Here is a 57,029-nt window from a genome sequence, read left to right as displayed (position 1 = left end):
TCCACGTACTCTGATGGGTCTTCCTGAACGACGATACCTCTGGCGGCATGGCTCGGTAGGTAGTCCATTTCGGTGGCATAAGTGAGACATACCTTGACGACGGCAAAAGCATGTCGAGCAGTCGCACGCTTGTTCGTGTCCATAATCAGTTCTTGGACTAGTTCGTTGAGTGCCGCTCGGTTGAGTTGATTAATGGGTGTGTCTCCAATGCGCGGGAGCAAGTATTTGTTCAGATACATGCGATAGGAGTAGATCGTTCTACGCACGAGTGGTTTTCGACCGTTCCGTCCGATTGCAGACGCTTCAAGAAACTTTTCGGCAAGGTCTCTAAATGGCATGGTCGCAGTAACCGAGAACGCTTTTTGTCTGACTAGTTCAGCCACTTCTTCAATGAAGGCGTCAGCTTCGTATCGACGTGTGAACTGACGATCTCTCAGTTTGCCGTCTTGATCCTTGAAGCGCACTACATAGTACGTGGCTTCTTTCCCTTTCAGGGTCTTCGTTCTCTTGTACAAACGTGCCATTTTGGCTCCTCCGCATGACGGGGAACTCCCCGTCTGTATTTCAGTTGCAGAGGCCTCTTATTTAATAAAAACATATAGTTATAAGGGAGTCCACGTAAGCGTAAGTGACCGGATTTCGATAGAAATAGTGTCATTCTAGAATTGGTGACTTTTTGGGTGCCTGTTTGATATTGACACCGTCTGAGAGTGGCGTGGGCATGGCTAAAAATGCCCACAGATTTCCCACAATCACCTGAGCGGTGTGGGAGAATTTGCGCTTCAAGCTACTAGAATCGCAAGAGAAAATGACATTCTCCCGATGATGTTTCGGCTAAGTCATTGATTTGTGGTGAAAGGTGGAGGCGAGTACCGGAATCGAACCGGTGTACACGGATTTGCAATCCGCTGCGTCACCACTCCGCCAACTCGCCATCCGTGGTGTGAGGGTTCTCTAGCGCCAATCTTGGGGGGATGTCCAGCCCGGTTTAATGGGCAGAAGAGTGATATTGCGATAAAATGTCGGATCTGGGCACTAATCCGAGCGGACTGCCTTGCAGGATTGCGGATGCGGGCCTAACTGTGGCAATAGAAATCAACGACTTCAGAATATAGGCCAGCCATGACAGATTTCGCCGCACGCCGTACCATGATGGTGGACACTCAGGTGCGCCCTTCGGATGTTACGAAGTTCCCAATCATTGATGCAATGCTAACCGTCGCGCGCGAAGAGTTCGTTCCTGACGGGAAGCGCGAGGCAGCTTATGTGGGTGAGAACCTTGACTTGGGCGAGGGGCGTGTGATGCTTGAACCGCGCACGCTGGCTAAGATGCTGGATGCGTTGAGCGTGCAACCGAGCGAGCTGGTTTTGGATCTGGGGTGCGGGTTGGGTTACAGCGCTGCAATCTTGGCGCGCATGTCCGATTTTGTGATTGCTGTGGAAGATAGCGAGGATCGTGCGAACGAGGCTCAGGAGATACTATCGGCTCAGGGTGTGGACAACGTGGCCGTCGTGGCCGGTCCACTTGCTGAAGGAAGTCAAAAGAACGGTCCCTATGACGTTATCATTGTGCAAGGTGCAGTTGAAACTGTGCCTGCTGCTTTGCTGGACCAACTGAAGGACGGCGGACGCATTGCCTGCATCTTCGCCGAGGGGATGTTGGGAACGGTGAAAATCGGGTATAAGATCGATGGCGACATGGTCTGGCGCCCCAGCTTCTCGGCTGGTGCTCCTGTTGTGTCTGGTTTCGAAGCCGCGCGCGTGTTTGCGCTGTAATCAACGGGATAAGCCCGTCAAAGTCTGAAGAGGCAGGAGAGTGTCATGCGTATTGGGTTCAAATCAAAGCTGATGGGAATGGCCGCGGCCTGTGCCCTTGTGACGGCTCCCACGGCATTCGCAGAAAGCCTGTCGGACGCCATGGCGTCTGCATACAAGAATTCTGGGCTGCTAGAGCAAAATCGCGCGACGTTGCGTGCTGCAGACGAAGACGTGGCGATTGCCCGGTCGGCGTTGCGTCCCACATTGACCTATGCGCTCAGCCAGTCGTTTGCTGATCGGGATACTACCGCGCCTAACTCCGCCGGTTGGAGCACGTCTGCATCCTTGACCGCGAATATTCTGATCTTTGATTTTGGGCGCAGCAAGAAAGCGATCGAGTTACAAAAGCAACTGGTTCTGGCCACACATGACAGTCTTGTCGGGGTCGAGCAGCAAGTTCTGTTGCGCGCCGTGCAAGCATATCTGAATGTGCGCTCTGCGGTTGAAAATGCTCAGCTGCAAAGCAATTCGGTGCGGGTTTTGACCCAGGAACTGCGTGCCGCGAACGACCGGTTCGAGGTGGGCGAGGTGACCCAGACTGACGTTGCGCTGGCCCGCGCTCGTCTGGCCGCTGCCCGTGCCAACGAAGCTTCGGCACGTGGTAATCTTGAGATTGCCCGCGAAGAATACAAAGCCGTGACCGGGGGCTATCCCCACACGTTGACCGCGCCGCCAGCACCGCCCATGACCGCTAAAACGGTCGAGGCTGCTCAGGCCATTGCGCGCGATCGTCACCCTGAAATTTTGGCGGCACAGCATAATGTGACGGCTGCGGACCTTGGCGTTGCCATTTCGAAAGACGGCATGAAGCCTTCGATTTCGGGGCAGGCACAGTCAAGCTGGGGGCGTCGCCCCGCAAGCGGTTCGACCAATCAGATTATGGTGGACGGCTTTGAACATTCGGTGGGCGTGACGCTACAAGGTACCATCTATGCCGGTGGCCGCCTGTCTGCTGAATATCGCAAAGCGATTGCTCAGTCCGAAGCGGCTCGTGCAGGTTTGCATCAGACCCGCATCGCTGTGGATCAGGGCGTGGCCAATGCGTGGGCACAATTGGCCATTGCATCTGCTTCGCTGCAGGCAACAGATCGTCAGATCCGCGCCAGCCGCGTTGCCTTGCGTGGCGCCCGCGAGGAAGCCTCGCTTGGGTCGCGAACCACGCTGGACGTTCTGAATGCTGAACAAGAGCTGCTGAACGCTGAGGCTGCGCGCATCACCGCTCAGTCGAACCAGTATCTTGCGGTGTATTCATTGCTGTCTGCCATGGGCCTTTTAACGGCTGAGCACCTGAACCTCGGCGTCGTCACCTATGATCCCGAGGCTTACTATAACGCTGTCCAATCCGCACCGATTCGCCAGGTTAGCCCTCAGGGAGAGCGCTTGGACCTTGTTTTGGAAGCGCTGGGCAAGAAATAAACACAACTTAAGGGCGAGTGTGGCGCATTAAGTGCATTGCATTTGCAGCTTTCCACGTCTGGCTGTTGTCTGGCCGAGGCGAATCCGGCTAATCTGTACTTTAAATGTGTCGGAGCGCCGGCGAATTACTGAAGTTGTACAGGAAGTTATCTATGTCGGATCCGGTCTCGAATGCAGAAATTGAAGACGTGCTGTCTTCGATCCGACGTCTGATCTCTGCGGGGAAGCCTGATTCCAAAGAAACGTTCGAGCCTGTGGATGAGGATGGCAACAAGCTGCTTCTGACATCTGCTTTCCGTGTGTTCGAAGGGGATCTGGCTGAACCCGCTAACACTGACGCCGAGGGTAAGCCCTCGCAGCCTGTCGGTGCGCGTGATATTCCTGTTGAAAAGTTGGACCTAGCAGAATTAGACACCGTCGAGGCCAACGCGGATGTTGAAGATTCTGCGCTGCCTGATGATGACGCCCCGGTCGTAGATGTATCGTTGGATCCCCTCACCTTCGAGGAAGGTCACCACAGCGATGCCGACATGCCGATTGCGCTTTCGGATAGCCAGGCGGACGTCGAAGATAACTGGGAAGCGGACGCCATGGGCGAAAGCGCTCAAGTTGCCTTCCTGCACAATCGCCGTTCGATGAGTGATAGCATCGAGGATGCAGATGACGACCTTTCGATGGTCGCCGGCGAGGCAGCCGAAGATGAGTCGACTGTTGCAGAGGATGAATTGAGCGACGGTGACGTGCAGACCACTGCTGAAATTCAGCAAACGATTTCTGCAGTCGAAGGTGAGATGGCTGAGTCTGATTTGGACGAGGTTGATAAAAACGAAGTCTGCGAGCCATCGACTGAGCATGCCGAAGGTGACGTCGATGCATCGGAAGAGGCCGCTGAGAAGTTGGCTGAGAATGAGGATGAGGCTCCGTCCCAAGAGAGTGATGACATCGACGGTGTCGTGGCACCCGTTGGAAAAGCCCCTGCTGCTGAGATTTTCGATGACGATTTCGAATTTATCGATGAAGGTCACCTACAAGAACTTGTCGCACGTATCGTGCGGGAAGAGCTGAAGGGCGAAATCGGCGAGAAGATCACGCAGGCTGTGCGTCGTATGGTGCGTCGCGAAGTGACACGCGCGTTGTCGTTGGAAAAGTTTGACTAAAAGCGGGGCGCTTAACGCGCCAGCGCCAGCAATCTATCCAGATCCAGATGCGCCTCAAGATGGTCGGCAAGTGCGTCCAGACTGGTCTCAATCTGGGTGTCAAAGCTGACATCGGATACCTGCGCGCCCAAGCCCTTCAGGAAATGACGTCGAAATCCGTCTGCGGCGAACAATCCATGCAGATAGCACCCTTGAATGCGGCCATCAGCGCTGCTGGCCCCTTCATGGCGTCCCCCGACTGACAGCCATGCTTTGGCGCAATCCGGGCCTTCCGTGCGCCCCAGATGGATCTCGTACCCTTCGACCGGCTCTGCGGACGCCAAATGGGTCGCCTGTGTCAGCGCCAGCGTCTTGCGCGGCTCAAGATGCGTGACAACATCCAGATGTCCCAGCCCAGTCACTTGGCCTGCGGGGCCTTCAATGCCGTCCGCATCAATGATCGTGGTCCCAAGCATCTGATAGCCGCCACAAATGCCCAGCACATGGCCACCGCGCCGGATATGGGCTGTCAGGTCGATGTCCCAGCCCTGCGCTTGGAAATCTGCCAGATCGGCGATCGTGGATTTTGAGCCGGGGATCAGCACCAGATCCGCGTCGCCGGGCAGGGGGCGTCCGGGTTCGATGATCTCGACCGTGACGTCGGGTTCATTCACCAGTGGATCCAGATCGTCGAAATTTGCAATCCGATTCAGGCGCGGAACGGCGATCTTAAAAGCACCGCCTTTGCGGGTCGTGATGTCCATCACATCCTCGGCGGGCAGGCGCCACGCATCCACGAACCAAGGCAGGGTTCCCAGATCATGCCAGCCGGTCAGGCGGGCGATCTCGGCTGCGCCATCGGCAAACAAAGTGGGATCGCCGCGAAACTTGTTGACTAGAAAAGCTTTTATCCGCGCACGGTCTTCGTCAGGCAGCACGGCGTGCGTGCCCACCAACTGAGCAATCACGCCACCCCGATCAATGTCACCCGCCAGCACGACCGGCAGATCAGCGGCTTCAGCAAAGCCCATATTGGCGATGTCGCCCTTGCGCAGATTGACCTCGGCAGGGCTGCCCGCGCCTTCGACCAACACCAGATCGCGGGTCTCGCCCAAACGGTGAAAGCTCTCGAGCACGCGCGGCATCAATTCGGCCTTGGCTTTGCCATAGTCACGCGCCTTCATGGTGGCAAAACGCTTGCCCTGAACGACGACCTGCGCGCCTGTGTCGGTCTCGGGTTTCAGAAGAACCGGGTTCATGTCGACAATCGGATCCAGCCCACAGGCGTGTGCTTGCAAGGCCTGCGCGCGCCCGATCTCGCCACCATCCACGGTGACAGCTGCGTTGTTCGACATGTTTTGTGGCTTGAACGGGGCCACATTCAGCCCACGTTTCACCGCCGCGCGTGCGATCCCCGCCACCAGCAGAGATTTCCCAACATTCGAGCCCGCGCCCTGTATCATTATCGCCTTGGTCATGGCCAAGACTTAGGCGCTTTTCAAAGCTCGCTCCAGCCCTGTTCCGACATGGAACAGGCTTGAAACGAAAAACGCGCCCTTATGGGACGCGCATTTCGTGGAGTATTCTTGCGGTGCGCGTTATGCGGCTTCTGCGGTCGCGGCGTTGCGACGCTCGCTTTCCTCGCGGCTTAGCGCCACCGAGGTACGGATGCCCTTCGAGACAAAGTCCATCAGCCCGCTCACGACACGCTCGTTCGGGTCAATGCCTGCACAGCTCAACACTTCGCGCCCGTCGCGCGAACGGGCCCAGCGGGCGATCTGATCGGGGCCATTACCGTATTTTTTGTCATCAGCAATGGCGTCGTCCAAAGCGGCCAGCACGACAGCAGCGAAAAGCTTGCGCGCGCGGTTGCCTTGTTCGTTATTGAAAGCGGTACCGTCTACGGAGTCCAGCATGGTCGTCCTTTGTTATTCTTGCTCTTGCGGTTTTTGGCGTAGCGGCCAATATGGCGTTTTCTGAGTGATTCGGTATCCCTCGAGTCACATGGCTGCCATGCGTCTGTCGCATAGCTGTTACATTTGGCCGTTCTGCCTGTGCTTGCCACAAGCAAGCCCGCAAGATATAGGGTCGGGCCAAGAGATTTCAACCTTTTGTGAAGGTTTCAGGATATGCCCAAGATCAACGGAAACGAAATTCGCCCCGGCAATGTGCTGGAACATAATGATGGACTATGGGCCGCGGTAAAAGTGGACCACGTGAAGCCAGGGAAAGGCGGCGCATTTGCTCAGGTCGAGCTGAAGAACCTGCGCAATGGCTCCAAGCTGAACGAACGCTTCCGCTCGGCCGACAAGGTCGAACGTGTGCGCTTGGAGCAAAAAGACCAGCAGTTCCTGTATGAAGATGACGGCATGCTGATCTTCATGGACACAGAAACCTATGAACAGAACCAGATCCCTGCCGACCTGTTGGGCGAACGCCGCCCGTTTTTGCAGGACGGTATGACCATCGTTGTCGAGTTCTACGAGGCCGAGGCATTGAACGCGTCCCTGCCGCAGAAAGTAACCTGCGTTATTGAAGAGACCGAGCCGGTCGTGAAAGGTCAGACCGCCGCCAACAGCTTCAAGCCCGCGCTTTTGGACAATGGCGTGCGTATCACTGTGCCCCCATTTGTGGGGCAGGGGGAAGCCATCGTGGTGAATACCGAAACCATGGAATATTCCGAGCGCGCGTAATCCGCATCCGCAGCTGTTTTGAGAAGGGCAGGGCGTGCGCTCTGCCCTTTTTCATGAGGCCACATGACCACGATCCTTTTCAACAAACCGTTCAATGTGCTGTCGCAATTCACCGATAAGGGGAACGTGGGCAGCGATCGCCAAACCCTGTCCGATTACATCGACCTGCCGGGCGTCTACGCTGCTGGCCGACTGGACCGCGACAGCGAAGGGCTTTTGGTGCTGACAGATGACGGCAAGCTTCAGGCAAAACTTGCAAATCCAAAGCACAAGCTTGCAAAAACCTATTGGGTGCAGATCGAAGGCATCCCAGACGAGGCCGCCTTGCAGGCCTTGCGCGATGGAGTTGATCTGAAAGATGGGCGCACCCGCCCTGCCAAAGCGCGTGTTATCGACGAACCCGCTGACCTTTGGATGCGGACGCCACCTATTCGGGTGCGCAAATCTGTGCCTGACTGCTGGATCGAACTAAAAATTACCGAAGGCAAAAATCGACAGGTCCGCCGTATGACCGCCGCTGTGGGGCATCCAACCCTGCGCCTCATCCGCTATGGCGTTGGCGCATATACGTTGGACGGCATCGGTCACGGCAAATGGCGTTACGCCTAGCCCGCTTTTTCTTGTCTGAAATATCCCGGGGCAGCGCCCCCTTATGCCGGCCAGTTGATCAGGGCGCCTTCGGCCTCCATGCCAGGCCCTGCGCGGTCAAATCGCAAATAGGCTATGGCCTTTCCGCCTGCTTGGGTGAACAACGTGCCCACCGTTTTTCCGTCACGCGTAATGGCAGTGCCGACCGGGGCCGCACCGCTGATTGCGACCGTGGCCAACCCCTTTTTCAACTTGGTCTTGTGTTTCATGCGTGCGGTGACCTCTTGGCCGACATAGCAGCCCTTTCGGAAATCGACGCCGTGCAGACGTTCGAATCCAGCTTCCAGCAGATAGCTGTCTTGGGTCAGTTCAATGCCCGTTTCGGGGATGCAGTGCGCCACGCGAATGGCATCCCAATCGACGCCCGACTCGCTGTCGCGCCCGTCATAGGCGCGCCAGCCCAAATCTGGGTGACGCGGGTCCGCAAAGGCGCCTTCGGGGGCGTCGCCCAAGCCACGTGCAGGCGAGACGACGTCAGTGATTTCGATCGCGACGTCTGCACGAAGCTTGTACATCGTCAGACGCTGCGCCAGCGAACGTGCCAGATCCGTTGCCACGTCGATCAGAATAGAGCCCTTGCCTGGGATCAGCAGAAAATCGGCCAGATATTTACCTTGTGGCGTTAGAAGGGCGGCATAGACCATCCCGTCCTTCAGACCTTTCACGTCGTTTGACACGAGCCCCTGCAGAAAGCTTTCGCGATCCTTGCCTGATACCTTTAATACCGTGCGATCTGTCATCTTGCTCTCATGTGTTTCCAAAGGTTAGTCTTTGCGCTTGCGCCACAAGCCGCCCGACAGAATGCCACGGAACGACCAACGGGGTGGTTCCTTGGTTTCTTTGGGAAGATAGACCTTCCCTTTGCGCGTGGATACAGGGTCAGTTGCGTTGCCGCTACTATCCTGAAATTGCAGATTATACAGCTGAGCATACAGGCCGCCGCGCGCCAAAAGTTCGTCATGTGTGCCCTGATCGATAACGCGACCCTGATCCATCACGACAATCTTGTCGGCGTCGCGCACGGTGGACAATCGATGTGCTATGACCAACGTTGTACGCCCCTTAGAGAGAGCATCCAGAGCCTTTTGCACCAGCTTTTCTGACTTCGTGTCCAAAGCTGATGTCGCCTCGTCCAGCAGCAGAACCGGGGCATCGCGCAACACAGCGCGTGCAATGGCGATCCGCTGCCGCTGCCCACCGGATAAATTCGACCCTCGCGGTCCCGCTTGGCTGTCCAGCCCGTTTTCCAGACGGGGCAGGAAGTCGGCGACATGCGCTGTGTCCAACGCGTGTTTCAGGGTTGCCTCATCCACGCCCTCGCGGCCCATCAGGATATTGTCGCGCAGGCTTTCGTCAAAAAGCAGCGCTTCCTGACTGACGACCGAGAACAACCCGCGCAACTGGTTCAGCGGCAGAGACGTTACATCTGCGCCGCCGATTGAAACCTCTCCGGTTTTGGCATCTGCCAAGCGTGTTAACAGATTAAATACGGTGCTTTTCCCTGCGCCAGAGGCTCCGACCAGAGCCGTGGTCTTTCCCGCTTCTGCCGTGAAGGTAGCGCTGTGCAAGATGGGGGTCTCGCCATAGGAAAACTTGACGTCTTTCAAAACGATATCGGCATTGCTGGCGTTGGCAGGCAGCGCCGCTGGCGTTGCCGGTGATAAGATGGTCGGGCGCTGGGCGAATACATCACGGATGCGTGTCAGGCTGGCCATCGCCGCTTGCCACCCGCCCGAGACCCTGCCCAGATTGCGTAACGGGTCGAAGACCAATGCCATGGCGGTGAAGAAGCTCATAAACTCACCAACGGTTTTGACACCGGCATTGATCTGCAGCCCGCCATACACGAGCACTCCGAAAAAGCCGATTGCGGCAATGATGTCGATCAGAGCAACAATCGCCCCCTGGTTGGCTTGGCTCTGCAAATGCGTCTTGGCGAAAACGCCGATCTCGCGATCCACGCGCGATTGTTCGTGGCGCTCTGTTCCGGACAGTTTGATCGAATTGATTCCATGGAAAATCTCGTCCAGCCGGGTCGAAATCTGAGCGGCGGCAGTGCGACTGTCTGAAGTGGTTTTGCGCACGCGTTTTTGCAAAACGCCCATGGGATAGGTCAGAATTGGAGCCGCCGCCACGGCCACGACGACCCACAGCCAATCAATGAACATTGCGACGCCCAATAGTGCCAGCAATGACACCACGTCGCGGACGAAGGCTGCTAGGACGACTTCCCAGAGCGCAGCCGTGGCCTGTGCATCGCCGCGCACCCGTTCCATCAGTGTACCTGGCGAGTTATCGCGGAAATAGCTGCTGTCAAGCGTAAGCAAATGCGCCACCATGTTGGACTGTAGCTTGGCCACAACCCGTTGGCCCACATGCACCATCAATACCTTATGTCCGAAGGCGGCAAATGCGCGGACAATAAAGATGCCGGCAACCGCCACTGCGACCCATATTATTGACCCCGTGTGGCCCGAGGAAAACGCGATATCGAACATCGGCTTGATCATGTAACTCAGCCCGCCAAGTGCTAGGCCCTCTGCCAACATTAACAGCATTGCCAGTGCCATGGGCAGGCGATAGGCGCGCATATACCCTGTCCATAGCCAGCGGATCATCTCTTTCCGGTCGGGGATGGCGGTTTCAGTGTTCATCATTTTTTCCGTTTGACCTGAAAAGCTTGGGTAATGGCGTCGCGGTCATAGTAGTTCGCCAGCCAGTCGCGGATTGAGATTGGATCGTGGCGATAGTGGTCGGCATAGGTTTCGATCATTGCATCCAGAATGCCAGCCTTTGACCAGCGCTGATGTGCGTATTTCAACGACAGTTGTGCGCAAGCTTCTTCGGGCGTCGCGCTACGTTGATCTAGCAGATACAGCGCCGAAGCGACCCCGGTGCGGTCAGCACCAGATTTGCAGTGGATCAGAAACGGTTTTTCGGCGCATTCCATAATGTCAAGCAGTTCAAGATACTCGTCCGCCGTGCCTAACACCCGCGCAAAAAGTGGGTGGTTTATCAACGACATGTTAAAGTCGCGACACGCTTCGACTTCGAACAGGTAATAAGAGTATTTGTCTTCGCCCCGCAGGTTGATGACGGTTTTGATCCCAGCCTGTTTAAGAGCAGGAAAATGCACCGGATCAGGCTGGTTTGATCGCCACGCATCAGAAGAAAGCTGATAGCGATTGGGCAAGATCCGACGAATGAAAGCGTGATCCACAAGGTTGTTGTGTCGCCGCGCATCGCGCCGACCTTCGGGTGTGGAAATATCCATCCCGAACCCGTGCTTCCACGCACGTTCGCGTTGTTTGATCTTGGCATACAAGCTCTTGAACATGCTGTTCCGGTCCAGTTTTGACATTCCGCCCAAAAGGGGCACCTATGGGATGTAGCTTGTCCAAGCGTCACAAACAAGCGGGCGGCCATGACATCAACCCTTACACCGACGTTGACGCAAAGATATCCGCGCTTTACCGCTTGGGGATTGAGAAATGAAAGATCTGCCTATGCCTCTGTCCCACGGTCGTTCCTATCTGGCCATTCCCGGCCCTTCGGTCATGCCCGATCGCGTGTTGCAGGCGATGCACCGCGCTGCGCCCAATATCTATGCGGGCGAGGTCGTGGACATGATGCCGGGCCTGATCGATGGATTGAGATCCGTCGCGCGTACTCAGCACAACGTGGCAATATACATTGCCAATGGACATGGCACGTGGGAAGCGGCGCTATCGAACACCTTGTCACCGGGCGGCAAGGTTTTGTCGCTGTGCACCGGGCGCTTTGGTCATGGCTGGCATGAGATGGCAACCGGATTGGGCATAGTGCCTGTGATCGAAGAGTTCGGCATGCAAGCCCCAGTCAATCCAGAGCGGATCGAAGAGCTGCTGCGCGCGGACACCACGCATGATTTGAAAGCCGTGTTGCTGACCCATGTGGATACTTCGACCTCGATCAGGAATGACGTAATGGCTGCGCGGGCGGCGATGAATGCCGCCGGGCATCCTGCGCTTTTGATGGTCGATTGCATCGCGTCGATGGGCTGCGACCGGTTTGAAATGGACGCTTGGGGCGTGGATGTGGCTGTTGCCGCCTCGCAAAAAGGGCTGATGGTGCCTCCGGGTGTGGGATTTGTGTTTTTCAACGACAAGGCCGCGGCTGTGCAGGCGAACCTTTCGCGCGTCTCGAGATATTGGGACTGGGCACCGCGGGCCAATCCAGACCTCTTCTATCAGTATTTTGGTGGTACCGCGCCCACGCACCACCTGTATGGCCTGCGCGAGTCATTGGCGATGATCGCCGAAGAAGGTGGGATCGAGGCGGTCTGGGCCCGTCACGCCCACCTTGCCCAGGCGATTTGGGCGGCATTTGACATATGGGCCGCTGATGGCCCGCTTCAGATGAATGTGGCCGATCCTGCGTTGCGCTCGACCGCTGTGACATCCCTGCATGTCGGCGCGCCGTATGGCACTGCGCTGCGGGACTGGACCGAGCAGAAGATGGGCGTGACCCTTGGGATTGGCCTTGGCATGTCCACGCCTGACGACCCCAAGGGCGACGGGTTCTTTCGTCTGGGGCATATGGGGCATGTGAACGCGCCAATGGTGATGGGGGCACTATCCGCCATTCAGTCGGGGCTGATCGCGCTTGGCATCCCGCACGGAGACGGGGCACTGCCCGCAGCAGCCAAGGTGATTGCCGAGGCTTAGACCCGCGCCGCCGCCAGCGCTTTGGGAAGGGCCGAGGCGAAGATGTCCAGCTCGTCCGGGCGCCCTGCTGAAATGCGGATGCAGCGGTTTTGCGGGGGCGCAAACGGCATGCGTACAAATACGTCCAGCGCGATCAACTGATCCAGGACGGCCTTGGCAAAACCGGCATCCCGGCCGCAATCTACGGCCACGAAATTGGTGGCCGAGGGCAGAGTGCTTAACCCATTGTCGCGCGCAATCTGGTCAATGCGCGCTCGTGCGCCAGCCACATTCTGCACCACTTCTGCTAAATACGGCTGATCATCCAAAGCCGCCAAAGCGCCTGCCTGACTGATCCGGCACATGCCGAAATGATTTCGGATCTTGTTGAAGGCGGTGATGAGTTCGGCTTGTGCGATGGCATAACCAACGCGTGCGCCAGCCATCCCGTAAGCCTTTGAGAAGGTGCGCATTCGGATCACACGCGGGTCTTCTATGTTCAGGGTCGGCGCCGTGCCCTCGGGGGCGAATTCGATATAGGCTTCGTCCAGCACCAACAGACAGCCATCAGGCACCGCATCGATCATGCGCTGGATGGTGTCGGCACTATGCCATGTGCCCATCGGGTTGTCCGGGTTGGCGATATAAACCAGCTTTGCGCCCACCTCTGCCGCTTTGGCGATCAAGGCATTTGGGTCTTCGTGATCGTCTATATAGGGCACTGTTCCCAGCACTCCGCCAAATCCGGCCACGTGATAATTAAATGTTGGATAGGCGCCCTGCGAGGTCACCACTTTATCGCCCGGTTCGATCAGAAGCCTGCCCAAATAACCTAGAATTCCGTCGATCCCTTCGCCGACCAGAATGTTTTCAGGGGCAATGCCATGATGCGCCGCCAGAGCATGGCGCAGATCAAAGTTTTCGGGGTCTCCATACATCCAGACATCAGTTGCAGCATTGGACATCGCCGCGATTGCCTTGGGTGAGGGGCCAAAGGTGTTTTCATTCGCCCCCAGCCGCGCGGCAAAGGCGTGGCCTCGGCTGCGTTCCTGCGTTTCGGGGCCAACGAAGGGCACGGTGGCGGGAAGGCTGTCGGCAAGCGGGGTCAGGCGGGCATAGGTCTTGGTCATATGCGCGTTAGAGCAGGGCGGGCGCGGGCGGGCAAGGTTGAAATCGCGTAGATCATGCTTAGTTGAGAATGGTTCTTAATAAATGGAGGGCCGAGTATGCCCCAAATGAACCGACGCACATTCCTTGCCTCCGCCGCCGCTGCGGGGGCCGCGACGCGGATGCCTCAGGTGGCCGTGCAAGCCGCCAAAACCCCGCCGATGCGCCGGGTTTTGACGCTGGTCTATGACAAATCCATGGGCATGATGCGGGCGGTTGAGCGGCTGGTGCCGTAGCCACCGCGCAAAAGAAAAGGCCGGGTCGCCCCGGCCTGTCCTTTAGATTTCTTTCAAGCGATCGAGTGCGGCGTTCAGCGTCGCCTCTTCCTCTTCGCGGGCAGCAAGGTTCGCCCTCGTCTCGGCCAGAACCTCGGGCGGGGCGTTTTCCGCAAACTTGGGGTTCTTCAGACGCCCGCGCAGCCCGCCCAATTCCTTGGCCAGCTTACCCAGAGACTTCTCAAGCCGCGCGATTTCCTCGTCTACGTCGATGATCTCGGCCAACGGAAGCGCGAAGATGCCTCCCGCAACAGCAACGGTGATGCAGCCCTTGGGCAGCTCGGCCATTTCCGTGATCGAGTCGACACGCGCCATGCGCATCACCAGCGCTTGGTTGTTTTCCAAGGCGGTGCGGCCAGCCGCGTCCAGTTCCTGCTGAATCACTGGGATTTTCAGGCCGGCGGGCACGTGCATCTGCGAACGGGCAGAGCGGATGTTTTCGATCAACGAAATCACCCAGTTCATCTCGCGCGCGGCGTCTTCGTCCAACAGCTCACCGCCATATTCCGGCCAATCCGCGTGGATCAGCATCTTCGGGCGCTCGACGATCTGGCCCCACAGCTCTTCTGTCACAAACGGCATAATCGGGTGCAGCATGATCAGACACTGGTCGATGACCCATGCCATGGTCGCGCGGGTCTCGGCCAGTACGGCCTCGTCTTCCGAGTTCAGAAGTGGCTTCGAGAATTCCACATACCAGTCGCAAACCTTGCCCCAGACATATGCGTAAAGCCCATGCGCGGCGTCATTGAAACGATAGGCGGTCAGCGCCGTATCCACGTCTTCGCGGATCTTTGCGGTTTCCGAGATAATCCAGCGGTTCACCGTCTGCGTCGGGCTTGTGGGGTCGAAATCAGCGACCGGTTTACAGTCGTTCATTTCCGCAAATCTTGCAGCATTCCAAAGTTTGGTGCCGAAATTCCGGTATCCAGCCACCCGATCCTTGGACATTTTCAACACGCCCCCGATCGAGGCCATGGCCGTGTTGGTAAACCGCAAAGCATCCGCGCCGTATTCGTCAATGATATCCAGCGGATTGACCACGTTGCCGGTGGTCTTGGCCATTTTTTTGCCCTTCTCGTCACGGACAAGCCCGTGCAGATAGACCGTGTGGAACGGGTTTTTCTGGCAGACGGCCTGCGACATCATCATCATGCGCGCGACCCAGAAGAACAGGATGTCCTGCCCGGTGATCAGCACGTCACCGGGGAAGAAGCGGTTCAGCTCGTCTGTGTTTTGAGGCCAGCCCAGAGTGCCAAAGGGCCAGAGGCCCGACGAGAACCACGTGTCCAGCACGTCGGGGTCGCGTGCGATTGCGATCTCGGTAATATTACCGTCGCTGTCCCGACTCCAACCACCTGTGGCCTGAGAATCGTAGTTTTCGATGTCCACAATGTCGACATCGTACCCCAATCCTTCAGCGTAGTAGGCTTTGGCTTGTGTAAACGCTTCTTCTTCGCTTGCAGCGCAGAAAGATTTGCGCTCCACGAGAGTGTTGTCTGGATGGAAGTATGCCGTGGAGTCCTCGATCGAGTGGTCCTTCATGATAGGCGGCCCATACCAAACCGGCACCTGATGCCCCCACCAGAGCTGTCGGGAAATACACCACGGCTCGATGTTTTCCAGCCAATGATAGAAGGTCTTCTCGCCGCTTTCGGGTAGGATTTTCACGTCACCGTTCCGCACGGCATCCAGCGCTGGGCCGGCGATCTTCTCGGCGTCCACGAACCACTGGTCGGTCAGCATCGGCTCGATCACGACGTTCGAGCGGTCACCGAAGGGCTGCATGATCGGCTTGTTTTCGACGTAAGGCACGGTCTCGGTGATTTGGGTCTCGTTCCCGTCCTCGTCCTTCTGAACCCGCGTGACGTCATGCATCACGGCCAGACCCTCGGCGGTGATCTGGTCAACCACCAGCTTGCGGGCCTCGAAACGATCCAGCCCACGATATTCGTCCGGGACAAGGTTCATTGCGGCGATCTTCGCCTCGTCGAAATCCTCTTCGCCATTGGCAATGCGCTGGGCAATCTCGGCCTCTTCCGCATAGGGACGACCATCCGCACGCATTGCGCCACGGGTGTCCATCAGCGAATACATCGGGATGCCGCCGCGCTTGGCGACCTGATAGTCGTTGAAGTCATGCGCGCCGGTGATCTTCACCGCACCGGATCCAAAGTTCATATCGGGATATTCATCCGTTATGATCGGGATCAGGCGGCGATGCTCTTTCGGACCCACAGGGATTTCGCACAGCTTGCCCACGATGGGCGCATAGCGTTCGTCATCCGGGTGCACAGCAACCGCGCCATCGCCCAGCATGGTTTCAGGGCGGGTCGTCGCGATCGAGATGTAATCACGCGTCTCGCTAAGCGTGACATTCCCGTCCTCGTCTTTTTCGACATAGGTATAGGTTGCCCCGCCCGCCAGCGGGTATTTGAAATGCCACATATGGCCAGGGGTTTCGATGTTCTCGACTTCAAGATCGGAAATCGCGGTTTCGAAATGCGGGTCCCAGTTGACCAGACGCTTGCCGCGATAAATCAGCCCCTTGTCGTACATATCGACGAAGACCTTCAGAACGGCGTCATGGAAGTTGGCCGAGTTCTCGTGACCCGTGCGCGGATCGCCGGGTGCGCCCGCCATGGTGAAGGCGTTGCGCGACCAGTCGCAGGTGGACCCCAGACGTTTCAGCTGTTCAATGATGGTCGAGCCGTATTCGCCCTTCCATTCCCAGACCTTTTCCAGAAACTTCTCGCGGCCCAGTTCACGTCGACCGGGCTGCTGAGTTTCTGCCAGCATCTTTTCGACCTGAAGCTGGGTGGCGATGCCCGCGTGGTCCTGACCGGGCTGCCACAGCGTGTCAAAGCCGCGCATGCGGTGCCAACGGATCAGGATGTCCTGCAGCGTGTTGTTGAACGCGTGGCCCAGATGCAGTGCGCCAGTCACGTTGGGGGGCGGGATCATGATGGTGAAGCTGTCTGCCCCCGGCTTGGCATTCGCGCCCGCCTTGAAAGCGCCCGAGCTTTCCCATTTTTCGTAAATCCGCGCTTCTGAAGCGCTTGCGTCGAAGGTCTTGTCCATGGCCATGGTGGTCGTCCCAGATCATCTGAATTCACGTCCGTTTACCCAAGTGGGCGGCAAAGGGAAACCCCGGCTTGCCCCGCCAAACAAGGGAATGACAAAAATGCCCGACGGGGCTTGGCGGCCCGGTGCGCAAAAAAGATGAAAGGTTGGTTAACTTAAGCAAGAGTTTGAAGGGGTTTTGACAAAAAACTGCCATAATCAACCCCTAGCAGTTCCGCTCACGCGACGGATCAAGCTTAGCTGTCTGACGGAAACCCGGATCAACAGGCGAATACACATGAAAAAAGCACTTCTTCTTCTGGCCTTTACCCCCACCATGGCGCTGGCCCAAGAACGCACGTTTAACTGCGAAGTTCCAAATGGGAACCTGCCAGAAATGGCAGCGACACTGGTTTCGGCGAATGGTGGCAAAGCCGGGTATGTGCTGCTGGACGGCGAAAAAAAGGAAGCAAACGTTTATCCGGGTTTGAATGCGGTGACGTTCCTGATGTTTGCTGACGATTTTAGCTATACCCTCAACTATAATGTGAATGTTGAGAATGGCGAATACAACGTCTCGGCTTCGGGCGCGAAGTCAGGTTGGGGTCGCGGCACCTGCACTGAGGTCACTCAATAGGCACTGCCCGCCACGACATACGACAACGCCCGGCCGAACAGCCGGGCGTTTTTGTTTTGACGCGTTGGCAAAGGTGTTTCGGAACTAGCTGACAACATCTGCCGACATACGCCCAGTATGGCGCTGGATTCCTGCCAACTCACTGGCTGCATCGCGGACGGGTTTAAGCGCGTCTTGCACATCCCGGTCCAAATCAGATTGTGTATCGGCGTATTGCTCAAGATAGACACGTAGGGTCGCGCCCTCGGTCCCGGTGCCTGACAGGCGCAACATCGCGCGCGCTCCGCCCTCAAAGGTCAGGATGATCCCCTGGCCGATCGCGACAGATCCGTCGATTGGGTCTGTATAGGCGAAATCCTCGGCCTTTGTGACGGTCAATCCGGCGGCAATCTGGCCGGGTAAGGTGGGCAGTTTACCCTTTAGTTCGACCATCAAGGCATTGGCGGAAGTTGACTCTAACCCTTCGTAATCGTGGCGGGAATAATAGTCGCGCCCATAGGTTTGCCAGTGGTCGCGCAAGATATCTGCAACGCTGTCTTTACGCACGGCCAGAATGTTCAACCACAACAGCACGGCCCATAGCCCGTCCTTCTCGCGGACGTGATCCGAGCCTGTGCCGGCGCTTTCTTCACCACACAGGGTGGCGCGTCCGGCGTCCAGCAAATTGCCGAAGAACTTCCATCCTGTAGGTGTTTGGAAAGCTTCAACCCCTAACGCCTTTGCCACACGGTCTGACGCAGCCGAGGTTGGCATGGAGCGTGCAACCCCTGAAATCCCCTTGGCATATCCCGGCGCCAGATGCGCATTTGCTGCTAGCAAGGCAAGGCTGTCGGAAGGCGCCACATAGATGCCCTTCCCGACGATCATGTTTCGATCTCCATCGCCGTCGGATGCTGCCCCAAAGTCGGGCGCATCGGGCGCGTGCATATGGTCAAACAACTCTTTCGCCCAGACCGGATTTGGGTCCGGGTGGCCTTCGCCGAAATCAACCAGTGGGACGCCATTGACCACGGACCCTTGGGCGGCGCCCAGACGGCGCTCTAGGATTTCAGTGGCATATGGCCCTGTTACTGCATGCATCGCATCGAACCGCAGGGTGAAGCCGCCGGCGATCATTGACCGGATGGCGTCGAAATCGAACAAACTCTCCATCAATGTTGCATAGTCTTCGACCGGATCGACGATCTCGATCTCCATGCCGTCAAATGTATAGAGGCCCAGATCGCCCAATGTTTCCAACGCCTCGAACGGGTCGCCGCCAATCTTGTAGTCACCTATCGTTTCAGCGCATGCGACGATTTTGTCGGTAAGCGCTTCAGGGGCGGGGCCTCCGTTTTCGGTGTTGTATTTCAGTCCGAAATCCCCGTCAGGTCCCCCCGGATTGTGACTGGCTGACAGGATGAAACCGCCATCCGCACTGCGTTTGCGGATCAAGTGGCTGACCGCCGGGGTCGACAATATGCCGTCTTGTCCAAGGATGATTTTCGCCACGCCATTGGCCGCCGCCATGCGCAAGATCGTGACGATTGCCGCGTCGTTGAAAAAGCGCCCGTCGCCGCCAAGTACATATGTTTTCCCGGCAGGATCAATCGCGTTGAAAATTGCCTGCGTATAGGTTTCTAGATACCCCGGTTTGGAAAACACGGCGACCTTCTTGCGCAGTCCCGATGTGCCCGGCTGCTGACCTTCGATAGGGGCGGTCTTGACGATCTGAAAATTTCTGGAAATCACAGCGTGTCCTTCAAAAGGGAATAATTTTGTCGCGACGACGTTAGCCCAGCCGATCTATGCGCGTCGAGAGGTGGATCAGGCTTTCCGATCCTTTCACCCCGTCAATTTCACCGATCGCGTCCAGCACTTCGTCCAGCAGTGCGGTCGACGGGGCGGCCAGTTGCAAGACCATGTCCCAACGGCCCGACGCAGTGTGCGCAGCTTCGACCTGAGTGAGCGTTTTCAAGCGGGCCAGAACAGCCGGGGTCGACCGAGGCTCTATCGAGATCAGGACCGTTGCCCGAATGCGATCACCGCGTGCCGCATCGCCCAATCGCAAGGCATACCCGGCGATAATCCCTTTTTCTTCAAGACGTTCGATGCGCGCCTGTACGGTTGATCGCGCCAATCCAAGACGCCTGGCCAGTGTTGCCACCGGAAGCCGTGCATTGCTTTCAAGCTGAACCAGAAGTTCGCGGTCGGTATCGTCCATTTGTACGGTTTCCCCTGCAATATGACGGCATATAAGCGACATTTCGTCCTGAGTGCCACTGGAAATCGACGGGCCTGATTGAGATTCTAAGGTTAGCGTCAACAGGATCACGGACTTTACGACATGAGCAGACAACCCTCGATTTGGCTGACACCTTTGTCTCATCTGAAAACCGAGCGCCCCATGCAGCCGGTAATGTACTTTGCCCCGGCCGTCTTGCAAGCCACTGCGCGCCGTTTCATCGCTGGGTTTGATGGGCTGGTGACTTATGCGGTGAAGGCCAACGACACCCCGATGGTTCTTGAGAATCTGGTAACCGCTGGCTTGCAGGCCTTTGACGTGGCCAGCCCGGCCGAGATGCAGGCCCTGCGTGCCGTGTCGCGTGATGTCGAGATGCATTACAACAACCCTGTCCGGTCGCGTGCTGAAATCGCCGAGGCCGTGGCGCTGAATGTGCGCTCTTATTCGGTGGACAGCACGCGTGAGCTGGACAAACTGATCGCTCAGGTTCCGCCGCAAGGTGTTGAAATATCTGTTCGTTTGGCGCTTCCGGTTGAGGGAGCGGCCTATAATTTCGGCGCGAAGTTCGGTGCGGACCCTGAACAGGCGGTTGTGCTTTTGAAGCAGGTGAAGGCGGCTGGTTTCATCCCTTCGATGACCTTCCACCCCGGAACACAATGCGCGGACCCGTCGGCTTGGGTGGCTTATGTCTCGCGATGTGCAGACGTTGCCAAACATGCTGGCATTCGCCTGCGTCGCCTGAATGTTGGAGGGGGATTTGCGGCCAACCGCGGCGTTGCCCCGGACCTCGAGGCGATCTTTCATGCCATTCATGCCGCAGTTGCAGTCGAGTTCGGCGAGGACGCCCCTGAACTTGTCTGCGAACCGGGTCGCGCCATGGTGGCCGAGGCGTTCAGCCTTGCCACATGCGTCAAAGCCATTCGGGAAGACGGAGCAGTTTATCTGAATGACGGAATATATGGCGCTTTGTCGGAAGCACCGTCGATCGGAGTGCCGGATCGCTTGAAAACTGTGCGTGCAGACGGGGAAACCCACAAGGGCAAGCTGGAAAAGCGCATCGTATTCGGCCCGACCTGTGATTCCATCGACCAACTGCCCGATCCGCTGCTATTGCCCTATGATCTGGCCGAGGAAGACTATCTTCTGTTGGCCGGCATGGGGGCGTACAGTCTTGCGACTGTCACGCGGTTCAACGGTTATGGCGCGATTGAAACCGTGACGGTGCAGTCGCTGGCCGTCTGATCAGGCAACGTTTGCCAAGTTTATCTGCGGTGTCACACCCAATGCATGGGCGACGTCGCGGGTCAGACCCGGCTTGTTCAGCGTATAGAAGTGCAAGTCCTCTACACCGCCGTCGATCAGATCCGAACACAGTTCGGTGCAGATCGCAGTGGCCAGCAGGTCCGTCCGGTCGTCGCGCTCTGCCTTGCGGAATGCATCATCCAGCCATGCAGGCACCGTCGCGCCGCAACGCTCGGCAAATTTGCGCACGCCTTTCCAGTTTTCGATCGGCAGGATGCCGGGGATGATCGGCACGTCAATCCCCGCCTTTTCGCACCTGTCGCGGAAGCGGAAGAACGTGTCAGCCTCGAAAAAGAACTGCGTGATTGCCGAGTTTGCACCGGCATCCACCTTACGTTTCAGCCACGCAACATCAGCGTCCAGATCTGCGGCCTCGGGGTGGGGATCGGGATAGGCGCCCACGCGGATGTGGAAATCACCCGTGCCTGCAAGGGCTTCGATCAGCTCGACCGAATCTGCGAAACCGTCTTCGCGGGCGGTGAAGCGATCTGCGCCTTTCGGAGCGTCCCCGCGCAAGGCGACGATTTCTTTCACGCCCACGTCGGCATAGCTTTTCGCAATGGCCAGTGTTTCGTCGCGCGATGCCTCGACACAGGTTAGATGGGCCGCGACATTCAAACCATAATGCTTGTGGATCGTGCCGACCGCATCATGGGTCAGTTCACGCGTGGTGCCACCTGCGCCGTATGTGACCGAGACGAAGTTAGGGTTCAGTGGAGCCAGCTGGCGCACAGTTTCCCACAGCCGAAACGAGGCATCCAGCGATTGTGGGGGGAAGAACTCGAACGAGATATTAGGCGTGATCATGGCGTCCTCGGCATGTTTGGCGGTGTTACCTACTTGTGCCTCGAGATGCATTGTGAGACAAATTCATAATTTTCAAAAAGAACATGAGGATCGTGCATGTACATCGAGTTTCGACATCTGCGCACTGTGCGCGCCATTCATCATGCGGGGTCGTTGGCGCGGGCTGCGGACATTCTGCACATCACCCAATCGGCACTGAGCCACCAAATCAAAGGGTTGGAAGAGCAGGTCGGGATGGAGCTGTTTCACCGCCGGACCAAACCCATGCGTCTGAGCCCGGCGGGTATGAAGCTGCTGCGGTTGGCTGAACAGGTGCTGCCCGAGATTGATCGTATGGAAGAGGAATTTCGCGCTTTGAAATCCGGCCGCTCGGGCCGGTTGCACATCGCGATAGAATGTCACGCCTGCTTTGACTGGCTTTTTCCTGTGTTGGACAAGCTGCGTCACGCCTGGCCGGACGTGGATCTGGATATACGCCAGCGTCTGGCCTTTGACGCGATCGAGGCGCTACGACGCGAGGAAGTCGACTTTGTCATCTCGTCGGATCCGGTGGAAATGGCGGGCATCACGTTCTCGCCTCTCTTCGCGTATGAGCCGCGTTTCGTGGCCCCAACCGGACACAGGCTGGCGGACGAAGCGTATATCGTAGCGGAAGATTTCGAGCAGGAGCTTTTGCTGACCTACCCGGTGGAACGTTCGAAAATTGATGTTTTCACCGGGCTTCTGACACCTGAACGGGTCGAACCGCGCGGAATCAGACAAGTTGAAATGACCGAAGTGATCCTGATGCTTGTGGCTGCTGGGCGCGGTGTGGCGGTGCTTCCGGACTGGGTTTTGGGCGACGTGACGCGCAACCCGGATTTCGTGACCAAACCGCTGACCGAAGGCGGCTTGCGCAAGCAGATGTATGCCGCAACACGGGACGAAGATACGATGGTGCCCTTCATGGCGCATATGATCCGCCTGTGCCGCTCGGAACCGGTGAAACTTCAACGTAACTGACGCCCTTTCAGGCTTGGCAAACAAGGCTTACAGGCGTATACGCGCCGTTTGAAACATCAGGAGTCCTTTCCATGCAAGGCAGTGCAAATCTGAACGTAATGATCAAGGCAGCCCGCAAAGCTGGTCGTAGCCTTGTGAAGGACTTTCGTGAGGTCGAGAATCTTCAAGTCTCGATGAAGGGCGCTGGCGACTTTGTGTCGAAGGCTGATATTGCAGCAGAGCAAATCATCCGGGACGAGCTGATGGAAGCCCGCCCCAATTATGGTTGGCTCGCAGAAGAAGGTGGCGAGGCTGAAGGTAAAGACCCGACGCGCCGCTGGATCGTAGATCCGCTGGATGGCACCACGAACTTCCTGCATGGTCTGCCGCATTGGGCGATCTCGATCGCATTGGAACATAAAGGCGAGATCGTCGCCGGTGTGGTTTTTGACGCCGCCAAGGACGAGATGTTCTATGCCGAAAAAGGTGAAGGCGCCTGGCTGAACCAAAGCCGTCTGCGTGTGTCAGGCCGTTCGCGTCTGATCGAGTGCATCTTTGCAACTGGTTTGCCCTTTGGTGGCCGCGCTGATCTTCCCGAAACCCTTCAGGATCTAGCCCGCATTTTGCCGTCCTGCGCAGGGGTGCGCCGCTTTGGATCTGCGGCTCTGGATTTGGCTTATGTCGCCGCGGGGCGCTATGACGGCTATTGGGAGCGGAACCTGAATGCTTGGGACATCGCGGCTGGCCTGCTGATCGTGCGTGAAGCCGGCGGCTTAGTGAGCCCGATTGAAGGTGACTCGATTCTGGACAGCGGAAGCATTGTTGCTGGAAATGAGCCAATCTTTGAGAAGTTCGATAGATTGGTTTCAAACAACTAAAGCGGGTGCCTGGTGAACCGAAAAAGACCCAAGCGTGACACATTCGTGCCGTAAACATCTCCGATAGAATAGCGCATGGATACGTTGTCGCTCATATCGCCCCGCCTCACCCACTTTATCCAAGATGAAGACGGTGCCGTCACTGTCGATTGGGTAGTGTTAACCTCGGTTATTATTATGCTCGCTCTATCTTCTGCGTTGCTTGTACGTGGGAATGTGCCCGCGCTTGCAAATAAGATAAGCGCGAAGATTGATACAATGTCGGTCAAGTAACGTACCGACTTCAACAAGTCTTACTTTCGACGTCGCCCGGCCTGCGGAATGCTAGTCCGGGCGATTTTGTATCTGGCTTCTGGATGGTCGGGGTGGCCGTCAGTATAGCTCCAAAAGCGTTGCGCACCCAGCCGCAACCAAAGCGGCAAGATCAGAGCAAACCCCGCGATAAATCCTCCGGCATGGGCCCAATGGGCGACGCCTCCGCCGTCCGCGCCGAAAGAAGCAACACCGTTAAACACCTGCAAGCCAAACCAGACCAGCAGGGCGGCCCAGGCGGGGATCGGGATGATCCTGAAGATGATCACGATGATGAACAAAACATCTACTTTTGCTTTGGGAAACAGCAGAAGATAGCCCCCCATCACGCCAGCAATTGCACCCGATGCTCCGACCATCGGGATGGGGCTGCTTGGATCGGATGCTAATTGCAGCATTGCGGCGGCGATGCCCGTGGCCAGATAAAATAGCAGAAACCGGACGTGGCCCAGCATGTCTTCCAGATTGTCACCAAAGATCCACAGAAACAGCATATTGCCTGCAAAATGCATGAAGCCGCCATGCAGAAACATCGAGGTGACAAGCGTTTCCAGCCCCACCCCATGCGTCAGGCGCTGGGGGATCATTCCATAGTCGACAAACACCTGCGAAGCCGCCGTGCTTCCATAGAGAGGCCACATATAAAGAAAGACCAACGTGTTCAGGGCCAGCAAGGCATATGTAATAAACGGTCGGCGTTCTGACGGGTTATGATCGCGAATGGGAAACATGGGTTGACTTGACCCGATGCATTCCACCGGGTCAAGTCATTGGCTGGTTAGGCCTTGGTTTGTGCCAACATCAACAGTTCGGCATTGCCGCCGGATGCGGTGGTGTCCACGCAGAGATGGCGTTCATGGGTCACTGTTTCCGCCGTTGGTGCACCAGTGATCAACGGCAAAATTTCTCCGGGGCGCTTGGCCAGCGCGGTGACGATCTGACGTGCTGCCTTGTCTGCGCCCCAAAAGATAACGCCGCCGATCCCGTTGATCTTCTCAAGGGTGTCGGGTGACAGGTTGGGGGATAGAACGGCAACGCCGCCAAGCGCCTCGATCGCGGCTTTCTGCGCCCTCGCTGCTGTGTTTCCCGGCCCCATACATAGGAAAGGCGCGCGCGGGTGAACGGACAGTTGGTTCAGTTCTCCGGTCGGACCGGGCAGGCGGGAGGAGGAGAGAGTCGCGTTGTTCTGCGTTTGGGCGATCAAACCGGCCAGCTTGTCTGTGTCGGGCGCGGCCGTACCGTCGTCTTCATGGCGCTCGGCTGAAGCAGGTTGACAGAACCGATCCATATACATCGGACCACCCGCTTTCGGGCCGGTGCCAGAAAGCCCCTCTCCGCCAAAGGGTTGCGAGCCGACAATGGCGCCGATCTGGTTGCGATTCACATAGGCATTGCCCACGTGCATCCGGTCACAGACATGCTGCACGCGGTCGTCGATGCGGGTGTGCAGACCAAAGGTCAGGCCGTATCCAGTCGCGTTGATCGCGTCAATAACGTCATCCAATTCGTGCGCCTTGAAGGTGGCAATGTGCAGAACCGGGCCGAAGATCTCGCGCTTCATGTCCTCGATCCCGTTCACGCGGATCAGGGTCGGGGCGATGAAAAAACCGCCTTCGGGCGCGGTCAGTTCGTGGGCGATGCGGCCCTTGGCGCGGGCGTTGTCCACATAGGTTTTGATACCCTGGAAAGCCTCATCATCAATCACCGGGCCAAGATCCGTGTGCAGGTGCCACGGGTCATCCTGCTTCAACTCGTTCATCGCGCCGACCAGCATGTTGGTCATGGCGTCGGCCACGTCCTCTTGCACATAAAGGCAGCGCAGGGCCGAGCAGCGCTGGCCCGCTGATTGGAAGCTTGAGGCCACGATGTCGCGGACGGCCTGTTCGGGCAGGGCAGTACTGTCCACGATCATCGCGTTCAGGCCACCGGTTTCCGCGATCAGCGGGGCCGAGGGCGCCATGTTCGCCGCCATCGCGCGGCGAATGATCTGAGCGGTCTCGGTCGAGCCGGTGAAGGCCACGCCGCCAATGCGCGGGTCAGATGTAAGGGCCGCGCCGACGGTAACACCGTCTCCTGGTAGCAATTGCAGGACGTCGCGTGGCACGCCTGCTTGGTGCAGCAACTTCACGGCCTCAAACGCGATCAATCCGGTCTGTTCAGCCGGTTTTGCCAAGACACCATTGCCTACGGCCAGGGCCCCTGCAATTTGGCCAGTGAAGATGGCTAGTGGGAAGTTCCATGGTGAAATACAAGTGAACAGGCCCACGGGCGGGCGGGTGTGATCATCCATGCGGCTTGCGTAATAGCGCAGAAAATCAACAGCTTCGCGCAGCTCACCCATGCAATCCAGCCAAATTTTCCCGGCCTCGCGCGATAGCAGCGCGAAGAAGAGGCCAAGGTTTTCCTCGTACAGATCCGCCGCGCGGTTCAGGACCTTGGCGCGTTCGGACGGGCTCGCGTCCCACGGTTTGGCCGCGGTTAATGCGGTGTCCACATCCTCGGCACTGGCCCATGTGATCTGGCCGATTGGCGTGTGGGTCGAGGGGTTTTGCACCGTAACGACCGGTCCGCCCTTTGGTGTGCCAGCAATCAGCGGCGCACCGGTGAAGTACGTCGAGGCATCCGTCCCACGTGCGGCCTCGATCTGATCGAGATGCGGATCATAGGTCAGGTCCAGCCCCATCGAGTTTTTGCGTGCTCCGAAGATCTCGGGCCCGGTCGGTACGTGGGGTGCCTCGATGGTAAGGGCGTCGAACGGGCAGGCGGCGACCTCTTCCGGGGTGACGCTTTCGTCGACGATCTGGTTCACAAATGAACTGTTCGCGCCGTTTTCCAGCAGGCGTCGGACCAGATAGGCCAGCAGATCGCGGTGCGCGCCAACGGGGGCATAGATGCGGCAGCGGGTATCGTTTGCGTCCATGATGATCTGGTGCAGACGCTCGCCCATGCCATGCAGGCGCTGGAATTCATAGGCTTGCGTATCGATGCCCGTGGTCTGCGCGATATCAAGAATGGCTGCGGCGGTGTGGGCATTGTGGGTAGCAAATTGCGGATAGATGCGGTCGGTCAGGCCAAGCAATTTCCCCGCATTGGAGATATAGCTGACATCGGTCGCGACCTTGCGGGTAAAGACGGGGAAGCCGTCCAGCCCCTCGACTTGGGCGCGCTTGATCTCGCTGTCCCAATAGGCGCCTTTTACCAGACGGACCATGATCTTGCGATCCAGTCGGGTGGCGGTTTCGTGCAGCCAGTCGATAACCGCACCCGCACGGTGGCCATAGGCCTGCACCACGACGCCAAACCCGTCCCATCCGGCCAATGCGGGGTCTTCCAAAACCTTCTCGATCACATCCAGAGAGATTTGCAGGCGGTCGGCTTCCTCGGCGTCGATATTGAATCCCATGCCGGCCGATTTTGCCAACTGCGCAAGCGCCGAGACACGCGGGACGAGGGTTTCCATCACTCGTTGGTGCTGACCACGTTCATAGCGCGCAAAGAGGGCTGACAGCTTGACCGAGATGCCGGGGTTTGACCGGATGTCATCGGACGTACAAGCGCTTGCGATCTCGGAAATCGCTTTGGCATAGGCCATCTGATAGCGACGCGCATCGCTGTCAGTCAGGGCCGCTTCGCCCAGCATGTCATAGGAATAGGTGAAGCCTTTTTCCTCCATCTTCGACCCGCGGTTCATCGCAGCCCCGATGGTTTCGCCCAGCACGAATTGGCTGCCCATTTCCTTCATCGCGCGACCGACGGCGGTGCGGATGACCGGTTCACCCAGGCGTTTCACGGCACCGCGCAGAGCGCCTGCGATACCCGGTTCGCGGTCTTCCAGAACCTTACCGGTCAAAAGCAGTGCCCAGGTTGAGGCGTTTACAAGCGACGACGACGAGCGCCCAAGGTGTTTGCCCCAGTCAGACGGCGCGATCTTGTCTTCGATCAGGGCATCAATGGTTTCCGCATCTGGTACGCGCAAAAGGGCTTCGGCCAAACACATCAATGCGATGCCTTCATCGGTGGAGAGGCCGTATTCGGCCAGAAAGACCTCCATCAAGCCGGGGTCCGAGCTTTCGCGGATTCCGCGCACCAGTTGGGCCCCGCTGGCTGCAATCCGCGCGCGATCCGCATCAGACAGATTGGCCGCAGCCACAAGGCTGGTGATATGGCGCTCTTCGTCCGCATAGGCGAGGTTATCAATGGTCGTGCGCAGGTCAGTGGTCATGCGGATCTCCTTGCTTGTCGATGTGGCTATAATAACTCAAAATAATTAGGCGAAATAACTGAATTTATGATAGAAAGCGATACAAGAGGCTGACAGGAGCGTAAAATGCAGGATGATTGGAAAGTTGAATTTGATCGCTTCGATCGCTTGATTCTGGATATTCTGTCGACGGATGGGCGTATTTCGATCACTGAATTGGCCGGAAAGATTGGCTTGTCGAAGTCACCTACGCAGGCCCGGTTGAAGAAGCTTGAGAAGTCGGGCGTGATCACCGGCTATTGCGCTCAGATCGATCCAATTCGTATGGGTCGCGACCACGTTGCCTTTGTCGAGGTAAAGTTGTCTGACACCCGTGAGGCCGCGTTGACCGCGTTCAATGAAGGGGTTGCCGCCATTCCTGAGGTCGAGGAATGCTATATGCTTGCCGCGCATTTCGACTATCTGCTGAAGGTGCGTACGCAGGATATGCGCGATTATCGCCGCGTTCTAGGTGAGAAAATCAGCTCGCTTCCCTATGTGGCGCAAAGTTCGACCCATGTGGCGATGCAGGCGGTGAAGGAAGATGGCACATCGGTGTGATCTGCCGTTGCCCCTGCCTGTCTTTGGCGCTAGGAAATGTCGTGCTAGGCCCGCGTGGTGGAATGGTAGACACAGGAGACTTAAAATCTCTAGGCCGGATAGGCCGTGCCGGTTCGAGTCCGGCCGCGGGTACCAAGCAACTTACTAGCTGTTGAAACGCAAACGGCGCACCAGATGGCGCGCCGTTTTCTTTTTATATCAGTGAATTACTTCAGCGCAGCATCGGTAATTGCACTGGTCCATGCACCTTCAGGCGCTTTGGTAATGACGGGATCTGAACCGCCTCCTAGCAGGGTGGCGACAGTGCGCTCATATGCGGCTTGATCCAGCGATCCATCCGACCCTGCGGTCAGCTTACCGATTTCACCGATCATGCGGACCTGATGGGTTTCAGTCTGGGCACCGGTTTCATCATAGTCCAAGATGATCTGGGCTGCGGCTTCGGCGTTTTCCTCGGCCCATTTCCAACCCTTCATCGAGGCGCGCACAAAGCGTTCCATCTTGTCGGTGAAGGCGGCGTCCGACAGCTTGTCTTCCAGCACATACAGGCCGTCTTCCAGCGTTGCGACGCCTTGGTCTTCATATTTGAACGTCACCAGTTCGTCCGGGCTGACACCAGAGTCGATGACCTGCCAGTATTCGTTATAGGTCATGGTCGAAATGCAGTCGGCCTGACGCTGCAACAGGGCGTCAACGTTGAACGCCTGCTTCAGCACTTCAACACCGGTTTCGCTTTTGCCGTCGGTCGAGAGACCCAGTTTGGACATCCAGTTCATGAAGGGGAATTCGTTGCCGAAGAACCAAACACCAAGGGTGCGGTTGGCCAGATCTGCGGGGGACGAAATCCCAACGTCTCCCCAACAGGTCAACATCATACCGGACGACGCGAAGGGCTGGGCAATGTTTACCAGCGGAAGGCCTTTTTCACGTGCGGCCAAGGCGGCGGGCATCCATTCAACAACGACATCTGCGCTGCCACCAGCGATTACCTGCGTGGGGGCGATGTCGGGACCGCCCGGCAGGATCGTGACGTTCAGGTCTTCTTCGGAGTAGTAGCCGTTTTCGAGCGCTACATAGTAGCCTGCGAACTGGCCCTGCGTGACCCATTTCAGCTGCAAAGTGACGTCATCTGCGGCAGATGCCGCACTTGCGCTGACGGCAAGGGCAGCTGCGCCGATCATTGACTTAAGTTTCATTTCTCTCTCCTTGTTGGCTATATTATTGGCTTATTATATTTGTGTTGCTCAGCCTCGTTGTGACGGGTGCCAGAAGGTCACCTTCTTTTCTATGAATGCGACGATGCCGTAAAAGGCAGTGCCGGCCAATGCGGCGACGACGATCTCGGCCCAGACAAGATCAATGGACAGGCTTCCGACGCCGGTTGAAATGCGGAACCCCATCCCACGAGTGGGCGATCCAAAGTATTCAGCCACAATGGCCCCGATCAGGGCAAGGGTGGCGGCCACTTTTAATCCGTTGAAGATAAAGGGCATGGCTGCAGGGATGCGCAGTTTGATCAGCGTTTTGAAGTATCCCGCCGCATAAGTTTTCATCAGATCGCGCAGCATGGCGTCGGTTTCGCGCAGGCCTTGTACGGTGTTTACCAGCACAGGGAAGAACACCATGACAACGACCACAGCCGCCTTCGAATGCCAGTCAAACCCAAACCAGCTGACCAGAATGGGTGCGACGCCGACGATGGGCAGGGCTGCCACAAAGTTCCCGATGGGCAGCAGCCCGCGGGTCAGGAAGGGCGAGCGGTCGATCAGGATCGCCACCACGAATGCCGCGAGTACACCGAAAATGTATCCGCGCAGCGCACCTTTCAGAACGGTCTGAACGAAATCCTCCCACAGCATGCCGGTCGAGTTTGCGAAACGCTCGGCTACGGCCGAGGGGGCGGGCAGGATTGCGGGCGAGATGGCGAAGCTGTGAACCACGGCCTCCCACAACACAACAATGGTCAGGCCAAACAGGATCGGCACGGTGTATTTCACCGCGGCCGTGTCGGACAGGCGCGAACGGACAAGGGCGATGTTGATACCCCAAGCGACAACCCAGAAGACGAGGGCAAAGATCATCCAGCTCATGTACGCATCCCCATTTTGCGCAGCAAGACATGCTGCGTTCGATCAAGAAGCGTGACCAAGACGCCCGCCAGAATGGCTGCGGCGAACAGAGCGGCCCAGATTGCCAATGGTGTGCCGAATTGATCCCCGATCAGGATCCGTGCGCCCAACCCGCTGATCGCACCGGTTGGCAACTCGCCCACAATGGCCCCAACTAGGGCTGCGGCGACGCCGATTTTTAGCGACGTAAACAGATAGGGCAGGGATGCTGGGACCCGCAGCTTCAGGAATTGCTGAGTGCCCGAGGCGCTATAGGTTTTCAGCAGGTCCAGCTGCTCGCCGCTGGGCGAGCGAAGCCCCTTGATCATGCCGACCATCACCGGGAAGAAACATAGATAGGACGAGATCAGCGCCTTCGGAAAGCCACGCCCGTCGATCCCGGCCTGTGAGGATAAGACGATGATCATTGGAGCAAGTGCCACAATCGGCACCGCTTGCGAAATGATGGCCCAAGGGACCAGTGACATTTCAAGCACGCGGGATTTCACCACCAGAACGGCACCAAGAATGCCGACCGTGGTTCCCAAAAGGAAGCCCCAGAAGGTCGATTGCAGGGTGATCCAGCCGTGATAGATCAGCGACCGTTTCGACCATGTACGGCCTTTCAGAACCATTGCGCCCGTGGTCTTCCACAGCTCTTGTCCCACCTGTGTTGGTGTCGGCAGACGCGGGCGGTCAAGGTCATAGCCGCCTGCGATGTAGCTGCGGTTGTTTAGGAGCAGTGATAGGGTCGAGGTCTCGCGCCGTTCGACGGCCCCGGTCGGGACGACGTCGCCCCCAGCACGCGCCGCCTGATCCAATGTGACGCGAATGTTCATTGGTGCGACTGCCAGAAACCAGATCACCAGAATGCCAAACAGCACCGTCAGGACAGGAAGCAGCGTTTTAGTCATAAGAATGCCCCGCGCGTAGCCCCTCGCGTACGCGGTGGGCGACGTCCAAAAACTCTTGCGTGTCGCGAATGTCCAGCGGGCGTTCGGCGGGCAGGGGGCAGTCAATCACGTCGGAGATCCGGCCCGGACGCGGGGACATGACGACGATCTTGGTCGACAGGTACACTGCCTCGGGGATCGAGTGGGTGACGAAGCAGATCGTCTTCTGCGTCTTGGCCCAAAGCTTCAAAAGCTGTTCGTTCAGGTGATCGCGCACGATCTCGTCCAGCGCACCGAAAGGCTCGTCCATCAACAGGATATCGGCGTCAAAGGCCAGCGCGCGGGCAATGGACGCCCGTTGCTGCATCCCGCCGGACAATTGCCACGGGAACTTCTTTTCAAATCCCTCCAGATCGACCAGCTCAAGCACGCGCTTGATCCGCTCGTCTTGTTCAGCCTTGGGATAGCCCATGATTTCCAACGGCAGGCGCACATTGCGCCCGATGGTCCGCCACGGGTAAAGCCCTGCGTGTTGAAACACATAGCCATAGGCACGCGACTGGCGGGCCTCGTGCGGGGTTACACCGTTGACTGTAATCTTCCCACCTGTCGGCTGCTCAAGATCAGCCATGCAGCGCAGAAAGGTGGTTTTGCCGCAGCCCGATGGACCAATGAAGCTGACAAAATCACCCTTCTTGATGTCCAGCGACACGTCTTTCAACGCATGCACCGGGCCGTCATTGGTTTGAAAGGTCAGATCAAGGTTCTCGGCCTTGATTACCGTATCTGAAGTCACGTGCGTTAAACTCCTGTTGCCGGAATGCCGGTGCGTTTAACTGGTTGCGGAGCCGTCAGCTCTTTCCATTTCGAAAGCGCGGTGTTGACGGTGGCATTTGGTTCGCGGGCGACAAATTCACCGTGGCCTTCCTGCGTGCGGATTTCGCCGTCATGCACCGCCACCTGACCACGTGTCAGGGTGAATCGCGGCAGGCCTTTGACCTCGTGCCCTTCAAAGACGTTGTAGTCGATGGCGGATTGCTGGCTGCTAGCCGCGATGGTCTTGGACTTCTCGGGATCCCAGACCACAAGGTCTGCATCGGCGCCGACCAGAACTGCCCCTTTGCGTGGGTAGCAGTTCAGTACTTTCGCGATATTGGTCGAGGTTACGGCGACGAATTCGTTCATCGTCAGGCGCCCAGTGGCGACGCCGTGGGTCCAGAGCATCGGCATTCGATCCTCAAGCCCACCTGTGCCGTTGGGGATCTTCGTGAAGTCGCCCACGCCGGTGCGTTTTTGCTCGGTCGTGAAGGCGCAGTGGTCAGTTGCGACCACGCTCAGCGAGCCTGATTGCAGACCCGCCCACAGGCTGTCTTGGTGTTTTTGGTTGCGGAAGGGGGGCGACATGACGCGCCGTGCGGCGTGATCCCAATCGGCGTTGAAATACTCGCTTTCATCCAACGTCAGGTGCTGGATCAGCGGCTCGCCCCACACGCGCTTGCCTTGCATGCGGGCACGGCGGATGGCTTCATGCGCTTCCTCGCAGGACACATGCACCACGTAGAGCGGCGCGCCAGCCATGTCGGCGATCATGATCGCGCGGTTGGTGGCTTCGCCTTCGACCTGAGAGGGGCGGGAATAGGCGTGCGCCTCGGGGCCCGTGTTGCCTTCGGCCAGAAGCTTGGCGGACAGCTCGGCAATCACATCGCCGTTTTCGGCGTGCACCATCGGGGTCGCGCCCAGCTCGGCCAGACGCATGAAGGACGAGTAAAGCTCGTCATCATTCACCATCAGCGCGCCCTTATAGGCCAGGAAGTGCTTGAACGTGTTGATGCCACGTTCCTGCACGACGGTTTGCATGTCGTTGAACACTTGCTCTCCCCACCAGGTCACGGCCATGTGGAACGAGTAGTCGCAGTTCGCGCGGGTCGATTTGTTGTCCCAGCGTTTCAGCGCATCCAGCAGGCTTTCACCTTGGTTGGGCAGGCAGAAATCAACCACCATCGTGGTGCCACCCGCAAGCCCTGCGCGCGTACCGCTTTCGAAATCATCCGACGAGTACGTGCCCATGAACGGCATTTCGAGGTGCACATGCGGGTCGATCCCGCCGGGCATCACATAGCAGCCGGTCGCGTCGAGGGTCTCGTCGCCCTTCAGGTCCGGCCCGATCTCGATGATCTTGCCGTTATCCATCAGGACGTCTGCCTTATAGGTCAGATCGGCTGTGACGACGGTTCCGTTTTTGATGAGTTTGGTCATTTGTTATCTCCCTGTTCAAGGCGCCCGATCTCCCAAGTGCCCTCGCGCTTCCACGCGTAATGGCCGAATTCAAGATCTCTCAAAAACTCAAGGCCTGGTTCCCATTCATAAAGATGTCCTAGTCCGACAATCATTCCTTCACACTTTCCGTCTCGATGATTGAGGGCGCAAATAGCTTGCGGTCCATCCTCCTCATTTGCGACGTAGTTCAGCTCTCGTTCGCGATTGAACACGCCTTCGCACATTACCAAGGCCGTGTTGTTCGGAAGATCACCGAGTGTTGAGTTGGTCACTCCACAATCTCCGCCGTCTCCAACACGGCGTGCAGCAGCACATCCGTACCAGCCGCGGCCCATTCCTTCGAAATGTCCTCGGCCTCGTTGTGGCTTAGACCATCCACACAGGGGCACATGATCATCGCTGTGGGATAGATCTCGTTGATCCAGCAGGCGTCATGGCCCGCGCCGGAGACGATGTCCATGTGGCTATAGCCCAGCTCTTCCGCCGCATCGCGGACCGCTTTCACACAACCCTCGTCGAAGGCGGGCGGGTCGAATGTGCCGACCATTTCCCAGCTCATCTCGACACCAATGTCAGCACAAAGCTTCGGTGCACGCTCGTCAAACTCGGCGATCATCGCGTCTATGACCTCTTGCAGGTGCGAGCGGAAATCGACGGTGCAGACGACCTTGCCGGGAATGATGTTGCGCGAGTTCGGATAGACGTCGATATGCCCTATCGCCCCCACCGCGTTGGGCTGGTGCCTCATCGCGATCTCGTGGACCAGTTCGGTGATCAGCGCCAAGCCACGGCCCGCGTTGATGCGCATATGCATGGGGGTCGAGCCGGTGTGGCTTTCCTTGCCCGTGATGGTCACTTCCAGCCAGTTCAGGCCCTGACCATGGGTGACGACGCCGATGTCTTTGCCCTCGGCTTCCAGAATCGGACCTTGTTCAATGTGCAGCTCGAACATCGCGTGCATCTTGCGTGCGCCGACTTCTTCATCACCGACCCAGTCGATCCGCTTCAGTTCGTCGCCGAATTTCAGCCCTTCGGCATCTTCGCGGTCATACGCCCAGTCTTGCGTGTGCTTGCCCGCGAACACGCCCGAGGCCAGCATGGCCGGGGCAAAGCGGGTGCCTTCCTCGTTGGTCCAGTTGGCGACGACGATTGGGTGCTTGGTTTTGACGTTCAGGTCATTCATCGTGCGGACCGCTTCCAGCCCGCCCAGCACGCCCAACACACCGTCGTATTTGCCGCCGGTCGGCTGCGTATCCAGATGCGAGCCCATATAGACGGGCAGGGCGTCGGGGTCTTCGCCGGGGCGGGTGGCAAACATGTTGCCCATCGTATCGACGCCCATGGTCATGCCCGCCGCTTCACACCAAGTCTGGAACAGCGCGCGACCTTCGGCGTCTTCATCGGTCAGGGTTTGGCGATTATTGCCGCCTGCGATGCCGGGGCCGATCTTGGCCATCTCCATCAGGCTGTCCCACAGCCGATCTGGGTCAATGCGCAGGTTCTTGCGATTGGTCATATTCATCTCCCTTTGGGTACACATGAATGTGTTCGCGGAATTTGGATTCCGTCTTGACCATCAGGCTGGATGATTTCTGCACGATCGGTCAACATTTTTCTGACCGATCGTGCGAATTGTTCTGTTTTCCGAGGAAATCTCGTGCGAAAAGGTAAAGTACTGCGCGAATTCTACGCAGAAGTTAGGTGTGAAGTGTTGACGTAAGTATGGCGACTAAGGGCATTCAAAGCCGCAATCGGCAGGAAATTACAGGGCGGATACTGACCGCTGCTGAACGTGTGTTTGCCGAATTTGGATACGCAGGGGCGTCGATCAGCCGGATTGCGGCTGAGGCGGGCATCCCGAAGTCGAATGTCGTCTATTATTTTGAAACCAAAGAGCTGCTTTATCGTCGTGTGGTGGGCGAGATCTTTGATATCTGGCGGGCTGCTGCGGACAGCATCACGGTGGACAATGATCCTATCCGGGCGCTGGGCGACTATATCGACACGAAGCTCGATCTGGCGCGCACGCGGCCCTTTGGCTCGAAAGTGTGGGCGAACGAGATCATCCAGCGCGCGCCGATTGTACAGGACTATTTGGAAGACGAGCTTCGGTCCTGGACTGAAGATCGGATCGTGGTGATCGAAGCGTGGATCGAGCGTGGAAAAATCCGACCAATCAGTGCGCGTCATCTGCTTTATGCGATCTGGGCCACGACACAGCATTATGCGGATTTCACCCATCAGATCACCACGCTGAACGAAGGTGTCGAGCTGACGAACCGTCAGTGGGAAGACACGAAAAATGCTGTCAAAGACCTGCTTTTGTCAGGTGTACAAATACATGGTGATGGGTAATGGCGCGGGCGGGAACAACGGCGCGGAAAACGCGCAATCAGATGGAAAAGCGGCAGGCGATCTTCGAGGCTGCTTTGGACGTTTTTTCGGAAAAAGGCTTGCGTGGCGCGACGTTAGAGCAAGTGGCCAAGGCGGCTGGGCTGTCCAAGCAGAACGTGGTCTACTACTTCAACGGCAAAGACCAGATCTATGCCGAACTTCTGGAAAGCTTGCTTCAGAAATGGGTGCAGCCGCTGCATGACCTGTCCGCCGAGGGCGACCCGCTGGACGAGATCCTGACCTATGTCTCGCGCAAGGTGCAGATGTCACGCAACATGCCGCGCGAAAGCCGCCTGTTCGCGACGGAAATCCTGCATGGCGCTCCGCGATTGGGTGACGTGCTTCCGACCGATCTGAAGACATTGGTTGATGACAAAGCAGCCATCATTCAGGGCTGGATGGACGCGGGCAAGCTGGCGCCGCTTGATCCGCATCACCTGATCTTCTCGATCTGGTCGATGACGCAGCACTATGCTGATTTTGACGTGCAGGTGCGGTCTGTCTTGGGGCCAGAGCGCTCGGCCACGCGGTTCGAGGATGCGGAAGCCTTCATTAAGGATATGCTGATCAGGACGCTTCAGCCTTAAGCAGCATAAGCAGCGCCAGTAGCGTGGCGAAGACACCCAAAAGCAGCATCAGCGGCTGGGTCTTGCCATGTAGCAGCAGATCCCACAGCACCACCCAGCTGGGCACCAGATAGGTGTAGGCCATGACCTTGCCTGCTGGCAGACGTTGGGCTGCGTATTGTAACAGGAAGAACGATCCGGCGGTGGCCGCAACGGCCAGATAGATGATCACCAGCCAGACGGCGGGCCGCAGGGCAGCATAGTCCGTCGCGATCAGATCTGGTGCGCCGTAGATGGCCGTGACAATCAACGCGCCCAAAATGGTCCCGAACGAGGTCTGCACCGGTTTCACATCATGGGCCAGCTTGCGAGCGAGCGCTGGGACCATCGCGTGGGCGAAGGCGCCAAGCGTGAAAAGGGCTTCACCAAAGCCGATCTCAAACCGCAAAAGCGCGTTTAGATCGGCGCGGAAGATCACCCATATGGCACCCAATGCCCCTATGGTTAGGGCGATCAGGGTCCAACGGCTGGCGTATTGCCGCGCGATGACATAGCCGAAGCCAGCGGCCATCAAGGGGGTCAGGGTGAATACGGCGGCAGTTGATACAGCAGACGTGACACGCAGCGCCTCGAACATCGTGATGAAATAGACCGCCATCAGTCCCCCCATCAGGCCAAAGCGCCAAAAGCGGTGAAACACTGGGGCCAGTGGCACACGCATCGCTTTCGCGACGGCCATCAGCAACGCAGCCGCCAATGCAAAACGCACGGTGCTCAGCGCCGCCGGGGCCATGTCGCGGGCCACGATATGTCCAAAGGTGAAGGACAGCGACACCAGCATCGAAAAACTGAGCATCGCCAAATGGCCCTGCCACGCAGGCGGCAGGGCCGAAGGGCTTTTACTCCGCAGCGGCTGCACTGGGGTTGTTGGGGTGGGTTGTCCAGTTTGCATACTCATCCGCAACAGGCTTTCCGGTCCGTTCATCCATCGCGCCGGGCGCAATGGTTTCCATCGTGATGCAGCCTTCGACGGGGCAGACATTGACGCACAGGTTGCATGCAACGCATTCGTCGTCTTTCACGTCAAAAACCCGATCCTCTGACATGCTGATTGCCTGATGCGAGGTGTCTTCGCAAGCGGCATAACACCGACCGCATTTGATGCAATCCTCCTGGCTGATCCGCGCCTTCGTGACGTGGTTCAGGTTCAGATACTGCCAGTCGGTGACGTTCGGAACAGCACGCCCGATGACCTCGTCAATCGAGCTATAACCCTGTTCGTCCATCCACTGGCTCAGGCCCGAGATCATCTCTTGCACCACTTTGAAGCCATAGGTCATGGCGGCGGTGCAGACCTGCACATTGCCCGCACCAAGCGCCATAAACTCGGCCGCATCGCGCCATGTGGTCACGCCGCCGATACCGGAAATCGGCAGGCCGTGCGTGCCGGGGTTGCGGGCGATCTCGGCCACCATGTTCAGGGCGATGGGCTTCACGGCTGGCCCACAATAGCCACCATGCGTGCCTTTACCGTCGATCATGGGTTCGGGCGACATAGCGTCCAGATTGACCGACGTGATCGAGTTGATCGTGTTGATCAGGCTGACCGCATCGGCCCCTCCATCTTTCGCCGCTTGAGCGGGCATCAGAATGTTGGTGATGTTCGGTGTCAGCTTCACGATCACCGGCAGGTCGGTCGCGGCTTTACACCAACGGGTGACCATCTCGATGTACTCGGGCACCTGGCCAACAGCCGATCCCATGCCGCGCTCGGCCATGCCATGCGGGCAGCCAAAGTTCAGTTCGAACCCGTCGCATCCGGTTTCCGCGATGCGTGGGATGATTTCCTTCCACGCCTCTTCTTCGCACGGCACCATGACCGAGGCGATCAGCGCGTGGTCAGGATAGTCCTTCTTCACGCGGGTCATTTCGGCAAGGTTCACTTCAAGCGGGCGATCCGTGATCAGTTCGATATTGTTCAGACCCAAAAGGCGACGGTCTGCCCCGTGAATGGCGCCATAGCGCGGGCCGTTCACGTTGACGACGGGCGGGCCTTCCATGCCGAGCGTTTTCCAAACCGCGCCGCCCCAGCCAGCCTCGAACGCGCGACGGACGTTGTATTCTTTGTCCGTCGGCGGTGCCGAAGCCAGCCAGAACGGGTTGGGAGACGAAATTCCAAGAAAATTTGATGTCAGATCAGCCATTAGCTTGCCCCTTTCAGGCTGGCGTGGATGTCCATGGCCGCATCGCGACCTTCGGCAACGGCAGTGACGGTCAGGTCATCCCCGCCCGAGGCACAGTCGCCCCCAGCCCAGACACCTGAAATACTGCTGCGTTGCGCATCGTCGACTTTGATCTTGCCGCCGTCCAAGGCCAGTGCCTCGGGCGTGTCGCCCAGCTTTTGACCGATGGCTTTGAACAGCTGATCGGCGGGCAGGGTGAAGGTTTCGTCCAGCGTGACCAGCTTGCCGTTTTGCGTTTCCGTATAGGCAAAGGTGACGCCGGTTAGTGATCCGTTGCCTTCGACGCCCACCGGGGTTGCGTTGCAGATCAGGGTGACGCCCTTCTGCTGCGCAAGTTCCTGTTCGAAGGTGGACGCGGCCATTGCCTCTTGCCCGCGACGATAGACGATCGAGACCTCTTCCGCGCCCAGAAGCTTTGCCTGCACACCCGCATCAATCGCGGTCATGCCACCGCCGATGACGACGACGCGACGCCCAACGGGCAGGGTGGTCATGTCAGATGCCTGACGCAGATCGGCGATGAAATCGACGGCGTCATGGACGTTGTCCTTGTCTTCGCCATCCATTCCCAGAGCATTCACGGCACTCAGGCCCATGCCAAGGAAGACCGCGTCGAAGTCGGTTTGTAGCGCATCCAGAGTGATGGCGCCACCAAGCGATTGCCCATAACGGATCTCGATCCCGCCGATGGACAGAAGCCAATCCAACTCGCGCTGGGCGAAGTCGTCGGTTGATTTGTAGGCGGCGATACCGAATTCGTTCAGGCCGCCCCCTTTGGCACGCGCCTCGAACAGCACGACGTCGTGGCCCAGCGTGGCCAGACGGTGCGCGCAGGACAGGCCCGCGGGGCCAGCGCCAACGACGGCGACCGATTTCCCGGTCTTGTCCGCGCGGGTGAACGGATGGGTGTTTGACGCCATAACGGTGTCAGTCGCATAGCGCTGAAGGCGTCCGATTTCGACCGGTTTGCCTTCTGCGGTTTCGCGCACGCAAACCTCTTCGCACAAGGTCTCGGTCGGGCAGACGCGGGCGCACATGCCGCCCAGAATGTTCTGCTCCAAAATGGTCTTCGCAGCAGCCTCGGGCGTGCCCGTGGCAATCTGCCGGATGAAAAGCGGAATATCGATCGAGGTCGGGCAGGCCGTCATGCACGGTGCATCGTGACAGAAGTAACAGCGATCGGCTGCGACCAGTGCCTCGTGTTCATCATATTCCGGGTGAAGGTCGGTAAAGTTGTCGGCAACTTGCGTCGGGTCTAGCCGCCCGGCTGCAACGCCGTTTTCCCTGTTGATATGTGCCATAGCTGGTTCCTTGGATTGGCTTTGGTGCATTCAGTAGGGCATAGATTAAAAAATTTTACCAGATGGTAAAACAAATTTCTGTAGCGCAGGGGTGCCACATCGGAACGGGGCCATGGGGCGCTGACGATCATCGCAGGCCAGAAAACGAGAAAGCCGCGACAGCGGTCGCGGCTTTAGCTGTTTGATATTTAAGTCAGATCAGGCGTTGAACAGGAAGTGCAACACGTCGCCATCCTTGACCATGTATCCCTTACCCTCGGCGCGCATCTTGCCAGCCTCTTTCGCCGGTCCTTCGCCGCCCAATTCGACGTAATCATCATAGGCAATGGTCTCGGCCCGGATGAAACCGCGTTCGAAATCACCGTGAATCACGCCAGCGGCCTGTGGCGCCATGGTGCCCTCGCGGATGGTCCATGCGCGGGCCTCTTTCGGGCCGACGGTGAAATAAGTCTCCAAGTGCAACAGTTCGTAACCAGCACGGATCAGACGATCCAGACCTGCTTCGGTCAGGCCCAGCTCTTCCAAGAACATCTCCATGTCCTCGTCGTCAAGCTGGCTGATTTCTTCTTCGATCTTGGCAGAGATTACGACGGAAGCGGCACCCTGTGCGGCGGCCATTTCTTCAACGGCTTTTGAATAATCGTTGCCGGTGGCCGCGTCGCTTTCATCGACGTTACAGACGTAAAGGATCTTCTTCGTGGTCAGAAGCTGAAGCAGCTTCCACGCTTTCTTGTCTTCCTCGTCAACCTCGACGGTGCGGGCAGGCTGGCCATTTTCCAGCGCTTCCTGCGCGGCGGCCAGAAGACGATCCTGCTGCAGGGCGTCTTTGTCATTGCCCTTCAGCTTGCGCACCAGACCGGCGCGGCGTTTCTCGATGCTTTCCAGATCGGCCAGCATCAGTTCGGTCTCGATCACTTCAGCATCTTCAACCGGGTTCACGCGGCCATCGACGTGGGTTACGTCGCCATCATCAAAGCAACGCAGAACGTGGGCAATCGCGTCAGTTTCGCGGATATTGGCCAGAAACTGGTTGCCCAGACCTTCGCCTTTGGATGCGCCTTTCACCAGACCGGCAATATCCACAAAGGTCATGCGGGCTGGAATGATCTCTTTCGACGATGCGATTGCAGCCAGTTTGTCCAAACGCGCGTCTGGCACGTTCACTTCGCCCGTATTGGGCTCAATGGTACAGAACGGAAAGTTTGCAGCCTGCGCGGCGGCCGTTTTGGTCAGTGCGTTGAATAGGGTCGATTTACCGACATTCGGCAGACCCACGATACCCATCTTGAAACCCATCACGGCCTCCGTCGTTGAATTACTCGGGCGTTCTAGGGCTTTGACAGGCTGGGCGCAAGCGTGGTCCAATCGGAAGGCATGAAATGGAGGAGGATGACAAATGCAACCTATTCCCTATGTGTTTTTCAAAGACAGCGCACGCGCGGCGATGACCCGCTATGGTGAGATCTTTGGCAACGCGCCTGAGATCATGTCGTTCAAGGACATGCCAGACGAAGACCGCGCCCAAATGCCGGGGGTGCCGGATGACGCGGTGATGCATGCCGGGTTGGCGATCGGAGACGGCTGGCTGTTTGCGAGCGATGACCCCAATGACGACGCCACCTTGATGGCAGGCTGCAACGTCTGTGTCGCTCTTGCTGGTGACGATGAAACGCGACGCGTGTTCGATGCCCTTGCCGAAGGCGGAGAGGTGCGCATGCCGCTTACCCCGATGTTCTGGACGTCATTATTTGGAACGCTTACCGACAAATATGGTGTGCGCTGGATGATCATGGCTGAAAGCGAGTATCAGTGACCCATTGATTTTCCCGTCCCGCTTGGGCAAACCGGGCGGGACCAAGGAAAGGACCGGGCATGACTCGCATCGACGCCAAATTCGCCGCGCTTAAGGAAAAGGGCCAGAAAGCCTTTGTTGCCTACATCATGGGCGGTGATCCTGATGTGGAAACTTCGCTTGAAGTGATGAAAGGGCTGCCTGCGGCTGGTGTGGATGTGATCGAGCTGGGGGTGCCTTTCACCGACCCGATGGCGGATGGTCCGACCATTCAGCTGGCCGGTCAGCGCGCGCTTGGTGCAGGCATGACCCTGCAAAAGACGCTGGATATGGCAGCCGAGTTCCGCAAGGAAGATGACACCACTCCGATCGTACTGATGGGCTACTATAACCCCATCTACAATCGTGGCGTGGATCAGTTTCTGGTCGATGCGAAAGAGGCTGGCGTAGACGGCTTGATCGTCGTGGACCTGCCCCCAGAAGAAGATGACGAACTGTGCATTCCTGCCCAAAAGGCGGATTTGAACTTTATTCGTCTGGCCACGCCGACCACGGATGAAAAACGGCTACCCAAAGTGCTGCAGAACACCTCGGGCTTTGTGTATTACGTGTCCGTCACCGGGGTGACCGGCTCGGCCGAGGCGCAAACCGGAGATGTCGGACCGGAAGTGGCGCTTATCAAAGCCGCCACTAACATCCCTGTAATTGTTGGCTTTGGCGTGAACACACCCGAAAAAGCCGAGGCGATTGCAAGCGTGGCGGACGGCACCGTTGTCGGCTCGGCCATCGTGTCGAAGATTGGGGCGGGCGAACCTGTCGCCGATATTCTGGACTTCGTGAAGACCTTGGCAGACGGCGCACACCGCGGCTAAGGCGCGGCTGATTAGATCACGGCGCTCTCACCAAAAGGGGTGCCGGTGACGATCCGCTCATATCCAAACGGGGACAAATCCATGCTGCGATAACCGCCATGGGCGATTATCTCGGCCAACCCGCGTCCCATTGCAGGCGCTTGTTGAAGCCCGTGACCCGAGAACCCATTGATAAACTGGAAGTTTTCAATGTCTGGGTGCGGTCCAAGAATGGCGTTCTGGTCCAGCGTGTTATAGGCATAATGCCCCGCCCATTCGGTGACGATTTTCAACGCCTCGAACTGGGGAATGCGGGTGGCGATATGCGGCCAGACATGGGTTTCCCAGATACTGTGGTCCATGTGGAAATCATCCGGCGCGACGGCCACGTCGTCATGCGGCGCGGCACCTACCATATAGGTTTCCGGCCCGTCCTGACGAAAGTGGATGCCACTTGGGTCTACGGTCAGGGGCAGGGGGCGGTCCAACGGATTGGCTGCGCTGAACACCCAAGTGAAGCGTTTGCGAGGTTCAATCGGCACGTCCAGCCCAGCCATTTTCGACAGAAGCGCCGCGCGAGGGCCTGCGGCGTTGACCAAGTGGCCGCAGCCGATTTGTGTGCCATCCAAAAGCGTGACCGAGGTGGCGCGTGCACCATCTGTCTGAACGTCCGTAACGTCGCCCGACAGGTATTCCACACCCGCCTCGATGGCTTTGCGGCGGAACCAATCGAACAGCGCGCCTCCGTCCCAATAGCCTTCGTCCTTGGTGCCGTGACTGCCGAGAATGATGTCGTTCAGATCATAGAACGGGAAGGCCTCGGCCAGTTCGTCACGGGTTAGAATGCGCGTGCCCGCGCCAAGTGCCGATTGCATGGCTTGGGCGGCTTTCAGTTCCTCGGCCCGTGCGTGGTTATCGGCCAGATATAGGTATCCGAAATCTTGAACGGACAGGTTTTCGACACGCTCATCCCCACCCATATTGGTACGCAGGCCTTTTATGAACTGAAGTGTGAACTGTGAAGATTTTACGTTCAAAGGCTCGGAAAACTGCTGCCGAATGCAGGAATTTGTATGTGCCGTCGAACACTGTTCGAAGCTGGGATCGCGCTCGATGACAAGAATTCGCCCATCGAAGTCCACGTTTTGCGACAACCACCATGCGACCGAGGATCCCATGATGGCGCCCCCGACAATCACGACGTCATAGGTGTTGTGTTCGGGCTGGGTGCGGAACGTCCGTTGGCTCACTGAGGGCTCCTGTTGTTGGGGGTACGCCTGATCACGCGCGACCGGTGGCGGACAAAGCCCAGTCCAGCACGGCGTCATGATCTGGTGCGATTTCTTCCGCTTCTCCCACGAAGGCCATGAACGCGTCGCGTGACCCTTCGCTTAGCCCGATAATGGCGGGAATGTCTTGTGCCAAAGCTTGCCCAATGGCTTCGCGGAACCCGCGGCCTTCGGCCTCTTGCTTGCCGAACTTGTTGACCAGCAGCAGATCAGCCCCGTTGCGCAGACGTTCCTCGGTCTGGCCCACGGCTGTTTCCAGTGCCTCGGGGTTCAGCTTGCACCCCCGCGCATTGGCGCCAAGATACTGGCTGATACGAATTTTAGGCCCGTCGGGCAGCACCAAGACATCCATATCGCAGTGATGTTCTTCGGCCCGTTCTGTGTCCAGCTGCACCGTGCCACACAGGGTCACATCTTGATCGGTCAAGGCCTGCGCCACACCCGCCAGCAGAAGGTTCGTCGTGCCCCGACCGGGCGCAATTACATATGCAAGTTTCATCGGCTGCTCCCTTTAAGACTGACTTGGCAATCCTTCTGGGGCTTGTCAATCATGCGCGCGACATGTCTTCATGACCGCAGTCAGTTGGAGCGCCATATGAAACCTCAGATCCCGTCCCATGATGATCCCGCTGATGCGGATGCCCGTAAAGCTGTTAAGCCGGTCATTTGCTATCCGGTCGACGGTTTGACACCGCCGGATCTGGATCTTTATCAGGCGGCACGTGCAACGGCGCAGAAGGTGGACGAGGTTCTGGTCCCAGCCCGAGATGCGCGGACATTCAGCGTGCCCGCGGGCCAATTCTTTCGTATTTCTTCAGTTCAGGGGCCGCAGGTGGGGGATTTGAACCTGTGGAACGCCGACGACCTGTCCGAGCGGTTCTATTCGGGCAAAACGCGCGCGTTGCACGGGACGCATCTGTCGGTGTCTGACCGGATGTGGGCCAGTTTTCCGGCGATGCGGCCCATGGCGACGATCGTTGATGACTCGCTGGATTGGTATGGGTTCGACGAATTTGGCGGCTCGGTCCATGATGTGATCGGCACGCGCTGTGATCCTTATACGAATAACTTGTTGTCAGGCGGGCAGTATCATCACTGCTGCCATTCCAACCTGACCCGCGCCTTGGCCGATCATCTGGGCTGTTCACTGGACGAGGCACAGCCGCATGTTCATGATGTTCTGAACGTCTTCATGTGCACGGGGTTCACCCGAGATACTGGGCAGTATTTCATGAAGGCCAGCCCGGTGCGTCCCGGCGATTATCTTGAATTCTTTGCGGAAATTAATCTTTTGGGCGCGCTCAGCGCCTGCCCCGGAGGAGATTGCTCGGATCGGCATAGTTCGGACAGTGCAGCCTGCTACCCGTTGTTGGTCGAGGTCTTCGCGCCAGCGGCTGGCGCGCTGGGCGACTGGCAATCGCCGCCAGTGAATGGATATGACCAAAGCCATGGACGCTAAGGATTTCCCCAGCTTGCGTCTTTGACTGCAACCCATAGTGTAGGGGCTGAATGCAAGAAGGAGTTTGCCATGCGATCCCTCGGCTGGCGGTTTATAATTGTGGGCGTTCTGTGCCTTGTGATGTTCATCCCCTTGACGATGGTGTCGGACATCGTGAATTCGCGGAAACACTATTCCGAAGATACGGTCCGTTCGGTCGGGCAGGAATGGGGGGGCGAGCAGACGATCTCGGGGCCCAAAGTTGTCATCCCGGTCAAGGCGCGGGTAACCGTGACCGAGCTTCATAATGTGATCGACAAAGCCACCGGTCTTATTATGCGCGATAAAGAGACCGGTAAGAATTTGCAAAAGCTTGTCGAAGTAGAGCAGATCGAGAACCGAGAGCCATTGTACATCTACCCAGATGTGTTCGACGTGCAGATCTCGACCGAAACCCAGATGCGCCATCGTGGAATTTTTCAGGTGCCCGTCTATCAGGCGAAAACCAATATCGCGACGACGTTCCCATTCGATCGGGTCGAAGCCACTCTGGACGAAGGCGAGTTTGCCGTTTGGGGCGAAGCCGACTTGCGATTGACGGTCAGTTCGAACCGGGCGTTGCGGGGGGAAGCGCGCTTGATGTCCGACGGGAACGAGGTCCTGATGGAGCCTTTGGGCGAAGGGGCGGGATTGGTTGCCAGATTGTCCGGCGGAAAAGCTCAGAACGCATTTGATCTGGTGCTGGGCCTGAACGGTGCGGCGCAGCTGCGCGTGGCACCAGTCGGGCGTATCTCGACTGTCGAGATGAACAGCGACTGGCCGGATCCCAGCTTTGGCGGAGCGTTCCTGCCAGATGGGTCCGAGATTTCCGAAGATGGGTTCACGGCCAAATGGACGATCCCGCATCTGGCCCGCAGTCTGCCACAAATTTCGCGCGTGGATTATGAACCGACTGCGCGGCGGGACACGTCTTTTGGCGTTAGCTTCTATCAACCCAATGATTTTTATCAGAAAGCCTGGCGTGCGGCGCGATATGGCATTCTGTTCGTGTCCCTGACATTCTTGACGGTGCTGCTGATCGATATGCAAAGCAAGCGTCCGGTGCACCCAGTTCAGTATCTGCTGATCGGGTTGTCGCAGGCGGTCTTCACGCTTCTGATGCTGGCTTATGCCGAACAGATCGGCTTCACCGCTGCCTATATCGGGTCGGCTGCGGCCTTGATCCTGTTGCTGCTGATGTTCGGGCGGTTCGCGCTGAAACTTGGATCCCGCACATGGGTGCTGGGGGGCATGTTGGTGCTGTTATATGCGGTGCTCTATTTGATCCTCTATTCCACCGATTATGCATTGCTGGCAGGGGCGACGCTGGCCTTCATTGCAATCGGGGCGACCATGTACGCCACGCGGAACGAGGAATGGTACGGCGAAGATGGGCCAGGACAGGGGCTGTTTGGCAAACGGACGCCCAAATCCACTGAGGTCCCGAAAGGGCCAGAGGTTCCGAAAGATGCAGACCCCGCGCAAACGGCAGAGGACCCACTGGCCACAGCGGCGGCGACCAAATCTGAAGGGCCATGGCCAACGCTGTCCAAAGAAGACTAAAAAAAGAGGCGCCCCGGGCGCCTCTTTACATTTCCTGCTGGGGTTGGCGATCAGGCAAACGCAGCTTCAAGCGCGATTTCAACCATGTCTCCAAACGTCTTCTCGCGTTGGTCTGATGGCAGCGCCTCGCCTGTTTGCAGGTGGTCCGAAACGGTCATGATCCCCAATGCCCGCACACCATAGCGGTTGGCCAGCGTGTACAGCTCGGCGGCCTCCATCTCGACCCCCAGAATACCGTGGCGGGTCATCTGTTCGTTCAGGTCCGGCCGTTCGTCATAGAACGTATCCGAAGAATAAATCCCGCCGACATGCACGCCAACATCGCGTCCACGTGCAGCAGACACGGCGGCTTCCAGCAGGCCGAAATCGGCACAGGGCGCATAGTTCAGCTCGCGGAACATGGTCGACGACGGTGTGGCCACTGTGGTGCAGGTCATCGCGATGACGACGTCGCGAATTTTAACCTGTGGCTGCATCCCACCGCATGACCCAATCCGGATCAGTGTTTTCGCGCCATAGTCACGGATCAGCTCGTTCGCGTAGATCGAGATTGACGGCATCCCCATGCCCGATCCCTGAATGGTAACGCGATTGCCTTTATATGTGCCGGTAAAGCCCAGCATTCCGCGCACCTCGTTGACCAACTCGGCCCCTTCAAGAAAGTTTTCGGCCGCCCAGCGGGCGCGATAGGGGTCACCCGGCATCAGCACGGTTTCAGCGATTTGGCCTTTCTCGGCCCCGATATGGACGGTCATGGTCAGCTCCTATACTCATGAGATTCACAGGCAAAGGAGTCCCCCGTGCGCTGGATCATATTACCATTCTTTATCATGCCAAGTATCACCCATGCGCAAGAGGCAGCCGAGGTGACGCTGGTGAAACAAGTCTTTGCGCAGTTGCAGCCGAAGTCGATCCGCTGGAACCGCGAGTATTGCGGGTATATCGGGTATGATGCGGACGGCGCACTTGTGGCGTCACGTCCAGCGCCGGGAAAACGGGATTCTTGCTTGCCTGATGACCCCGAAAACCTTGTGACCATCCTGTCATCGTATCACACCCATGGTGCGTTCACGACGGACTATGCCAATGAAGTGCCCTCGGGGAATGACATGGAAGGGGATGAAGCCGAAGGGATCGACGGCTGGGTCGCCACACCCGGTGGGCGGCTTTGGTATATTGATACCGAAGATATGGTGACCACACAGATATGTGGGATCGGGTGTCTGCCAATGGACACGGAATTTGTGCCAGGCGACATGGGGTATGTCGCCGGAAGCTATCACTATGATGAGTTGGTTAAGAAACTTGAAGAAGGGGACGAGTGACACCCGCCCCCAACGGAATTACTCGGCCGCGACTGAAGATGGCGCAACCAGCGTCACGATGTCTTCCATGATCGTGTTCAGCTCGAAATCCTTCGGTGTATAGACCTTGGCAACGCCCATGGCGCGCAGACGCTCGGCGTCTTCGTCGGGGATGATGCCGCCGGCCACAACCGGTACCTCGCCCAAACCTGCCGCTTTCATACGCTCTATCAGCTCTTCCAAAAGCGGGATGTGGCTGCCCGATAGGATCGACAGGCCAACCACATGGGCCTTGGTTTCAATGGCCGAGGCCACCAGCTCTTCCGGTGTCAGGCGGATGCCTTCATATGTGATGTCCATGCCGCAATCGCGGGCGCGGGCGGCGATTTGTTCAGCACCGTTCGAGTGTCCGTCCAGTCCCGGTTTGCCGACCAAGAAGGTCAGGCGGCGACCCAGAGCGTCCGATACAGCGTCGACACGGTTGCGGATTTCGTCCAAGCCTTCGGTGCGGTTTGACGGGTTCTTCGACACGCCAGTCGGCGCGCGATACTGGCCAAAGGTCTGGCGCATCACTTCGCCCCATTCACCTGTGGTCACGCCGGCTTTGGCGGCGGCGATCGAGGACGGCATGATGTTTTCGCCCGACTTGGCGGCGGCTCGAAGGGCGTTCAGAGCGTCCTGAACAGCCTTGTCGTCACGATCCACGCGCCATTGTTCCAAACGAGCGATCTGATCCGCTTCGGCTTCTTTATCTGCAACCATGATGGCCCCATCCCCAGCGGTCAGCGGGCTTTCGGTGGTCTCTAGCCATTTGTTCACGCCAACCACGGTGGTGTCGCCGATCTCGATCTTGCCGATGCGGGCGGCGTTGGATTCCACCAGACGCGACTTCATGTATTCGATGGCAGCAACTGCTCCGCCCATCCCGTCGATCTGGGCCAGTTCGGCACGTGCACCGTCTTTCAGCTCGGCCACTTTGCGTTCCACGGCGGGGTTTTCGTCAAAGAGGTCGTCGAACTCCAGAAGGTCGGTTTCATAAGCCAAGATCTGCTGCATGCGCAGCGACCATTGCTGGTCCCACGGGCGGGGCAAGCCAAGCGCTTCGTTCCATGCGGGCAGCTGCACCGCGCGCGCACGCGCGTTTTTTGACAGCGTCACGGCCAGCATTTCGATCAAAATGCGGTAGACGTTGTTTTCCGGCTGCTGCTCGGTCAGGCCAAGGCTGTTCACCTGCACACCATAGCGGAAGCGGCGGAATTTCGGATCTTCAACGCCATAGCGCTCGCGGGTGATTTCGTCCCACAGCTCGACAAAAGCACGCATCTTGCACATCTCGGTGACGAAGCGGATGCCGGCGTTCACGAAGAAGCTGATACGGCCGACCATGGCGGGGAAGGCCTCGGCGGGGACCTTGTTTTTCAGGTCATCCAGAACGGCGATGGCAGTGGCAAGCGCGAAGGCAAGCTCTTCTTCCGGCGTCGCTCCGGCTTCTTGCAAGTGATAGGAACACACGTTCATCGGGTTCCATTTCGGCAGATGCTCGCGCGTATATGCAGCCACGTCCGTGATCATGCGAAGGCTGGGTTCGGGCGGGCAGACATAGGTGCCGCGCGACAGGTATTCCTTGATGATGTCGTTTTGGACTGTGCCTTGCAGCTTCGAGACATCCGCGCCCTGTTCTTCAGCGGCGGCGATATAAAGCGACAGCAGCCACGGCGCAGTGGCGTTGATCGTCATCGAGGTGTTCATCTGCTCAAGCGGGATGTTGTCAAACAGCGCGCGCATGTCGCCCAGATGGCTAAGCGGCACGCCAACCTTGCCCACTTCACCCCGCGACAATTTGTGATCGCTGTCATATCCCGTCTGGGTCGGCAGGTCGAACGCGACCGACAGCCCGGTCTGACCTTTGGCCAGATTGGTGCGATACAGTTCGTTCGAGGCCTTGGCGGTCGAGTGACCGGCATAGGTGCGGAAAAGCCAGGGGCGGATGGTGTTGGACGACATGGCAGAGACTCACCGTTTTGTTGCGCTGCAGCATTTTTAGTTGCGCAAGAAAATTACGCAAGGGGTAAAATGGAGGGAATAAAGTTACGTGACGTGGCGCTCCCGCCTGGAATGCGTCGGCCCTTTGGGCCTTGAAACCAGTTGGGGGTGGCCCTCGCTGCGCTTGGGGGGGCAGGTGTTGCTTTACCTTTGTGCAAAATGGTGAGACAGATTTTACATGACGCGTGTGGTGGAACTTCCTCTTTGGTTGCTGGTTCTTATCTTGGCTTTCGCCACGGTGACCTTCGCATCCCATTTCTTGTTTCCTTCGGTGCGCTGGTTCTTTCGTAAACGGCTTGAACGGGCGGTTGCGCGGTTGAACGAACGTCTGGAACGGCCAATCGAGCCGTTCAAACTGGCACGGCGCTATGACATGGTGCAGCGGCTGTCCTATGATCCGGAAGTGGCCAAGGCCATTGTTGAACATGCGCGCAAGGCAGGCATCCCCGAGCAAGTTGCGTTCGAGAAGGCGCAGCGCTATGCACGCGAGATTGTGCCTCGTTTCTCGGCTACGGCCTATTTCGGGTTCGGCATACGGATGGCGAAACTTCTAAGCCGCGCCTTCTATCGTGTGCGGTTGGGGGCGTTTGACGCAGCACGATTAAGCGAGATCGATCCGGACGCCACTGTGGTTTTCGTCATGAACCACCGGTCAAACATGGACTATGTACTGGTGACTTGGCTGGCAGCTGAGCGCTCCCACCTGTCTTATGCGGTGGGGGAATGGGCACGGGTCTGGCCGCTGCGGACGCTTATTCGCTCGATGGGGGCATATTTCATCCGGCGCAAAAGTCGTAACAACCTCTATCGTAAAGTGCTGTCACGCTACGTGCGTATGGCGACCGATGGCGGGGTGACGCAAGCCATGTTCCCCGAGGGCGGGTTAAGCCTGAACGGGGAAGTTGGTGCGCCGAAACTTGGGTTGCTCAGCTATATCGTGCAGGATTTCGTGCCGGGGGAAAGCCGCAATGTGGTCTTTATCCCGGTTGCAATGAACTATGACCGCGTGCTGGAAGACCGGGTGTTGGTGTCTGCCGACATCAAGGGAAGCCGCCGTTTTGGACTGCGGTTCAAATATGTCGCGCGCCATGTGGGTCGGCATCTGTGGCAACGGGTAACGGGCCGGTTCCACCGCTTTGGTTATGCATCGGTGTCGTTCGGCGATCCTGTGTCCTTGGTCGATTTTCTGGGCGACAACGCGCCGGAAGATATATTGGAACCATTGGGGGAAGCGCTGATGGGGCGGATACGAGATGTCGTCCCAGTGCTGCCGGTTCCAGTGGTTTCTGCCATATTGCTGGCACAAGACGGGCTTACGGATGATCAGATCACGCAGAAGTTTCAGGATCTAATCCAGTCCATGGATGCGCGCGGAGCACATGTACATCTGCCACGCAGTGACAATGCCTATGCCGCAAAGGTGGGGCTGCGTGAACTGTTGTTACGTAAGTTGATTATCAAGACCGGCGAAGGGGAGCGTGCAACCTATAGCGTGCACGCACCGGACCGTTTGATCCTTGCCTATTACGCAAACTCGATCGCGCATTTGAGTGATGATATCGAGCCAATTCACATCTCGAATCTGACGCCTGCCGAGGTGGCAGATGCGGCGATCTTGCCCTGACGGAAAATCCGTCGCGACATAAAATTACAAAAATGCACTAATTGATGTTGCATTCTTGCTTACTGATCCGTAATGCTGCACTAGCAGCCGCAATTCTGCATTGCGGCGATAGAATCAAAACGCGCAAGATCAGGAGGCCGCCATGGCTTTGGACACGCAAACCGGCATCGCCGAATACGATGCCCCGAAGAAAGATCTTTACGAGATTGGTGAAATGCCCCCGCTCGGTCACGTCCCCGCACAAATGTATGCGTGGGCAATCCGCCGCGACCGTCAGGGTGAACCCAATCAAGCCATGCAGGTCGAGGTCGTCGAGACCCCCAAGCTGGACAGCCATGAAGTGCTGGTTCTGGTGATGGCAGCTGGTGTGAACTACAATGGCATCTGGGCCGGTCTGGGTGTTCCGGTCAGCATGTTTGATGTGCACAAGCAGGATTACCACATCGCTGGCTCGGATGCGTCGGGTATCGTTTGGGCTGTTGGTGACAAGGTGAAAAGCTGGAAAGTGGGTGATGAAGTTGTCATCCACTGTAACCAAGATGACGGTGATGACGAAGAATGTAACGGTGGCGATCCCATGTTCTCGCCCAGCCAGCGGATCTGGGGATACGAGACCCCTGATGGGTCTTTCGCTCAGTTCACCCGCGTTCAGGCGCAGCAGCTGCTGCACCGCCCCAAGCACCTGACCTGGGAAGAAAGCGCTTGCTACACGCTGACGCTGGCCACCGCATATCGCATGTTGTTCGGTCACCATCCGCACGAGCTGAAGCCCGGTCAGAACGTTCTGGTCTGGGGTGCGTCGGGCGGTCTGGGATCGTACGCCATTCAGCTGATCAACGCCGCAGGTGGCAACGCCATTGGTGTGATCTCGGACGAAAGCAAGCGTGACTTCGTGATGGGGCTGGGCGCCAAGGGCGTGATCAACCGCAAGGACTTCAGCTGCTGGGGGCAATTGCCCACCGTGAACACGCCAGAATACGACGTATGGTTTAAAGAAGCCCGCCGCTTCGGTAAGGCCATCTGGGACATCACCGGCAAGGGCAACAACGTGGACATCGTGTTTGAACACCCCGGTGAATCAACGTTCCCTGTGTCGAACCTAGTCTGTAAAAAAGGTGGTATGGTTGTGATCTGCGCCGGGACGACCGGTTTCAACTGTACCTTCGATGTCCGCTATACTTGGATGCATCAGAAGCGTTTGCAGGGCTCGCACTTTGCGCACCTGAAGCAAGCAGCTGCAGCGAACAAACTGATGATCGAGCGTCGTATCGACCCCTATATGTCGGAAGTGTTCCCGTGGGCCGAGATTCCTGATGCACACATGAAGATGTATCGGAACGAACATAAGCCCGGCAACATGTCGGTCTTGGTTCAAGCGCCGAAAACCGGTCTGCGCACTTTCGAAGACGCATTGGAAGCCGGCCCAAAATAGACGCTGTAGCTACCTTCAAATTTAACCGCCGCCTTTCTCAGGTGGCGGTTTTTGATTCGTTTTTGTGAGTCGCCTTTGTTCGAAAATATCGAATTTCCCCTAGGTAAGGTAATTTTATCACAACTCGCAACCTCGCTATATATGGGGAGTTTCATTCTGCGAGTTAGACGGCACAATTATACCTGCTAAAGTTGTCACTAGCTTCACTTTAAAGGGGTTTTGTTGTGCCAGATAAATGGATTGTGGATGTACTTACGGACCTCATGGCCTATGCTGAACAGAATGGTCTAAGTGTTACGGCGGAACAACTGGATGATGCGCGGCTCATCGCTTTGACCGAGATTTCAAACCTGTCTCGCGAGAAGAGGGAGAACGCGCGCACCTATGACGAATCGGCTCGAAGACCTTCTCTCTACCTTGCAAGCGGCGGCCACGCTTGAAGACCTGCAGGCTGTTCTTGAGGGCCTGCGGGACCACTATAAAGTCGAGCATACAGTTTATCATTGGGTGAACTCCGTCGGCGAGCGCTATGGCGCTGGCACCTATTCGGCCGAATGGGTGGACCGGTATCTTGAGAAAGACTATCTTCGGCTGGACCCCGTTATTTTCGGCTGCTTTCAAAGATTTACGCCTGTTTCCTGGACCGAACTCGATTGGTCCTCGAAGCCTGCGCGCGAAATGTGGCAGGACGCTTTGGACCATGGTTTGGGCAATCAGGGCTACACGATTCCTATACGTGGCCCTAATGGGCAGTTTGCGCTGTTTACATTGAACGCGTCGCTTGGTGACAAAGAATGGGCTCAGTTCATTGGCGACAACTCCCGTGACCTGATGATCCTTGGACATGAGTTCAACAAAAAGGCGTTAGAGTTTGAACAGGGGGGAGACGAAGGAAGCGTGCCTTCACTTTCGCCTCGTGAGTTGGCCTCGATGAGCTGCCTTGCAAAGGGAATGAGCCGCGCGCAGGCGGCAGCTGAGCTAAATATCTCGGAACATACTTTGCGCGTTTACATTGAAAGTGCACGCCACAAACTGGGTGCAATGAACACAACTCATGCAGTTGCTCGGGCGCTGTCATCAGGCCTTATTATCATTTAGTGCCCATTCTACCTCACGATGTATTTGCCATACGTTAACTAAGAAGCGAGCATTGTCCCGTTAATCACACGGACAAAGGAGCTCCACTCATGCTGCGTTATCTCTATGGCAACGATCTTTCGAAATTCCCTCTGCTGGCTGAAACCATGTTTCAAGATCGGGCGGAACAATTCTCGCGCCGTCTTGGCTGGTCTGTTTCGGTCGATGAGAACGGGTTGGAACGTGACGAATACGACGACATGAACCCGCTTTATGTCATCTGGGAACAGGCCGATGGCCGTCACGGCGGATCCATGCGGTTTCTACCTACCGTTGGGCAGACGATGGTGAATGACCACTTCAGTCATCTGACCGATGGCGTTCACATTGAAAGCCCCCTGATTTGGGAATGTACCCGCTTCTGCCTTTCCCCAAGTGCAGATCGTCGTGCATCGGCTGCGCTGGCGCTTGGCGCGGGCGAAATCATGGATACATTCAAGCTGGAACACTATGTCGGTGTCTTCGACCCGCGGATGGAGCGTATCTACCGTCTGATGGGGCTGGAGCCGGACGTGATCGGTATGGCAGGTGAAGGGCGCGACCGGATCGGTGTTGGTCTGTGGTCGATGGATGCCAGTGCGTTTGAACCGACCCTGAAAAAGGTCGGCGTGACGCGTGAAACCAGTCAGGGATGGCTGCGTTATTCGTTGTCGACAGTAGACCGCATGCCGGCGCCGCAAAAGTTGCCGCGTACCGCCTGATCAAATCCTGAGAAAAATCGGCGACCAGCGTCTTCGGGCGCTGGTGCTGCCCTTGGTGGCGCGATAGGGTCGCGCCATGACCAACCGTTCCCCTGTTACATTTTCGGACGATCAGGCCGAAGCCCACGACCGCGTGGCCGAGATGCTGCGCCTGTCCGGTGTGAACCTTGATGATTCGCTGTTGACCCCTGTTGCTGATGGCAAGTCGCAGGTGATGGCGGTGATCGGCAAGGCGGGATCGGGCAAAACCCTTCTGCTGGCCGAGTTATATCGCGCATTGGAAGATGCGGGCGTCGACGTGATTTCGGGCGATTATGAAGGCAAACGGCGCAAGGAACGCCGGACGCTTGCCATTCTGGCGCCGACCAACAAAGCAGCCAGCGTGTTGCGTAATCGCGGCGTGCCCGCGACGACCATTCACCGTATCCTCTATACGCCTGTCTATGATCCCGAATACGAAAAGATTGCAGAGTGGCTGGCCGGAAATGGCGACCGGCCCGAGATAGAAGGCCTGACAGACGAGGCTTTGGAACGGGCCTATACGTTTTATCAAACACAGAAGTCCATTCCCGGTGCCTTGGCAGCGGCTGGGCTGCGAGGATCTGACTTCATAACTGGGTGGAAACGGCGCGATGATCCGCTGGACATCGGTTTCGTCGACGAAAGCTCGATGCTGGATGAAAAGCAGTTCAATGACCTGTGCGAGATTTTCCCGACGCTGGTCCTGTTCGGAGACCCCGCTCAGCTTGCCCCGGTTGGACAGTCCGGGAAGATGGTGTTTGAGGGCATCAAGGGGCCACGTAAACAGGTCCTGCATCGCATTCACCGGCAGGAAGACGATAACCCCATTTTGGATTTGGCACATGCTTTGGCGGATGACAGCCTTGATTTCGATGGCTTCGAACGGATGATCCATCAGGCAGCTGCGCAAGATGATCGCGTCGTCGTCTCGCCGCGTGCCAATGCGGATCTCATGGCACGCTCGCCGGTATTGGTGTGGCGCAACAAAACACGGGTGCGGCTGATTCAGGCGTTCCGATCCGCCTTCCACGCGCCCGAGATCGAGCTTCTGCCGGGCGAACCCCTGATCTGTGACGGGATTGAGCTGCCTTTGAAGCACCGAAAAAAGCGTATTGATCTTGAGGCGCGCGGCCTGATCAAGGGTGCACAATGCGTTTATCTGGGGCCGGG

General features: G+C 57.6%; 52 protein-coding genes and 2 tRNA genes (2 of these 54 cut by a window edge). 25 read left to right on the top strand and 29 right to left on the bottom strand.

Features of this window, described 5'->3' with window-relative positions; all coding sequences use genetic code 11:
• Nucleotides 1–524: the start of a tyrosine-type recombinase/integrase gene (locus FIL88_RS14535; protein ID WP_142854600.1), read on the bottom strand. It extends 637 nt beyond the left edge of the window; only the first 524 of its 1,161 coding nucleotides appear in the window; its start codon is at nt 522–524; the stop codon falls past the left edge of the window.
• A gap of 336 nt (nt 525–860) precedes the next feature.
• A tRNA-Cys gene (locus tag FIL88_RS14530) sits at nt 861–934 on the bottom strand.
• Between the two features lie 188 nt (nt 935–1,122).
• Between FIL88_RS14530 and FIL88_RS14525 the strand changes: the two genes are divergently transcribed.
• From FIL88_RS14525 to FIL88_RS14515, 3 genes are all read left to right on the top strand, one after another.
• A complete protein-coding gene (locus FIL88_RS14525; protein WP_142854599.1) occupies nt 1,123–1,776 on the top strand; it encodes a protein-L-isoaspartate O-methyltransferase family protein in 654 nt (217 codons plus the stop codon).
• A gap of 45 nt (nt 1,777–1,821) precedes the next feature.
• Nucleotides 1,822–3,234: a TolC family outer membrane protein gene (locus FIL88_RS14520; RefSeq protein ID WP_142854598.1), complete on the top strand. Its 1,413-nt coding sequence runs from the start codon at nt 1,822–1,824 to the stop codon at nt 3,232–3,234.
• 152 nt (nt 3,235–3,386) lie between these two features.
• Nucleotides 3,387–4,391 (top strand): hypothetical protein, encoded by a 1,005-nt coding sequence (locus tag FIL88_RS14515; RefSeq protein ID WP_142854597.1) that lies wholly within the window; start codon nt 3,387–3,389, stop codon nt 4,389–4,391.
• An 11-nt stretch (nt 4,392–4,402) separates the two neighbouring features.
• On the opposite strand, the gene FIL88_RS14510 is transcribed toward FIL88_RS14515, so the two are convergent.
• Nucleotides 4,403–5,848: a cobyric acid synthase gene (locus tag FIL88_RS14510; protein WP_142854596.1), complete on the bottom strand. Its 1,446-nt coding sequence runs from the start codon at nt 5,846–5,848 to the stop codon at nt 4,403–4,405.
• A 120-nt stretch (nt 5,849–5,968) separates the two neighbouring features.
• Nucleotides 5,969–6,286 carry a DUF6280 family protein gene (locus tag FIL88_RS14505; protein WP_108856960.1) on the bottom strand — a complete coding sequence of 106 codons (318 nt, stop codon included), beginning with the start codon at nt 6,284–6,286 and terminating at the stop codon, nt 5,969–5,971.
• A gap of 213 nt (nt 6,287–6,499) precedes the next feature.
• Here FIL88_RS14505 and efp point away from each other — a divergent pair, with 213 nt between their 5' ends.
• Together efp and FIL88_RS14495 are read left to right on the top strand one after the other, a co-directional pair.
• Nucleotides 6,500–7,063 carry an elongation factor P gene (gene efp / locus FIL88_RS14500; protein ID WP_142854595.1) on the top strand — a complete coding sequence of 188 codons (564 nt, stop codon included), beginning with the start codon at nt 6,500–6,502 and terminating at the stop codon, nt 7,061–7,063.
• A 63-nt stretch (nt 7,064–7,126) separates the two neighbouring features.
• Nucleotides 7,127–7,672, top strand: a complete 546-nt coding sequence (locus FIL88_RS14495; RefSeq protein ID WP_142854594.1) for a pseudouridine synthase — start codon at nt 7,127–7,129, stop codon at nt 7,670–7,672.
• A 41-nt stretch (nt 7,673–7,713) separates the two neighbouring features.
• Here the strand turns inward: FIL88_RS14495 and ygfZ are convergent, their stop codons facing one another.
• From ygfZ to FIL88_RS14480, 3 genes are read right to left on the bottom strand one after another with little or no spacing between them, the layout of a single operon-like run.
• Nucleotides 7,714–8,451, bottom strand: coding sequence for a CAF17-like 4Fe-4S cluster assembly/insertion protein YgfZ (gene ygfZ / locus FIL88_RS14490; RefSeq protein ID WP_142854593.1), 738 nt, complete (start codon nt 8,449–8,451; stop codon nt 7,714–7,716).
• A 24-nt stretch (nt 8,452–8,475) separates the two neighbouring features.
• Nucleotides 8,476–10,365 carry an ABC transporter ATP-binding protein gene (locus FIL88_RS14485; protein WP_246066737.1) on the bottom strand — a complete coding sequence of 630 codons (1,890 nt, stop codon included), beginning with the start codon at nt 10,363–10,365 and terminating at the stop codon, nt 8,476–8,478.
• The gene (locus tag FIL88_RS14480) at nt 10,365–11,048 is read right to left on the bottom strand and encodes a fused DSP-PTPase phosphatase/NAD kinase-like protein (RefSeq protein ID WP_185960966.1); all 684 of its coding nucleotides are present in this window, start codon (nt 11,046–11,048) and stop codon (nt 10,365–10,367) included. Before FIL88_RS14480 ends, FIL88_RS14485 begins: the two co-directional genes overlap by 1 nt.
• 169 nt (nt 11,049–11,217) lie before the next feature.
• Between FIL88_RS14480 and FIL88_RS14475 the strand changes: the two genes are divergently transcribed.
• A complete protein-coding gene (locus FIL88_RS14475; RefSeq protein WP_142854611.1) occupies nt 11,218–12,417 on the top strand; it encodes a pyridoxal-phosphate-dependent aminotransferase family protein in 1,200 nt (399 codons plus the stop codon).
• On the opposite strand, the gene FIL88_RS14470 is transcribed toward FIL88_RS14475, so the two are convergent.
• The gene (locus FIL88_RS14470) at nt 12,414–13,526 is read right to left on the bottom strand and encodes a pyridoxal phosphate-dependent aminotransferase (RefSeq protein WP_142854591.1); all 1,113 of its coding nucleotides are present in this window, start codon (nt 13,524–13,526) and stop codon (nt 12,414–12,416) included. The genes FIL88_RS14475 and FIL88_RS14470 overlap by 4 nt on opposite strands.
• Before the next feature lie 96 nt (nt 13,527–13,622).
• Between FIL88_RS14470 and FIL88_RS14465 the strand changes: the two genes are divergently transcribed.
• Entirely contained in the window at nt 13,623–13,799 is a 177-nt protein-coding gene (locus FIL88_RS14465; RefSeq protein ID WP_142854590.1) for a twin-arginine translocation signal domain-containing protein, read from the top strand.
• Between the two features lie 42 nt (nt 13,800–13,841).
• On the opposite strand, the gene FIL88_RS14460 is transcribed toward FIL88_RS14465, so the two are convergent.
• The gene (locus FIL88_RS14460; RefSeq protein ID WP_142854589.1) at nt 13,842–16,925 is read right to left on the bottom strand and encodes a valine--tRNA ligase; all 3,084 of its coding nucleotides are present in this window, start codon (nt 16,923–16,925) and stop codon (nt 13,842–13,844) included.
• A 274-nt stretch (nt 16,926–17,199) separates the two neighbouring features.
• Between FIL88_RS14460 and FIL88_RS14455 the strand changes: the two genes are divergently transcribed.
• Nucleotides 17,200–17,538: a hypothetical protein gene (locus tag FIL88_RS14455; protein ID WP_142854588.1), complete on the top strand. Its 339-nt coding sequence runs from the start codon at nt 17,200–17,202 to the stop codon at nt 17,536–17,538.
• Nucleotides 17,539–17,622: 84 nt separating this feature from the next.
• On the opposite strand, the gene FIL88_RS14450 is transcribed toward FIL88_RS14455, so the two are convergent.
• Nucleotides 17,623–19,269 carry an alpha-D-glucose phosphate-specific phosphoglucomutase gene (locus FIL88_RS14450; RefSeq protein WP_246066736.1) on the bottom strand — a complete coding sequence of 549 codons (1,647 nt, stop codon included), beginning with the start codon at nt 19,267–19,269 and terminating at the stop codon, nt 17,623–17,625.
• Between the two features lie 40 nt (nt 19,270–19,309).
• On the bottom strand, nt 19,310–19,741 hold the full coding sequence (locus FIL88_RS14445) for an Lrp/AsnC family transcriptional regulator (RefSeq protein ID WP_142854587.1): 432 nt from the start codon (nt 19,739–19,741) through the stop codon (nt 19,310–19,312).
• Between the two features lie 123 nt (nt 19,742–19,864).
• Between FIL88_RS14445 and FIL88_RS14440 the strand changes: the two genes are divergently transcribed.
• A complete protein-coding gene (locus FIL88_RS14440) occupies nt 19,865–21,004 on the top strand; it encodes a type III PLP-dependent enzyme (protein ID WP_142854586.1) in 1,140 nt (379 codons plus the stop codon).
• On the opposite strand, the gene metF is transcribed toward FIL88_RS14440, so the two are convergent.
• Nucleotides 21,005–21,871, bottom strand: coding sequence for a methylenetetrahydrofolate reductase [NAD(P)H] (gene metF / locus FIL88_RS14435; RefSeq protein WP_142854585.1), 867 nt, complete (start codon nt 21,869–21,871; stop codon nt 21,005–21,007).
• Between the two features lie 96 nt (nt 21,872–21,967).
• Between metF and FIL88_RS14430 the strand changes: the two genes are divergently transcribed.
• Complete coding sequence (locus tag FIL88_RS14430; protein ID WP_142854584.1) at nt 21,968–22,873, top strand: LysR family transcriptional regulator; 906 nt, start codon at nt 21,968–21,970, stop codon at nt 22,871–22,873.
• Between the two features lie 71 nt (nt 22,874–22,944).
• Entirely contained in the window at nt 22,945–23,730 is a 786-nt protein-coding gene (locus tag FIL88_RS14425; RefSeq protein WP_142854583.1) for an inositol monophosphatase family protein, read from the top strand.
• Between the two features lie 293 nt (nt 23,731–24,023).
• On the opposite strand, the gene FIL88_RS14420 is transcribed toward FIL88_RS14425, so the two are convergent.
• Both FIL88_RS14420 and putA read right to left on the bottom strand, forming a co-directional pair.
• Nucleotides 24,024–24,773 carry a rhomboid family intramembrane serine protease gene (locus FIL88_RS14420; RefSeq protein WP_142854582.1) on the bottom strand — a complete coding sequence of 250 codons (750 nt, stop codon included), beginning with the start codon at nt 24,771–24,773 and terminating at the stop codon, nt 24,024–24,026.
• Nucleotides 24,774–24,820: 47 nt separating this feature from the next.
• On the bottom strand, nt 24,821–28,264 hold the full coding sequence (gene putA, locus FIL88_RS14415) for a bifunctional proline dehydrogenase/L-glutamate gamma-semialdehyde dehydrogenase PutA (RefSeq protein WP_142854581.1): 3,444 nt from the start codon (nt 28,262–28,264) through the stop codon (nt 24,821–24,823).
• 105 nt (nt 28,265–28,369) lie between these two features.
• Between putA and FIL88_RS14410 the strand changes: the two genes are divergently transcribed.
• Complete coding sequence (locus FIL88_RS14410; RefSeq protein ID WP_142854580.1) at nt 28,370–28,843, top strand: Lrp/AsnC family transcriptional regulator; 474 nt, start codon at nt 28,370–28,372, stop codon at nt 28,841–28,843.
• A 48-nt stretch (nt 28,844–28,891) separates the two neighbouring features.
• A tRNA-Leu gene (locus FIL88_RS14405) sits at nt 28,892–28,978 on the top strand.
• 71 nt (nt 28,979–29,049) lie between these two features.
• On the opposite strand, the gene FIL88_RS14400 is transcribed toward FIL88_RS14405, so the two are convergent.
• The 7 genes from FIL88_RS14400 to FIL88_RS14370 are packed head-to-tail and all read right to left on the bottom strand — an operon-like array spanning nt 29,050 to nt 35,637.
• Entirely contained in the window at nt 29,050–30,039 is a 990-nt protein-coding gene (locus tag FIL88_RS14400; protein WP_142854579.1) for an ABC transporter substrate-binding protein, read from the bottom strand.
• Nucleotides 30,040–30,087: 48 nt separating this feature from the next.
• Nucleotides 30,088–30,933 carry an ABC transporter permease gene (locus tag FIL88_RS14395; RefSeq protein WP_142854578.1) on the bottom strand — a complete coding sequence of 282 codons (846 nt, stop codon included), beginning with the start codon at nt 30,931–30,933 and terminating at the stop codon, nt 30,088–30,090.
• Entirely contained in the window at nt 30,930–31,865 is a 936-nt protein-coding gene (locus tag FIL88_RS14390) for an ABC transporter permease (RefSeq protein ID WP_142854577.1), read from the bottom strand. Before FIL88_RS14390 ends, FIL88_RS14395 begins: the two co-directional genes overlap by 4 nt.
• Nucleotides 31,858–32,640, bottom strand: a complete 783-nt coding sequence (locus FIL88_RS14385; protein ID WP_142854576.1) for an ABC transporter ATP-binding protein — start codon at nt 32,638–32,640, stop codon at nt 31,858–31,860. Before FIL88_RS14385 ends, FIL88_RS14390 begins: the two co-directional genes overlap by 8 nt.
• A gap of 5 nt (nt 32,641–32,645) precedes the next feature.
• Nucleotides 32,646–34,100: a dihydropyrimidinase gene (gene hydA, locus FIL88_RS14380; RefSeq protein ID WP_142854575.1), complete on the bottom strand. Its 1,455-nt coding sequence runs from the start codon at nt 34,098–34,100 to the stop codon at nt 32,646–32,648.
• Complete coding sequence (locus FIL88_RS14375) at nt 34,097–34,393, bottom strand: hypothetical protein (protein ID WP_142854574.1); 297 nt, start codon at nt 34,391–34,393, stop codon at nt 34,097–34,099. Before FIL88_RS14375 ends, hydA begins: the two co-directional genes overlap by 4 nt.
• Nucleotides 34,390–35,637 (bottom strand): Zn-dependent hydrolase, encoded by a 1,248-nt coding sequence (locus FIL88_RS14370; protein WP_142854573.1) that lies wholly within the window; start codon nt 35,635–35,637, stop codon nt 34,390–34,392. Before FIL88_RS14370 ends, FIL88_RS14375 begins: the two co-directional genes overlap by 4 nt.
• Before the next feature lie 206 nt (nt 35,638–35,843).
• Between FIL88_RS14370 and FIL88_RS14365 the strand changes: the two genes are divergently transcribed.
• Together FIL88_RS14365 and FIL88_RS14360 are read left to right on the top strand one after the other, a co-directional pair.
• Nucleotides 35,844–36,476 (top strand): TetR family transcriptional regulator C-terminal domain-containing protein, encoded by a 633-nt coding sequence (locus tag FIL88_RS14365; protein WP_142854572.1) that lies wholly within the window; start codon nt 35,844–35,846, stop codon nt 36,474–36,476.
• Nucleotides 36,476–37,102, top strand: coding sequence for a TetR family transcriptional regulator C-terminal domain-containing protein (locus FIL88_RS14360; protein ID WP_142854571.1), 627 nt, complete (start codon nt 36,476–36,478; stop codon nt 37,100–37,102). Before FIL88_RS14365 ends, FIL88_RS14360 begins: the two co-directional genes overlap by 1 nt.
• Here FIL88_RS14360 and FIL88_RS14355 read toward each other — a convergent pair.
• From FIL88_RS14355 to ychF, 4 genes are all read right to left on the bottom strand, one after another.
• Entirely contained in the window at nt 37,083–37,937 is an 855-nt protein-coding gene (locus tag FIL88_RS14355) for a DMT family transporter (protein WP_246066735.1), read from the bottom strand. The genes FIL88_RS14360 and FIL88_RS14355 overlap by 20 nt on opposite strands.
• A 43-nt stretch (nt 37,938–37,980) precedes the next feature.
• Complete coding sequence (preA, locus tag FIL88_RS14350) at nt 37,981–39,285, bottom strand: NAD-dependent dihydropyrimidine dehydrogenase subunit PreA (protein WP_142854570.1); 1,305 nt, start codon at nt 39,283–39,285, stop codon at nt 37,981–37,983.
• On the bottom strand, nt 39,285–40,625 hold the full coding sequence (locus FIL88_RS14345; RefSeq protein ID WP_142854569.1) for an NAD(P)-dependent oxidoreductase: 1,341 nt from the start codon (nt 40,623–40,625) through the stop codon (nt 39,285–39,287). Before FIL88_RS14345 ends, preA begins: the two co-directional genes overlap by 1 nt.
• A 198-nt stretch (nt 40,626–40,823) precedes the next feature.
• Nucleotides 40,824–41,921 carry a redox-regulated ATPase YchF gene (gene ychF / locus FIL88_RS14340; protein ID WP_142854568.1) on the bottom strand — a complete coding sequence of 366 codons (1,098 nt, stop codon included), beginning with the start codon at nt 41,919–41,921 and terminating at the stop codon, nt 40,824–40,826.
• A gap of 100 nt (nt 41,922–42,021) precedes the next feature.
• Here ychF and FIL88_RS14335 point away from each other — a divergent pair, with 100 nt between their 5' ends.
• Nucleotides 42,022–42,438 (top strand): VOC family protein, encoded by a 417-nt coding sequence (locus FIL88_RS14335; RefSeq protein WP_142854567.1) that lies wholly within the window; start codon nt 42,022–42,024, stop codon nt 42,436–42,438.
• Nucleotides 42,439–42,497: 59 nt separating this feature from the next.
• The gene (trpA, locus tag FIL88_RS14330; RefSeq protein ID WP_142854566.1) at nt 42,498–43,289 is read left to right on the top strand and encodes a tryptophan synthase subunit alpha; all 792 of its coding nucleotides are present in this window, start codon (nt 42,498–42,500) and stop codon (nt 43,287–43,289) included.
• Between the two features lie 11 nt (nt 43,290–43,300).
• On the opposite strand, the gene FIL88_RS14325 is transcribed toward trpA, so the two are convergent.
• Together FIL88_RS14325 and FIL88_RS14320 are read right to left on the bottom strand one after the other, a co-directional pair.
• Nucleotides 43,301–44,518, bottom strand: a complete 1,218-nt coding sequence (locus FIL88_RS14325) for an NAD(P)/FAD-dependent oxidoreductase (RefSeq protein ID WP_281281314.1) — start codon at nt 44,516–44,518, stop codon at nt 43,301–43,303.
• Nucleotides 44,519–44,549: 31 nt separating this feature from the next.
• The gene (locus FIL88_RS14320; protein WP_142854564.1) at nt 44,550–45,056 is read right to left on the bottom strand and encodes a DUF2478 domain-containing protein; all 507 of its coding nucleotides are present in this window, start codon (nt 45,054–45,056) and stop codon (nt 44,550–44,552) included.
• 96 nt (nt 45,057–45,152) lie between these two features.
• Here FIL88_RS14320 and FIL88_RS14315 point away from each other — a divergent pair, with 96 nt between their 5' ends.
• Both FIL88_RS14315 and creD read left to right on the top strand, forming a co-directional pair.
• Nucleotides 45,153–46,016 (top strand): urea carboxylase-associated family protein, encoded by an 864-nt coding sequence (locus FIL88_RS14315; RefSeq protein ID WP_142854563.1) that lies wholly within the window; start codon nt 45,153–45,155, stop codon nt 46,014–46,016.
• Between the two features lie 69 nt (nt 46,017–46,085).
• Nucleotides 46,086–47,597 (top strand): cell envelope integrity protein CreD, encoded by a 1,512-nt coding sequence (gene creD, locus FIL88_RS14310; RefSeq protein WP_142854562.1) that lies wholly within the window; start codon nt 46,086–46,088, stop codon nt 47,595–47,597.
• 50 nt (nt 47,598–47,647) lie between these two features.
• Here creD and deoD read toward each other — a convergent pair whose 3' ends face one another.
• Complete coding sequence (deoD, locus tag FIL88_RS14305) at nt 47,648–48,352, bottom strand: purine-nucleoside phosphorylase (protein ID WP_142854561.1); 705 nt, start codon at nt 48,350–48,352, stop codon at nt 47,648–47,650.
• 45 nt (nt 48,353–48,397) lie between these two features.
• Here deoD and FIL88_RS14300 point away from each other — a divergent pair, with 45 nt between their 5' ends.
• Nucleotides 48,398–48,922 carry a DUF4329 domain-containing protein gene (locus tag FIL88_RS14300; RefSeq protein ID WP_246066734.1) on the top strand — a complete coding sequence of 175 codons (525 nt, stop codon included), beginning with the start codon at nt 48,398–48,400 and terminating at the stop codon, nt 48,920–48,922.
• An 18-nt stretch (nt 48,923–48,940) separates the two neighbouring features.
• Here FIL88_RS14300 and FIL88_RS14295 read toward each other — a convergent pair whose 3' ends face one another.
• A complete protein-coding gene (locus FIL88_RS14295) occupies nt 48,941–50,905 on the bottom strand; it encodes a protein meaA (RefSeq protein ID WP_142854560.1) in 1,965 nt (654 codons plus the stop codon).
• Between the two features lie 217 nt (nt 50,906–51,122).
• Here FIL88_RS14295 and FIL88_RS14290 point away from each other — a divergent pair, with 217 nt between their 5' ends.
• The 5 genes from FIL88_RS14290 to FIL88_RS14270 form a co-directional block, all read left to right on the top strand.
• Nucleotides 51,123–52,568 (top strand): 1-acyl-sn-glycerol-3-phosphate acyltransferase, encoded by a 1,446-nt coding sequence (locus FIL88_RS14290; protein WP_142854559.1) that lies wholly within the window; start codon nt 51,123–51,125, stop codon nt 52,566–52,568.
• Nucleotides 52,569–52,710: 142 nt separating this feature from the next.
• Entirely contained in the window at nt 52,711–54,000 is a 1,290-nt protein-coding gene (gene ccrA, locus FIL88_RS14285) for a crotonyl-CoA carboxylase/reductase (protein ID WP_142854558.1), read from the top strand.
• A gap of 384 nt (nt 54,001–54,384) precedes the next feature.
• Nucleotides 54,385–55,098, top strand: a complete 714-nt coding sequence (locus tag FIL88_RS14280) for a helix-turn-helix transcriptional regulator (protein ID WP_142854557.1) — start codon at nt 54,385–54,387, stop codon at nt 55,096–55,098.
• An 89-nt stretch (nt 55,099–55,187) separates the two neighbouring features.
• Nucleotides 55,188–55,838, top strand: a complete 651-nt coding sequence (locus FIL88_RS14275) for an acyl-homoserine-lactone synthase (protein WP_142854556.1) — start codon at nt 55,188–55,190, stop codon at nt 55,836–55,838.
• Between the two features lie 76 nt (nt 55,839–55,914).
• A protein-coding gene (locus FIL88_RS14270; RefSeq protein WP_142854555.1) for an ATP-dependent DNA helicase crosses the window boundary here: on the top strand, nt 55,915–57,029 show its 5' portion. The gene runs 424 nt beyond the window's last position; the window shows 1,115 of its 1,539 coding nt (coding positions 1–1,115); its start codon is at nt 55,915–55,917; the stop codon falls past the right edge of the window.

It is taken from the genome of Aliiroseovarius halocynthiae (assembly GCF_007004645.1).
GTDB lineage: Bacteria > Pseudomonadota > Alphaproteobacteria > Rhodobacterales > Rhodobacteraceae > Aliiroseovarius > Aliiroseovarius halocynthiae.
The sequence above is the reverse complement of the archived record's forward strand: the minus strand, read 5'-3'. Positions and strand labels throughout refer to the sequence as shown.

Excerpts from the sequence above, each read along its gene's own strand:
- FIL88_RS14525 (WP_142854599.1), top strand. The coding sequence starts at position 1,123 with ATGACAGATTTCGCCGCACGCCGTACCATGATGGTGGACACTCAGGTG.
- FIL88_RS14520 (WP_142854598.1), top strand. The coding sequence starts at position 1,822 with ATGCGTATTGGGTTCAAATCAAAGCTGATGGGAATGGCCGCGGCCTGT.
- FIL88_RS14515 (WP_142854597.1), top strand. The coding sequence starts at position 3,387 with ATGTCGGATCCGGTCTCGAATGCAGAAATTGAAGACGTGCTGTCTTCG.
- FIL88_RS14510 (WP_142854596.1), bottom strand. The coding sequence starts at position 5,848 with ATGACCAAGGCGATAATGATACAGGGCGCGGGCTCGAATGTTGGGAAA.
- FIL88_RS14505 (WP_108856960.1), bottom strand. The coding sequence starts at position 6,286 with ATGCTGGACTCCGTAGACGGTACCGCTTTCAATAACGAACAAGGCAAC.
- efp (WP_142854595.1), top strand. The coding sequence starts at position 6,500 with ATGCCCAAGATCAACGGAAACGAAATTCGCCCCGGCAATGTGCTGGAA.
- FIL88_RS14495 (WP_142854594.1), top strand. The coding sequence starts at position 7,127 with ATGACCACGATCCTTTTCAACAAACCGTTCAATGTGCTGTCGCAATTC.
- ygfZ (WP_142854593.1), bottom strand. The coding sequence starts at position 8,451 with ATGACAGATCGCACGGTATTAAAGGTATCAGGCAAGGATCGCGAAAGC.
- FIL88_RS14485 (WP_246066737.1), bottom strand. The coding sequence starts at position 10,365 with ATGAACACTGAAACCGCCATCCCCGACCGGAAAGAGATGATCCGCTGG.
- FIL88_RS14480 (WP_185960966.1), bottom strand. The coding sequence starts at position 11,048 with ATGTTCAAGAGCTTGTATGCCAAGATCAAACAACGCGAACGTGCGTGG.
- FIL88_RS14475 (WP_142854611.1), top strand. The coding sequence starts at position 11,218 with ATGCCTCTGTCCCACGGTCGTTCCTATCTGGCCATTCCCGGCCCTTCG.
- FIL88_RS14470 (WP_142854591.1), bottom strand. The coding sequence starts at position 13,526 with ATGACCAAGACCTATGCCCGCCTGACCCCGCTTGCCGACAGCCTTCCC.
- FIL88_RS14465 (WP_142854590.1), top strand. The coding sequence starts at position 13,623 with ATGCCCCAAATGAACCGACGCACATTCCTTGCCTCCGCCGCCGCTGCG.
- FIL88_RS14460 (WP_142854589.1), bottom strand. The coding sequence starts at position 16,925 with ATGGCCATGGACAAGACCTTCGACGCAAGCGCTTCAGAAGCGCGGATT.
- FIL88_RS14455 (WP_142854588.1), top strand. The coding sequence starts at position 17,200 with ATGAAAAAAGCACTTCTTCTTCTGGCCTTTACCCCCACCATGGCGCTG.
- FIL88_RS14445 (WP_142854587.1), bottom strand. The coding sequence starts at position 19,741 with ATGGACGATACCGACCGCGAACTTCTGGTTCAGCTTGAAAGCAATGCA.
- FIL88_RS14440 (WP_142854586.1), top strand. The coding sequence starts at position 19,865 with ATGAGCAGACAACCCTCGATTTGGCTGACACCTTTGTCTCATCTGAAA.
- metF (WP_142854585.1), bottom strand. The coding sequence starts at position 21,871 with ATGATCACGCCTAATATCTCGTTCGAGTTCTTCCCCCCACAATCGCTG.
- FIL88_RS14430 (WP_142854584.1), top strand. The coding sequence starts at position 21,968 with ATGTACATCGAGTTTCGACATCTGCGCACTGTGCGCGCCATTCATCAT.
- FIL88_RS14425 (WP_142854583.1), top strand. The coding sequence starts at position 22,945 with ATGCAAGGCAGTGCAAATCTGAACGTAATGATCAAGGCAGCCCGCAAA.
- FIL88_RS14420 (WP_142854582.1), bottom strand. The coding sequence starts at position 24,773 with ATGTTTCCCATTCGCGATCATAACCCGTCAGAACGCCGACCGTTTATT.
- putA (WP_142854581.1), bottom strand. The coding sequence starts at position 28,264 with ATGACCACTGACCTGCGCACGACCATTGATAACCTCGCCTATGCGGAC.
- FIL88_RS14410 (WP_142854580.1), top strand. The coding sequence starts at position 28,370 with ATGCAGGATGATTGGAAAGTTGAATTTGATCGCTTCGATCGCTTGATT.
- FIL88_RS14400 (WP_142854579.1), bottom strand. The coding sequence starts at position 30,039 with ATGAAACTTAAGTCAATGATCGGCGCAGCTGCCCTTGCCGTCAGCGCA.
- FIL88_RS14395 (WP_142854578.1), bottom strand. The coding sequence starts at position 30,933 with ATGAGCTGGATGATCTTTGCCCTCGTCTTCTGGGTTGTCGCTTGGGGT.
- FIL88_RS14390 (WP_142854577.1), bottom strand. The coding sequence starts at position 31,865 with ATGACTAAAACGCTGCTTCCTGTCCTGACGGTGCTGTTTGGCATTCTG.
- hydA (WP_142854575.1), bottom strand. The coding sequence starts at position 34,100 with ATGACCAAACTCATCAAAAACGGAACCGTCGTCACAGCCGATCTGACC.
- FIL88_RS14370 (WP_142854573.1), bottom strand. The coding sequence starts at position 35,637 with ATGACCAATCGCAAGAACCTGCGCATTGACCCAGATCGGCTGTGGGAC.
- FIL88_RS14365 (WP_142854572.1), top strand. The coding sequence starts at position 35,844 with ATGGCGACTAAGGGCATTCAAAGCCGCAATCGGCAGGAAATTACAGGG.
- FIL88_RS14360 (WP_142854571.1), top strand. The coding sequence starts at position 36,476 with ATGGCGCGGGCGGGAACAACGGCGCGGAAAACGCGCAATCAGATGGAA.
- FIL88_RS14355 (WP_246066735.1), bottom strand. The coding sequence starts at position 37,937 with ATGCTCAGTTTTTCGATGCTGGTGTCGCTGTCCTTCACCTTTGGACAT.
- preA (WP_142854570.1), bottom strand. The coding sequence starts at position 39,285 with ATGGCTGATCTGACATCAAATTTTCTTGGAATTTCGTCTCCCAACCCG.
- FIL88_RS14345 (WP_142854569.1), bottom strand. The coding sequence starts at position 40,625 with ATGGCACATATCAACAGGGAAAACGGCGTTGCAGCCGGGCGGCTAGAC.
- ychF (WP_142854568.1), bottom strand. The coding sequence starts at position 41,921 with ATGGGTTTCAAGATGGGTATCGTGGGTCTGCCGAATGTCGGTAAATCG.
- FIL88_RS14335 (WP_142854567.1), top strand. The coding sequence starts at position 42,022 with ATGCAACCTATTCCCTATGTGTTTTTCAAAGACAGCGCACGCGCGGCG.
- trpA (WP_142854566.1), top strand. The coding sequence starts at position 42,498 with ATGACTCGCATCGACGCCAAATTCGCCGCGCTTAAGGAAAAGGGCCAG.
- FIL88_RS14320 (WP_142854564.1), bottom strand. The coding sequence starts at position 45,056 with ATGAAACTTGCATATGTAATTGCGCCCGGTCGGGGCACGACGAACCTT.
- FIL88_RS14315 (WP_142854563.1), top strand. The coding sequence starts at position 45,153 with ATGAAACCTCAGATCCCGTCCCATGATGATCCCGCTGATGCGGATGCC.
- creD (WP_142854562.1), top strand. The coding sequence starts at position 46,086 with ATGCGATCCCTCGGCTGGCGGTTTATAATTGTGGGCGTTCTGTGCCTT.
- deoD (WP_142854561.1), bottom strand. The coding sequence starts at position 48,352 with ATGACCGTCCATATCGGGGCCGAGAAAGGCCAAATCGCTGAAACCGTG.
- FIL88_RS14295 (WP_142854560.1), bottom strand. The coding sequence starts at position 50,905 with ATGTCGTCCAACACCATCCGCCCCTGGCTTTTCCGCACCTATGCCGGT.
- FIL88_RS14290 (WP_142854559.1), top strand. The coding sequence starts at position 51,123 with ATGACGCGTGTGGTGGAACTTCCTCTTTGGTTGCTGGTTCTTATCTTG.
- ccrA (WP_142854558.1), top strand. The coding sequence starts at position 52,711 with ATGGCTTTGGACACGCAAACCGGCATCGCCGAATACGATGCCCCGAAG.
- FIL88_RS14280 (WP_142854557.1), top strand. The coding sequence starts at position 54,385 with ATGACGAATCGGCTCGAAGACCTTCTCTCTACCTTGCAAGCGGCGGCC.
- FIL88_RS14275 (WP_142854556.1), top strand. The coding sequence starts at position 55,188 with ATGCTGCGTTATCTCTATGGCAACGATCTTTCGAAATTCCCTCTGCTG.